Below are 57,284 nucleotides of genomic sequence, written 5' to 3' on the forward strand. Positions count from 1 at the left end.
TACGGGGGGTTTTGACCGCCACGCCGGCCTGCCCCTACGGTGCCGCCGATAATACCAACCGGGTTCGAAATACCGTAAATCTTGGTCGTTTTGTTTTTGGTTCCCCCCCCCCCCCCCCCGCCTCCCGGAGCCGAAAAGTCGAGCCGCTCATGCCCGAACCGCGCCCCGTACGGCGTCGCAGACCCCGGCGGATGACCCCGCCCGCGCTCGTCGGCTGCTCCGCGTCCAACCGGTCGATCGCGCCCGGCCCCCGACAGGTCGCGCGGACCCACCAGCGAGCGGAGCCGCCCGCCACCGCCGGAGAGCCGGCGCACCCGCGCGCCGCGTTCACCACCACCTCGCCACCTGATCTCACCTGACCACCCCGGTAAGGCCCACGCCCACCGGTAGGAGCCGCCACGGCTGTAGTCGAACCGGTTCGACCACAGCCTGAAAGGACATGATCCATGCCATCCGCTGACAGACCGATGCGGCGCCGAACCCCGGCCGCCGTAGCACTGGCCCTCGGCGCCGGCCTGCTGGCCGCGCCGGCCGTCCCCGCGCAGGCGGCTGACACGCCCCGGCCCACCGTCCACTACACCTTCGACCAGGACGACCTCGCCTCTGGCAAGATCGCCGACAGCTCGGGCAACGGCCTGACAGCGAGTCTGGTGAACGGCTCCACCGCCCGGTCCGTCGAGGGCACGGAGGGAGGCACAGCGCTCGCCCTGCCCGGCGGGGCGCCCACCTCCGACGGCGCGTACGTCCGCCTGCCTCGCGAAGTGCTGGGCGACGCAACCGACTTGACGGTCTCCGCCCGTGTGAAGTGGAGCGGCGACAAGGCGTCCTGGCAGCGGATCTTCGATCTGGGCACCGACACCACCAAGTACCTCTTCACCACTCCGTACAACGGCAACGTGCTGCGCACCGCCGTGACCACCGGCGGAGGGGGTGCGGAGGCACAGGTATCCGGGTACGCGCCGCTCCCCGCCGACCAGTGGCGGACCGTCACCGTCACCCTCGACACCTCCGCCGGCCGGGTCACCACCTACCTCGACGGCGTGGCGGTCTCCTCCGCCGAGACCGGCGTCAAGGCCAAGGACCTGCTGGACGGTTCGGCCACGGCCGCCGGTTACATCGGCAAGTCCTTCTGGCCGGATCCGCTGCTCAAGGGCGCGGTCGACGACTTCACCGTGTGGCACGCGGCACTCAGCGCCGAGCAGGTGGCCCATACGGTCGGGGCCGTACCCACCCTTCAGGAACTCTCGAAGACGTCCTTCGAGGTCCGTACGACGACCGGCACGGCCCCGTCCCTGCCCGCCGCCGTCCGTTCCTCCTTCTCCGACGGCTACGACCGCGACACGTCGATCACCTGGGACGCCGTACCGGCCGGGAAGTATGACCAGCCGGGGACGTTCACCGTGGCGGGAACAGCGGCCGGACGGGCCGTGGAGGCGACCGTCACCGTGGTCCGCGAAGGCCAGCTCGACGTCGACCTCGGCTCGGACACCGGCGCGTTCCACGGCGGCGCCTCCGGCACCCTCTACGGCGTGTACGGACCGGACGTCCCCACCAACAACCTCATCGAGGGCATGGGCCTGCGCACGGTCTCCACCAAGGCGCAGGACGGCCCGCAGCACCCCGGTGCCGACGCGCTGGACGTGGTCAAGCCGCTGGCCGACTCGACCGACGGTGATGTGTACATCTACATGACCGACATCCACCGGGGCTTTCCGTACCAGTGGCCGGGCGACACCCCCGACGAGAAGCTGAGGCTCTACGAGGAGAAGGTCGCGACCCAGGTCGACCAGGTCCTGAAGCTGCCGAAGGAGTACCAGGACAACATCGTCTTCGTGCCGTTCAACGAGCCCGAGGGCAACATGTTCGGCACCGGCGAGTGGAGCTACGACAAGGTCAGCTGGCTCGACGACCCGGACGACTTCTTCACCGCCTGGGACGACACCTACGAACTCATCAAGGGCAAGATGCCCGACGCCCGCGTCGCCGGCCCCAACACCAGCGTCCTCTACGACCAGGTGAAGGGATTCCTCACGCACGCCCTGGCCGCGGACACCCTCCCGGACGTCATCACCTGGCACGAGCTGAGCCACCCGGAGGCGGTGCGCGAGAGCGTCGCCAAGTTCCGGATGTGGGAGAAGGACCTGTTCAAGGGCACCAGCCGCGAAGGCACCCGACTCCCCGTCAACATCAACGAGTACGCCTTCAACTACCACACCTCGGTCCCGGGGCAGATGATCCAGTGGGTCTCCGCGATCGAGGAGTCCAAGGTGGACGCCGACATCGCGTACTGGAACATCGACGGCAACCTCTCCGACTCCGCGGTGCAGTCCAACCGCGGAAACGGCCAGTGGTGGCTGCTGAACTCGTACGCCTCGATGAGCGGGCACACGGTCGAGGTGACCCCGCCGTTCCCGGGCGAGAACTACACCATGCAGGGCGTCGCCACGCTCGACCGGAAGAAGAAGCAGTCCCGGCTGATCTTCGGCGGCTCCACCGGCAAGGGCCACGTCACGTTCGACAACGTTCCCAGGAAGCTCTTCGGGGACCGCGTGCACGCCTGGGTGCGGGAGATCGAGTGGAGTGGTCAGGTGGGCGACTCGGCCGGCCCGAAGCTGCTCTCGGAGCAGAACCTGAAGGTGGGTGGTGACGGCAAGGTCGCCGTCGACTTCGGCGACGGCGGGCTGCCGAAGCTGAAGGAGTCCTCGGCCTACGAGATCGTCCTCAGCCCGGCCGGCAAGGCGAAGGACACGCAGTCCCCGCCCGTGCGCTGGCAGGGCTCGTACGAGGCGGAGGACGCCTCCCACACAGGGTCCGGGTACTCCAAGAACGGCCCGGAGGGCTCGCCGCGCGACGTGTCGAAGTTCTACACCTCCGGCGGCTACGACGTGGGCGGACTGCGCACCGGCTCGGACGTCACGCTCGACTTCACCGTGGACGTGCCCGAGGACGGCACCTACGACCTGAGCGCCTTCGCCAACTCCCTCAACACCTTCGACAAGGTGAAGGAACAGGGGCCGACCAACGTCTTCCTGCGCGTGGACGGAAAGGCGGACAGCGAGCAGGAGCTGTACCTGCCGCTGGGCTACAAGTGGGCGGTCTGGGACCACACCGACACCAGGGTCGCGCTCACCAAGGGCAAGCACACCCTGACGCTCGCGGCGAAGAGCGCCGACGGCAGGCGCACCACTCAGGGCGACGCCATCGTCGACCGCCTGACCCTCTCCCTCCCCGAGGCATCGGCGGGCACCCAGGTGTACGAGGGCGAGCTGGCCTGGCTGGGCGGCGGCGCGCAGCCCGTCTACAAGCTGCCGAAGCAGGCCCGAACCCCCGCCACCGGCTCCGGCGCGGTCCAGCTCCAAAAGGGCCAGACGGCAACGTTCTGGGTCTACTCCCCCGCCGACCGCGAGGCCACCCTCACAGTCGGCACCTTGAGCGGCTCGGGCGCCCGGGTCTCCGTCGACGAACAGGACGTTCTGCGCCTGGCCAAGGGCAGGAAGAGCGTGGCGGTCTCCCTCTCCGGCGGTGTCAACAAGGTGACCCTGACGGGAGGTTCGTCCACCACCCTCGTCGACCGGCTCACGGTGACACCGACGCGGGGCACACTGCCGACGCGGACATACGAGGCGGGCGACGCCAAGCTGGCGGGCTCAGCCACGTTGTCCCCGCTCTCGCTGGCCACCGACGGCACCGCGATCACCGGTATCGGCGGCGACCCCGGCAACGGCAACACGGCGACCTTCACCGTCGGCGCCGACCGGGCAGGTCTGTACGCGCTGCGCATCCGCTACTCCAACCCGGAGCAGTCCGAAGCCACCCACTACAACCCGGACCCGCTCGCCCGCCACGCCGACATCAGTGTCAACGGGGGCAAGACACAGCGCGTCGGCTTCCCGCACAGCTTCCACCAGAACAACTTCTGGGAGCTGACCGTCCCGGTCCATCTGAGGAAGGGACAGAACACGGTCGCCTTCCGCTCCGAGGAACTGCCGAACTTCGACGGCACCACCTACGCCTCGGACTCCTTCCCCGGCGTGCTGCTCCGCTCCCGCTACGCACCGCTGATCGACCGGATCACCCTCGCGCCGTACGCGCGGGAGGTGCGGTGAGGCGATGACAACCGGCGGCGGCCCCTCGCGCGAGGAGGAAGGCCGGACCGCATGACCAACATCCCCGCACAACCAGGGAATTGACAGTTCCAGCTGCCGGGCGCGCACTGTACGAGCGCGCGTCCGGTACAGCTGATCAAGGACCCGCACCCTCTACGAGAGGGATCAGGGTTTGCCTCGAAATTGCTCCCGCATGACTGATCGACCGCAGATCCGTGGTCATGATGGTCGCGTCAGGTTAGGTATGCCTACGCTAATGAAGGCGATCAGTGGCGAAGGCCGACCGGGGAGAGCCTCATGTGGGATGACGCGTTTCCGAGCTTCCTGATCGGACTACGGGAAGGACTCGAAGCCGGACTCATCGTCTCCATCCTCGTCGCCACTCTCGTCAGGGCCGACGCCCGCTCCCGCCTGCCGCAGGTGTGGACGGGCGTACTCGCGGCGATCGCGCTCGCCATGAGCTTCGGCGCGGTCCTCACCTTCACCGCCGCCTCCCTGTCCGCGACCGCGCAGGAAGCCTTCGCTGGCACTCTCAGCGTGATCGCGGTCGCGTTCGTCACCGCCATGGTGTTCTGGATGCGCCGCTCCGCCCGCGGCCTGGCCGGCGAGATCAAGGAGAAGGTCACCGGGGCGCTCGGCATGGGCGCGGGCGTCCTGATCGTCACTTCCTTCCTCGCCGTGGGCCGGGAGGGTCTGGAGACCGCCCTGTTCCTGTGGACCACGGCCCAGGCGGCCGGGGAGTCCGGCGGCCCCCTGACCGGTGCGGCGATCGGTCTGGGTCTGGCGGCCGGCCTGTGCTGGAGCCTGTACCGGCGCGTCCTGAAGATCAACCTGGCGAAGTTCTTCGCCGCCACCGGCGCCGTCCTGATCGTCATCGCGGCCGGCGTCCTCGGCTATGGCCTGCGCGACCTACAGGAAGGCGGTGTACTGCCCGGGAAGACGGCCTACGCGATCGACCTGAGCGGCAGCATCGATGCCGGCTCCTGGTACAGCACCCTCGTCCAGGGCGTGTTCAACCTGACGCCGGCCATGACCTGGCTCCAGATCGTCGGCTACGGCGGTTACCTCGCCGTGGTCCTGCCACTGTTCGTCCACGGGGTTCGCGCCACGGCACCCAAGCCCGCCCGCCGGGAGAGGGCTCCCGCGCAGGACGCCCCGCCGTCCGCGCGACGCCGCCCCGGCTGGGTGGTCCCGGTCGCAGTCGTCACCGTCCCGGCCGTGATCGCGGGCCTCGCCGTCGCCTTCGGCCGCCCCGAACCCGCCGCGGCGCAGACGGTGGCAGTCTCCGAGACGGACTGCGGCAAGGGATTCTCCGCGCCGAAGCCGGGCCGGCAGACCTTCCAGATGCACAACGCCGGGGACAAGACCTCCGAGGTGTACCTGGTCGACCCGGCGACCAACGCGGTCTACGGCGAGATCGAGGGCCTGGCCCCGGGCACCACCCGCGCGCTGGTCGCCACCGTCGGCGGCGGCACCTACGCCTGGCGGTGCGTTTCCACCAGCGGCACCGCGGTCACGTCCAAGGCCGTCCGCGTCATCGGCGCGGGAGCAGCGAAGGCGCTCGTACCGGTCTCCGCACGGGACCTCGCCGGACCGCTCAAGCAGTACAAGGAGTATGTCAACGAGGGCCTCGCCACCCTCGTCGCCACAACCCGCACCCTCGCCGCCGACATCAAGGGCGGCCACCTCGCCAAGGCCCGCGCCGACTGGCTCACCGCCCACCGCGCCTACGCCTCCCTCGGCGCCGCCTACGGCACCTTCGAGGACTTCGACCAGAAGATCGACGGTAGGGCCGACGGCCTGCCGGACGGCGTCCACGACAAGGCCTTCACCGGCTTCCACCGCATCGAGTACGGCCTGTGGCACGGCGGGACGGCACGTACGCTCAAGGCCCCGGCCCAACAGCTGGCCGTCGACGCCGCGGGGCTCCAAAAGGCGTTCCCGCACCAGGACTTCGACCCCGGCGACCTGCCGTTGCGCGCCCACGAGATCCTCGAGAACACCCTGCAGTTCGAGCTGACCGGCGACACCGACGAGGGCAGCGGCAGCACCCTCGCCACCGCCGACGCCAACCTCGCGGGCACCCGCGAGCTGCTGACCGTACTGAAGCCCCTGCTGACCACCCGTTCCCCGCGCCTGCTGCCGATCGTCGACACGGACATCGCGCGCCTTCAAAAGCTCCTCGACGCAGCTCACCACGGCGGCGCCTGGACCCCCGTCGAGCGGCTCGACGAGACGACTCACGCGCGTCTCGACGGAGCCACCGGCCAGCTCCTGGAGGACCTCTCCCCGGTCCCCGACCTGCTGGAGATCCGGAAGTCCGCCTGATGACCGACGCACACCACCACAGCGACGACCCCGTACGCAGCGAAGGAAGCGCCCCCATGCCGTTCGCCGAATCCTCCGCCCCGCAGGACGGCTGCCCCGTCGGCGCCGGGCGCCGCTCCTTCGTGAAGACGGCCCTCGGCGCCGGAGCCGCCGGAGCGGTCCTGGCCGGTGGCGGCCTGACGCTCGTGGAGAGCGGCGTTGGCACCGCCGAGGCCGCCACGCAGACGGAGAACGCGGCCAAGGTCCCCTTCCACGGCATCCATCAGGCCGGCATCATCACCCCCGCCCCCGCGGCCGCCTCCTTCGTCTCCTTCGACGTCATCGCCGCCGACCGCGACGAACTGGCCGAGCTGTTGAAGACGATCACCAGCCGCGCCCGCTTCCTCACGTCCGGCGGCAGCCCGACCGACCTCGGTGTGGGCGCCCCGCCCTCCGACAACGGCATCCTCGGCCCGACCGTCCCCGCCGACGGGCTCACCGTGACCGTGGGCGTCGGCGCTTCCCTCTTCGACGACCGCTACGGCCTGGCGAAGGCCAGGCCCCGCCGCCTGACGGCGATGCGGACCTTCCCCAACGACAACCTCGAGCCCGCCGAGTGCCACGGCGACCTGTCGCTGCAGATCTGCGCCCACCGCCAGGACACCGTCCTGCACGCGTTGCGGGACATCGCGAAGCACACCCGCGGCGCCCTGCAGATCAAGTGGCGCATCGACGGTTTCCAGAACACCCCGCGGCCCACCGGAGCCCAGCGCAACCTGCTCGGCTTCAAGGACGGCATCGCCAACCCCGACGTCGCTTCGGCCCGCGAGACCAAGCGTCTGATCTGGGTCGGGGACGGCGACGGCGAGCCCGCCTGGGCGAGGGGCGGCAGCTACCAGGTGATCCGCCTCATCCGGATGCTGGTGGAGTTCTGGGACCGGGTCTCCCTCAGCGAGCAGGAGCTGATGTTCGGCCGCCGCAAGGACACCGGCGCCCCGCTCGACGGCGCCCGGGAGACCGACATCCCGAACTACGCCAAGGACCCGCACGGCACCGCGATCCCCTTGGACGCCCACATCCGGCTCGCCAACCCGCGCACCGCCAGGACCGACAACTCCCGTATCCTGCGCCGCGGTTACAACTACGACCGGGGGATCGACGACGTCGGCAACCTCGACATGGGTTTGGTGTTCTGCTGCTACCAGCAGGACGTCAAGCGGCAGTTCGAGGCCACCCAGACCCGCCTCATCGACGAACCCCTCGTCGACTACATCTCCCCCACCGGCGGCGGTTACTTCTTCGCCCTGCCCGGCGCCCGCGACTCCTCGGACTGGCTCGGCCGCGGGCTGCTCGCGACCTGATCGATGGGGGCGCAAGCTGGTTACCTCTTCTTGACAGGACGCTCTCGGCCCGTGGGCCGGCCTGCGGTGGGCGGGCACCGGGCGCCTCGCGGTCCCATCGTGGCACCGGCTCAGAGTTCGCCCGGTGCTCCCAGACCTGTCAGGGCGCCGACCGGGTCCAGATCGGGGGTGCCGCGGGGCCACCAGTCCTCGTGGCCGGGTTCTGATTCGTACGCGTACCAGAGTCCGTCGCGGCCCAGGCGGAGCTGGACGTGGCCGCGGGGGTGGGTGAGGTGGTTGTGCCAGGGGCGGAAGGGCGGGAGGTCGGCGGCGAGGAGGAGCGGGCGGGCCCGGTCGAAGCGGCCGGCCGGCGGGTCCCAGGTTTCTTCGAGGACGCTGAGGCCCTCCAGGCCGCCCTGACGCCAGGCGGCGACCGCGCGGGCCAGGTCGGCCGGGGTTCGGCCCGCGGCGGTGGCCAGCGAGGAGTAGAGGCTGCGGGTGCCCGCGGTGAGTCCGGAACCGGGGCGGGCCGCGGCGAGCCGTACGGCGTCCTGCCACAGGGTCAGTTCGCCGACCGGGTCGCGGCCGGTGGCGAGCAGCGCGTGGGCGCGGGCCGCGGCATCGGTCGCCAGTTGGTCCAGGGCCAAGGGGTCCGGGCCGCCCGCGGTCGCGGGGTACACCGGCGGCTGGCCCGGGTGCGGGGGCACGGGCGACGGCGTCGGAAGCGGCGGGAGCAGACGGGGCGCGAGGGCCTCCGTGGCCCGTACACCAGGTACGGGTGCCGGTCCCTGTTCCTGGGCGGCGCGGGCCGCGCGGGCGGCACTGAGGCGGGACAGGGCGTCGAGCAGTCCGCGTTCGCCGCGGCCGCGCAGCAGAAGCAGGACGAAGGGGTCGGCGTCCAGCAGGCGGGCGGTCTGGTAGCAGAGGGCGGCGGCGTGTTTGCAGGGGTGGCCGGAGTCGGGGCAGCTGCAAAGGGGGTCCAGGTCGCCCGGGCCGGGGAGCAGTGGTACGCCGGAGTCGACCAGGGTGTGGGGCATCTCCTTGTCGAGCAGCGCGGCGATGTCGCCAGGGCGTTCGGCGGCTCGGTTCAGGAAGCTGTCCCAGTCGGTGTCGTCGAGCGTGCGCAGCCGTACCTGGACGCGGTACGGCCGGGCACGGCTCCCCTGCACGTAGGCGAGCACGAGCCCCGGTGTGACCGTGATGGCGTCCACGTTTCCCTGCTCGGCGTACGCGCGGCCCCGCGCCAGCCGCTTGGCGTCCAGCGCGCCCTCCTCCAGCGCGGCGACCCAGGCATTGCCCCACCAGGTCTCGGCGAACCCGGCACTGTCCGAGGGCCGGGACGGGAACGCGGGGAACGTGCGGCGCAGTTCGCTGTCACGGTCGGGGGCGGCCATGGAGCGGGGATGGCGGGGCGGGGCGGCGGGAGTGGGCGAGGAAGCCGTGCTCGTGGGCGACGGGGCTGGGGCTGGGGTTCGGCTTGTGAGAGCGGTGTCGGTGTTCCGGGGCGTCGGGTCAGGCGCCGGAGTTCCGGCGGGCGGATTCGGCTGCGGCGTACGGAGAGCACCGCCTCCCACCTCCGGTGGGGGCACGGTGTCGGACACCCGAAAGGCACCCGGCGTCGGCGATCCGGCAGACGAACTCGCCTGCTCCGCACGGCGGTCGCCGTCGGAGTCCACCTCCGACGAGGCCGCCGTGTCGGGCATCTTGAAGGCGTCGGCCAGCAGCACCCGCACGTCCCGCGCTCGCTGCTCGGCGGTGTGCCGGGCCGGGCCCGAGCTGCTCCGGCCCGTGGCCGAGGTCTGCCCCGGTCGGCGCGCGGTTTCGCCCTTGGGACCTGCGGCATTCCCCTCAGAGGGCATGGCATCGCCTTGAGCCTGCCGGGCGCCCTTTCGCGCCGCCCGCAATGCCTCGCGCGCGACATCCGCGGGCCGCGCGTCCCGTCGCCGGGACCCTTCGGCCTCGGCCTCCACTTCGGGTGCCTCTCGTGCCTCGGGCGTCTCCGATGTCGCGGTGTGGGACTTCGCCGTGCTCGCCGTGCCGTCCGCCGCCCTGCCGGCGGCGTCCTTCGCCGCGGGATGCTCCTCGGCGGCCGGAGCCCCAGCGCGTCGAGCGGACACGGCCTGTCGGAGAGCAGCGCGCGCCGCGTCACCGGGACGGACCCGGGACGATGAGGGCTCCCCGGGCGCGGAGTGCCCACCGGATCCGACCGATCCGGCAGGACTGCCAGGTCCGACAGGTCTGCCAGGTGCGACAGATCCAGCGGGTTCGGCCCACCCACCAGGGCTGATCGGTTGGCAGGGCACACCGGATGCGGCAGGACCGCCCGGCTCGGCGGATCCACCAGGTCCGCCGGATCCACCAGGTCCGCCGGATCCACCCGGTCCGGCGGGCTCAGCATGTTCATCGGGCTTCGCTGCTTCGGCCTTCGCGGCTTCGGCAGATCTCTCGGACGCCGTGCTGTCGTTGTCCGTGCCGGCTTCGTCGTCAGCCGCAGTCGTTCCCTCAGCCTCGTCCCGCGGCTCCGTGGCTTTGGGTGCCGACGGGTCTCCCGATGCCCTGGGCGGCCCGGACGGCTCGGGTGCCCCCGTCGCCCGTTGGGGCGCCTGCCGTTCCTCGTCCCGCCCGAACGGGGTCGATGACGCCCCGGGGTGCGTCTCCGTCTCCCGGGCGGCGCTCTCCCGTGCCTCCCGCAGCGCCCGGCGCACCGCGTCGGCGGGGCCGCCGGTCATGACGTCCTCCGGAGCGAGACCAGGTCGGTGAGCTCACGGTCGGTCAGTTCCGTGAGGGCCGACTCGCCGGAGCCGAGGATCGCGTCGGCGAGGGCTCGCTTGGCCTCCAGCATCTCCGCGATGCGGTCCTCGACCGTGCCCTCGGTGATGAGACGGTGGACCTGGACCGGCTGGGTCTGGCCGATGCGGTAGGCGCGGTCGGTGGCCTGCTCCTCGACGGCGGGGTTCCACCAGCGGTCGAAGTGGACGACGTGTCCCGCGCGGGTGAGGTTCAGTCCCGTGCCGGCGGCTTTCAGCGACAGCACCAGGACCGGGGTCGTCCCGCTCTGGAAGCGGTCCACCATGCGTTCACGCTCCACCACCGGTGTGCCGCCGTGCAGGAGGTCGACGGGGACCGCGCGGGCGGCCAGGTGGGAGGTGATCAGCCGGGCCATCCCCACGTACTGCGTGAAGACGAGCGCGGAGCCGTCCTCGGCCAGCAACGTGTCCAGCAGTTCGTCCAGCAGGGCCAACTTGCCGGAGCGGGCGGCGAGTCGGTCACCGGCCGTCGGCGGGACGTCCTCCTTCAGGTACAGCGCGGGGTGGTCGCAGATCTGCTTCAGCGCGCCCAGCAGCTTCAGCACCATGCCCCGGCGGGCGATGCCCTGCGCCGTCTCGATGGCCAGCAGGGACTCGCGGACCACCGCCTCGTACAGCGCGGCCTGTTCGCGGGTGAGCGGGACGGGGTGGTCCGTCTCGGTCTTGGGGGGCAGTTCGGGGACGATGCCAGGGTCGGACTTCTTGCGGCGCAGGAGGAAGGGACGCACCAGACGGGCCAGCCGGGCGACCGCCTCCTCGTCCTCGCCGTTCTCCACCGCGCGGGCGTGCCGGGCGCGGAAGGACTTCAGGGGGCCGAGGAGTCCGGGGGTCGTCCAGTCCAGCAGCGCCCACAGTTCGGAGAGGTTGTTCTCGACCGGCGTGCCGGTCAGGGCCACGCGGGCCGGGGACGGGATCGTGCGCAGGGCCTTCGCCGTGGCCGAGTACGGGTTCTTGACGTGTTGTGCCTCGTCGGCGACGACCATGCCCCAGCGCTGCTCGACCAGTCGTGGCGCCGTGGACCTCATGGTGCCGTAGGTGGTGAGGACGAAGCCGCCGCCGTCGAGGTCGTCCAGGCTGCGGTCCGGGCCGTGGAAGCGGCGGACGGGGACGCCGGGCGCGAACCGGGTGATCTCCCGCTGCCAGTTGCCGAGCAGGGAGGCCGGGCAGACGACCAGGGTGGGTTCCTGCCGGGCCCGGCGCAGGTGCAGGGCGATGACGGTGATCGTCTTGCCCAGTCCCATGTCGTCCGCCAGGCAGCCGCCCAGGCCCAGGGAGGTCATGAGGTCGAGCCAGGCCAGTCCGCGGAGTTGGTAGTCGCGGAGGGTGGCTCGCAGACCGGCGGGCGGTTCGGCGGGGCTCAGTCCGGCCGTGAGGCGGTCGCGCAGGGTGGCCAGGGCGCCGACCGGTACCGCCTCCACCGTCTCGCCGTCCACCTCCGCGCTGCCCGTGAGGGCGACGGAGAGCGCGTCGACCGGGTCGAGCAGGCCCAGTTCGCGTTTGCGGGCCTTGCGGACGAGTGCCGGGTCGACCAGGACCCACTGGTCCCGGAGGCGGACGACCGGGCGGTGCGCCTCGGCGAGCGCGTCCATCTCGGCCTCGTCGAGCGGGTCGCCGCCGAGCGCCAACTGCCAGCGGAACCGGAGCAGTTCCTCGCTCTCGAAGAAGCCGGTCCCGTCGGTCGCCGAGCCCGGAGCGGGCCGCACCACGGCGGTCGCGCTGAGGTCCTGGGCGAGGTCCCGGGGCCAGTGCACGGCGACGCCGGCCGCCGCGAGCCGGGTCGCGGCCACGCCGAGCAGGTCGCCCAACTCCTCGTCGGACAGGGCGAGTACGTCCGGCGCGTCCTGTTCGGCGAGCCGGTCGAGCGGCGGCCAGACGCGGGCCGCGCGCCGCACGGCGAGGGCGGCGTCCACCCGCGCGCGGGGGCCGAAGGCGGCGTCCGCCCGGCCCTCCCACAGTGCCGCCGCGTCCGTCATGAGGGTGGGGTCGGCGAGGCTGTGCACCTGGACGATCGCGGCGCCCGCGCTGCGTACCGCGTCGCCCGAGCCGTCGAACAGGTCGTTCGCCGACAGGTCCAGGCGGAGCGAGATCCGCACGCCGGCGTCCATGCCGGCGGCGACCTCCGCGGCCCAGTCCCGCGCGTCGGGCAGGCGCTGCGGCTCGCGCGCCGCGAAGGGCCTGCCGGAGGCGTACGGCGCGGCCGGGGTGCGGGGCAGGGTGTCCGCCACCGCGTCCAGGAAGGAACGCATCAGCGCTTCCGGTTCGGGCAGCCGGATCGGGCCCGGGCCGGACAGCGGGATCGCGTGGCCCTCGTACGGCAGGGCGGCGGCGACCGCGCGCAGATGGGCGAGGTCGTCCGGGTCGAGGGGACCGGCCCGCCAGGCGTCGTGTCCGGTGGCCGTCAGGCCCGGGAGCAAACGGCCGCGGGCGGTGAGCCGCAGCGCGTGCAGCGCGGCCGCGCCCCAGCAGGCGGTGGCCGGATGGGCCGCGCGGTCCCGGCGGGCGCGCACCAGCACCGGCAGGGCCTCGCCGAGGGGCAGCGACAGTGCGGGGGCGGTCCTGCGGCGCACCCCGTCACCATGCCGTCGTACGACGGTGATCTCGGTCCCGGCGACGGGCAGCTCGCCGCCTTCGGGGTCCCAGAACGCGACGCGACCGTCGCGGGGCAGGGGCGCGGGCAGGAAGACGGCGGCGAGCCGCAGCGGGACGGTGTCCGTCGTCCGCCCGGCCACCGAAGCCGTGTCGCTCATACGTCCTGCCACCTCCCGCCCGTGTGTCGGATCAGTCGTCTTCGACTCTACGGGCGGGGTCTGACAATCGGCTCCGGCGGCCGGTCGGAGCCCCCTGGTCACGGAACCGTGCGCGAGACGACGTACACCATGGGGGACGCCGGATTGGACAGGTTGACGACGATGTCCTGGGTGGGGGCCGGGTTCTTCTGCGCGTGGTGGAGGCCCGAATAGGGGCCGGGGGTCTTGAAGACCCAGCCGGTGATGTGCTGGTCCCGGGCACTGACGGTGATCTTGTCCCGCTTGAGGTCGCTCCGGTTGACGCCCACGCCGGTGAGGAAGGCGTCCAGGCCCGCGCTCGAGGTGCGGAACTGGGTGTACAGACGGCTGGTCTTCCAGTTGTTGGTCTCGTAGTACGCGACCGGGTCCGCCGGGTGCGGGATCGGCACCTGGTACAGCCGGCGCTGGACCTTGGAGGGCCAGCCCTCGGTGAGGCCGGTCGCCGAGTACTTCGCCTCCTTGTCCTTGCCGCTGTCGCGGCTCTGGTTGGCGGAGATCACCAGATAGCCGGCCGGGACGCCGATCAGGAGCACGATGATGCTCAGCGTCAGCGCCCTGCGACGGATCATGTGCCGGCGGTCCTCGGCCGGCCGGCCCGGTCCGTCCGGGGGCGAGGCGGCCTGATGCGGGAGCGAGGAGGTCACGCGGACCCCTGTGACGGACGGCGGGACTCCACGTACCGCTCGTAGCGCTCGTGGCGCTCCACCCGGCGGCGGTTGGCGCGCCGGAAGCGGCGGGCGACGAGGCGGGCGAGGTCGGCGGCACCGACCATGCCGGCCTCGGGGCCGAGCTGGGCGCGGGCGATGCGGGCCTCGGGACGGTAGCCGCGACCGGTGAGCTGCCGCTTGAAGGCGTCCCGCGCGGGGCCGATCAGCAGGTCGTCGGCGGCCGAGACGCCGCCGCCGATCACGAAGCAGGACGGGTCGAGGGCGGCGGCCAGGTTGGCGATGCCGACGCCGAGCCACTGTCCGATGTCCTGGAGCAGTTCGACGCACATGGCGTCGCCCTCGCGGGCCAGCTCGGTGATCATCGGGCCGGTGATGTCGGCGATGCTGCCCTTGACGTGCTCGATGATCCCGTACGCCACCGGGGAGTCGGCGGCGGCCAGCTCGCGGGCCTCCCTGACCAGCGCGTTGCCGGAGCTGTACTGCTCCCAGCAACCGCGGTTGCCGCACGGGCAGCGGTGGCCGCCGGGGACGACCTGCATATGGCCGAACTCCCCCGCGACGCCGTACTTGCCGCGCTTGACCTGTCCGTCCTCCAGGATCGCGCCGCCGATGCCGGTACCGAGCGTGATCATGACGAGGTGGTCCTCGCCGCGCCCGGCGCCGAAGCGCCACTCGGCCCAGGCTGCGGTGTTGGCGTCGTTGTCGACGAGTACGGGGACCGCGAGACGGCCGGCGATGCGGTCCCGCAGGGGCTCGTTGCGCCAGGACAGGTGGGGCGCGAAGAGCACCCGGTTGCGGTCGGCGTCGACCCAGCCGGCCGCGCCGATGCCGACCGCGTGCACGTCGTGCCGGTCGGACAGGTCCAGGACCAGCTCGCAGATGGTGTCCTCGACCACCTTGGGGCTCTTGGACTTGTCCGGGGTCTCCGTGCGGAGCATCTCCAGGATGTTGCCGTCGGCGTCGACGACGCCCGCCATCACCTTCGTGCCGCCGATGTCGATACCGACCGTGGGCACGCGGGGGGCGGTGAGGAGCGAGCGGCGCTCCCTCGTGCCGACCGTGCGGAGCGCTGGCGCGCGGCGGGAGCCGATGGGGGCGCTGAAGTTGCCGTAGGTGCTCATCGCGCCCGATTCTGCCTCACCGTCGGGGTGGGTGCGGTACGGGGGAGCGAAGGGTAGCGCGATCCTTACCGGTGGCGGCCGCTTTGTGGCTGGTCGCGTGGATTCCCTCACGTCTGTGCGCTTCCGATCCACGCACGGGTGTGGCGCCAGGACTCGGAGGTCACCTTGTCCTGACATTGCGACGTCGGCGGGGCGGCCCGCGCCCGGTCAGAACCGTCCGAGGGCGCGGATCATGACCGGACGAGGAGCTGGAACTCGAACGAGTAGCGGGTCGGCCGGTAGGTGTGGGTGCCGAACTCGACCGCGCGGCCGGTGTCGTCGAAGGTCGTGCGCTGCATGGTGAGCAGGGGGGCACCCTCCTCCTCGGCGAGCCGCTCGGCCTCGGCGGCGGTCGCCGCGCGGGCGCCGATGGACTGGCGGGCGCTGTGCAGGGTGATCCCCACCGAGCGCATCATCCGGTAGAGGCCGGTGTTCTCCAGCTGCGCGGTGTCCAGGTCCATCAGGTCGGGCGGCAGGTAGTTGCACAGGTACGCCATCGGCTCGCCGTGCGCGAGACGCAGGCGTTCCACCTGGTGCACGTCGCTGCCCTCGGCCACACCGAGGGCGGCCGCGATCTCCGCGGGCGCCGGCAGGACCGTGTTGACCAGGACTTTCGTCGCGGGGCGCTGGCCGGCCGCCTCCAGGTCGTCGAAGAGACTGCTGAGCTCCAGTGGCCGCTTGACCTGGCTGTGCACGACCTGGGTGCCGACGCCTCTGCGGCGCACCAGCAGTCCCTTGTCGACGAGTGACTGGATGGCCTGGCGCACGGTGGGGCGGGACAGGCCGAGCCGTGCCGCGAGTTCGATCTCGTTGCCGAGCAGACTGCCCGGGGTGAGCGCGCCGTGTTCGATCGCGGCCTCCAGCTGCTGGGACAGCTGGAAGTACAACGGCACGGGGCTGCTGCGGTCCACACTGAGATCGAGCGTCACGGTCGGGTCCACTCCTGGTTTCGGCACGGGCCGAGCGTAGCTCCGTGCGTTGTTGACGGGAAGTTCTGAGGTTCGATTGTCCGGACATGCGCATTGACAGCGGTGCGGGTCCGCACGCAGTTTGTTCACATGCGCATCGGAGTCATCGGTACGGGTCGCATCGGCGCCATTCACGCGAACACCCTCAGCCGACACCGGGAGGTCGGCTCCCTGATCCTCACGGACGCCAACCCGGCACGGGCCCAGGAGCTGGCACACCGCCTGGGCGAGACGGCGGCGCCCGGGGTGGACGAGATCTTCCAGTGGGGCGTGGACGCCGTGGTGATCACCACGACGACGTCGGCGCACGCCGAGCTGATCGGTCGGGCAGCACGCTCGGGGCTTCCGGTGTTCTGCGAGAAGCCGATCGCCCTCGATCTCGCCGGCACCTTAGAGGCGCTCGGCGAGGTCGAGACGGCGGGCACGGTCCTGCAAATGGGGTTCCAGCGGCGCTTCGACACGGGCTACTCGGGGGCGCGCGAGGCGGTGCGCTCGGGACGGCTCGGGCGGCTGCACACCGTGCGCGCGCTGACGTCCGACCAGGCGCCGCCGTCGGCCGCGTATCTGCCGGTGTCCGGTGGGCTGTACCGGGACACCCTGATCCACGACTTCGACATCCTGCGCTGGGTGACGGGCCGCGAGGTCGTCGACGTGTACGCGGCCGGGTCGGACGCCGGCCCGGCGATGTTCCGGGAGGCCGGCGACGTCGACACGGGGGCGGCGCTGCTCACCCTGGACGACGGCACGCTCGCGACGGTCACCGCGACACGGTTGAACGGGGCCGGGTACGACGTGCGGATGGAGCTCGCCGGGGAGCTGGACCAGATCGTGGTGGGCCTGGACGACCGTACGCCGATCGCGTCCACCGAACCGACCGGGCCGCCCGCCGCGGACAAGCCGTGGACGGGGTTCCTGGAGCGGTTCGGGCCCGCCTACGAGGCCGAGCTGTGCGCGTTCGTCGATGTGGTGCGGGGCGGGCGACCCAATCCGTGCGACGGCCGGGAGGCCTTGCAGGCGTTGCTGATCGCCGAGGCGTGTGAGGTGTCGCGGCGGGAGCGACGGGCCGTGGGGCTGACGGAGATCCTGGGTGGGAGCCGGCCGATAGCGGGCTGAGCGAACGCCTGACGCGTAGCCGCTCACCGGCGCTACCAGCGCACCGGCAGGCTGCGCAGCCCGCGGATCAGCATCCCGGGAAGCCAGTCGCCGGGTTGGCCGTCGAGGGCGAGCGCGGGGGCCCGCTCCAGGAGGGAGCGGATCGCCGTGCGGGCTTCCAGGCGGGCCAGCGGGGCGCCCAGGCAGAAGTGGATGCCGTGGCCGAAGGCCACGTGGCCGCGGCTGTCCCGGCGGTTGTCGAAGCGGTCCGGGTCCGGGTGGCGGGAGGCGTCCCGGCCCGCCGAGGCGAGACCGATCATCACCGTGTCGCCCGGCTCCACGGGGGTGCCCGCTATCTCCAGGGGCTCGGCGGCGTACCGGAACGTGGCGTTCTCCACCGGGCCCTCGTAGCGCAGCGTCTCCTCGACGGCGCCGTCCACCAGGCTCATGTCGGCGCGCAGGGCGGCGAGCTGGCCGGGGTGGGTGAGCAGCGCGTGGACCGCGCTGGTGATGAGGTTGACCGTCGTCTCGTGGCCCGCGATCAGCAGGATGAAGGCCATGCCCCGCAGTTCCTGCGGGGACAGCCGGTCGCCGTCCTCGGCGGTGGTGCGGATCAGGTCACCGAGGAGGTCGCCGCTCGGTCCGGCCCGCCGCTTGTCCTCGATCAGGTCGGTGAGGTACTCGGCGAGCCGCGCCACGGACTCGTACTCCATGGCACCGTTGGTGGGCGCGACCACTTCGGTCGACATCTTCCGGAACTCCGTCCGGTCCATCTCCGGCACGCCGAGGAGCTCGCAGATCACGGTCATCGGCAGCGGATAGGAGAGCGCCTCCACGAGGTCGGCACGGCCGTGCGGCAGCATCGCGTCGAGCAGGTCGTCGGTGATCTGCTGGATCCTCGGCCGCAGTTGCTCCACCCGCCGCATGGTGAAGGCACGCGAGACCAGCCCGCGCAGCCGGGTGTGCTCGGGCGGGTCGGCGCTCAGCAGATGCCTGCCGATCAGCTCCTCGTCAGCGAACATCATCCCCAGCCGACGGCTGTCCTTGGACAGCCGGGAGTCGGCGAGCGCCGCGCGCGCCTCCTCGTGCCCGACGACGAGCCAGGTCCAGTAGTCGGCGTGGGACCCGGGCGGTCGCACCCGGTGGACCGGGCCGCGGGCGCGCAGGCTCGCGTACACCGGATGTGGGTCCGTGCGGAACGCGTCGCCGTACTCCCCCAGGTCGATGACCTCTGTCATGGCACTCCCCCTTCTGCCACTGTCCCAACGGCCGGCCACCGCGGTTAGTGCCCGTTCCCCTCGGGTTCCTCCGCGAGCCCCGCGACCACCGCTCCGGATCCGACCGGGCCGTACTCAGTACTGACCCGTACTCAGTACGACCCGAACTCAGTACGACCCGTGCTCAGTACGACCCGTACTGAGGGCGGCCGGCCAGGTCGTACGACTGGATGGAGACGCCCGCCGCGGTGACCCGTCCGCCGGCGTGCCGGAAGGCGGTCGGTACGGCGCCCTCGGCGAACAGACGGCGGCCGGCGCCCAGCACGACCGGGAAGCTCAGCAGGTGCAGGGTGTCGACGAGGCCGAGGTCCAGCAGGGAGCGGACGAGGGCTCCGCTGCCGTGCACCTGGAGCTCACCGTCGGTGCGGTCCTTGAGCGCGGTGACCTCCTCGGCGAGGTCACCGTCGATCACCCTGGTGCCGGACCAGCCGGGTGCGTCGAGGGTGGCGGAGACGACGTACTTCGGCAGCGCGTTCAGCTTCGAGGCGATGGGGTCGGACGGGTCGGTCATCTTCGGCCAGTAGGAGGCGAAGATCTCGTAGGTACGGCGGCCGAGGAGGAAGCCGCCGACGTTGTCGAAGACCTCGGTGACGAACCGGCCGAAGTCGTCGTCGCCGTACGGGACGCTCCAACCGCCTTGGTCGAAGCCGCCGCTGGGGTCCTCCTGGGGACCGCCGGGGGCCTGGTAGACGCCGTCGAGGGTGACGAAGACGGTGGAGACGAGCCTGCCCATGGGGTGCCTTCTCTCTGCGGTGGGGCCTGTTGCCATCAGGGCAGACCCCACCGGCACCCGCAACTCATCGGCCGGCGCTCGGACGTCGGGTCGACGGCCGGCGTTCCGGTGGCTCCGGGGGGTGCCGTCGATTTGCTCCGGGGGCTGACGTCGATGTCCGTTCGCCGCCGGTCCTGCCGGGCGGGGGCGGCTGAGATGGACCTATGACGACGAAGAACGGATCTCTGAACGGCAAGGTGGCTCTGGTGACCGGCGGCAGCCGGGGTATCGGCGCGGCGACGGCCCTGCGGCTGGCCCAGGACGGCGCGGACGTGGCCGTCACCTACGTGAGCGGCAAGGAGGCGGCCGAGGATGTCGTACGGGCCGTGCGGGCGCTGGGACGGCGGGCGGTGGCGCTGCGGGCGGACTCCGCGGTCGCGGAGGAGGCGGCGGGCGCCGCGGAGCGGGCGGCGGAGGCGCTCGACGGACGACTGGACGTGTTGGTGAACAACGCGGGGGTCGGGCTTCTGGGACCCCTGGAGAGCCTGTCGGTCGGTGAGGTGGACCGGTTGCTGGCCGTGAATGTGCGCGGGGTCTTCCTGACGTCCCAGGCGGCCGCGGCCCTGATGGGCGCGGGAGGCCGGATCATCACCATCGGTACGTGCATGTCACAGCGGGTTCCGGGGCCCGGTGGGACGCTCTACGCGATGAGCAAGTCCGCGTTGATCGGGCTCACGAAGGCGCTGGCCAGGGAGCTGGGGGCGCGGGGGATCACCGCGAACATCGTGCACCCGGGGCCGATCGACACGGACATGAATCCGGCGGACGGGCCGCATGCGCGGGGGCAGGCGGCGATGACGGCGCTGGGGCGGTTCGGGACCGCCGCGGAAGTGGCGGGGACGGTGGCGTATCTGGCGGGGGCGGACTATGTGACCGGGGGTGAGTTCTCGGTGGACGGGGGGCATGCGGCGTGAGGGTCGGGGGTTTTGGGGGGCTTTTCGCCCCCGCCGCCCCTGCCCCTCCCGACCCTGGGGGCTGCCGCCCCCAGACCCCCGCTTCGGCCCTGAACGGGCCTCGTCCTCAAACGCCGGACGGGCTGTCTCAGCCGCCCAGCTCCTGATGGCGGGCCGTCAGGGTGGACCTGCCCTCTTCCGTCAGGGAGCCGAACAGGCGCAGCCGGGAGATGCCGCCGTCGGGATAGATGTCCACGCGCGCGTGCGTGCCGACGGCCGGGGCCGGGAGGACGAAGCGGTGGTTGGTGTCGGGCTGGAGGCGGGTGCGCGGGAGGATCTGGGTCCATTCGCCTTCCTCGCCGTCCCGGACCGAGACGGACGCCCAGCCCGCGCTGTTGCCCTTCAGGTACGCCGTGTCGATCTCGAGCGCCCGGATCTGCGACCGGGCCACCAGCCGGTAGCGGATCCAGTCGTGGCCCTGGTCGCGGCGGCGGCGTGTCTCCCAGCCGTCGTCCATCTTCCGGGAACGGCCCGGCTGGATGGTGTTGGACGCCGGCGAGTAGAAGAGGTTGGAGGCGTCCTCGGCCCGGCCGCCGTTCTCCAGCGCGACCACGTCGAAGGTGCCCAGGACCTCCAGCCACTTCGGGTCGGGTACGACCTCGCCGTACGCCCGCAGCCGCGCGATGCCGCCGTCGGGGTGCTGGTTGACGCGCAGGTGGGTGAAGCACTGCTCGACCGATACGGCGAAACCGTTCGCCGCGTGGCCGCCCACCGGCGTGCGCGGGACGAGCGTCGTCCACTTCACGTCGTCCCCGAGGAGTTGTGCCGGGGACGGGCACCCCGGCACCGACGTTCCCTCGACCGACACCGCCTGCGGGTAGTTGCCGCGGAAGTGGGCGGTGTCGACGACGATGCCGCGGATCACGCCCGGCGCGCCGAGGCGGACCAGCGCCCAGTCGTGGTCCTCGGCCGTCGGCCACGGGTGGTCGGCCGAGGCGCCCCGGCGGCGCCTGGTCTCCCAGCCGTCCATGATCTTGCCCTTGTGCCCGAAGTGTTCGGGGTCGAACTCGGCGGGGCCGGGCAGGAGCAGGTTCTCCCGCTGGGCGAAGAACTCGTCGTTGGCGGCGATGACTCCGGCGCCGAGCTGTCGGTCGGCGAGGTTGGTGTACTGGGTGAAGGGGAACGCGGCGGTGCGGTAGTCCGCGTACGGATCACCGCCTCCGTAGGGGTTCGCGTCGCCGGTGAAACTCTCAATCGCCGTCACGGTGATCAGGTCTGCCTTTCGGAGTCGGCCGCCGCGGGTGCGGATCGGGATGCGGAGACAACGGGGAGTCTGAGAGGGGCCGCGGCTGGGCGGGGCCTGCGGTTCAGGGGGTCGGGGTTCGGGTGAGCAGGCGCCCCTTCGGCTCGGTGAACTCGCCGTCGGCGACGACGCGTTCGCCGCGCAGCCAGGTGGACCTCACCACGCCGTGCAGGGTTCTGCCCGCGTACGCCGTCACGCGGTTGCGGTGCTGCAGGGCGGCGGGGTCCACGGTGAAGGTGTCGTCGGGCGCGAGGACCGCGAAGTCGGCGTCCCGGCCCGCCTCGATGGCTCCCTTCTGCCGCAGGCCCACCAGGTCGGCCGTCCGCGTGGACATCCAGCGGACCACGTCCTCCAGGCCGTGCCCGCGTCTGCGCGCCTCGGTCCACACCGCGGCAAGGCTCAACTGGAGGCCGGAGATGCCGCCCCAGGCGGTGGCGAAGTCGTCGGTCTTCAGGTCGGCCGTGGACGGGGAGTGGTCCGTGACCACGCAGTCGATGGTGCCGTCCGCCAGCGCCTGCCACAGCAGGTCCTGGTTCGCCGACTCGCGTATCGGCGGGCAGCACTTGAACTCGCTGGCGCCGTCCGGTACTTCCTCGGCGGTCAGGGTGAGGTAGTGCGGGCAGGTCTCGACGGTGACGCAGACTCCGTCGGCCTTGGCCGCGGCGATCAGCGGCAGCGCGTCGGACGAGGACAGGTGGAGGACGTGCACCCGCGCGTCCAGGCGCTTCGCCTCGGCGATGAGCTGGGCGATCGCGGTGTCCTCGGCGTCGCGTGGCCGGGATGCCAGGAAGTCGGCGTACCGGGGGCCGCCGTGCTGCGGGGCGGCGTCCAGGCGGTGCGGGTCCTCCGCGTGCACGATCAGCAGGCCGCCGAAGGACGCGATCCGGGCCAGGGACCGGGCGAGTTCAGGTCGGCCGAGGTGCGGGAACTCGTCCACGCCGGACGGCGACAGGAACGCCTTGAAGCCGAAGACACCGGCGTCGTGCAGCGGGCGCAGGTCGTCGACGTTGTCGGGCAGGGCTCCGCCCCAGAAGCCGACGTCGATGTGCGCCTTGTCGGCGGCCACCTCCCGCTTCATACGGAGATGGTCGACGGTGGTCGTCGGCGGGAGGGAGTTGAGCGGCATGTCGACGAGGGTGGTGATGCCGCCGGCGGCCGCGGCGCGGGTGGCGGTCCAGAAGCCCTCCCAGTCGGTGCGGCCGGGGTCGTTGACATGGACGTGGGTGTCGACCAGGCCTGGCAGCAGGACGTCGTCGCCGAGGTCCTCCAGACGGGCGCTCTCGGGCACGAGAGCGTCGTACGGCAGGACCGCGGTGATCGTCCCGGCGGCGACCGCGACCGAGGCGGCGCGCGTCCCCTCCGGGGTGATGACACGTGTCGAGCGCAACACCAGTTCTATGTCGGACACCCGGGCCTCTTTCGCTCCGCTGTTCACTGCCACGTAACACAATTCAACGTTCTGTTGAAGAAGTCTTCACTCCCGCCCCTGAGCCGTCAAGGGCACACTTCCGCACGGGGCGGCGGCGCGCCCGGTCTGGACGTTTCCACAAAGTGGAAATAGGATTCCAGCAAGCAGAACGTAGCTAGGTACAAGCAGTGAGTCAACCGACCGGCGGGTAGGATTCTGCTCTTCCCGCCTGCGCCGAAAGGAACGCGCCGTGCCGACGTCCAGCGCCAGCACCACCGACTCCGCGAAGTCCGCCAGCGGCGGAGTCCAGTCCCTCGAGCGCGCCTTCGATCTGCTCGAGCGGATGGCGGACGCGGGCGGCGAGGTGGGCCTGAGTGAGCTCTCCGCGAGCAGCGGGCTGCCACTGCCGACCATCCACCGGCTCATGCGCACCCTCGTGGTCTGCGGGTACGTCCGCCAGCAGACCAACCGCCGCTACGCGCTCGGCCCGCGCCTGATCCGGCTGGGCGAGTCCGCCTCCCGCCTGCTGGGCACCTGGGCGCGCCCCTACCTCGCCCGCCTGGTCGAGGAGACCGGCGAGACGGCGAACATGGCACTGCTGGACGGGGACGAGATCGTCTACGTGGCGCAGGTGCCGTCCAAGCACTCGATGCGCATGTTCACCGAGGTGGGCCGCAGGGTGCTGCCGCACTCGACCGGCGTCGGCAAGGCACTGCTCGCCAACACCCCGGACGGCGAGGTGCGCGCCCTCCTGGCCCGCACCGGCATGCCGGCCGCCACCGAGAAGACGATCACCACGCCGGACGGCTTCCTCGCGGCACTGGAGGACGTGCGGCGCCAGGGCTACGCGGTGGACGACAACGAGCAGGAGATCGGCGTCCGCTGCCTCGCGGTCTCGGTACCCAACTCCCCCACCGCCGCAGCCATCTCGATCTCGGGCCCGGCCGGCCGGGTCACGGAGGCGACGACGGACACGATCGTGCCCGTGCTGCAGCAGGTGGCGTCGGAGCTGTCGGAGGCCCTGGCGAGCTCGACGCCGCCCGCCTGAGCATCCCGCCGGCCCGGTGAGGGCGGCACAAGGCCCGCCGTCGGAGTCAGCGGCGCGGCGGCTCTCCGAAGAGGTCCACCGCGCGGCGCACCTCCGACAGCCACGGAGCCAATGCGCTCATGGACCCGATCGCCCCGGCGATCAGCAGCAACGACCGGCGCAGGCAAGGGATCTCGGGGGTGCCGTCGATCGTCATCGCGGCGAGGGCGGCGAGTTCGTCCTCCGCGATGGCCCGGTCGGGGAACTCGGCTGGATACGCGGCGAGTTCGCGGCGCAGCCGGGAGACCGCGGCCCGCAGCCCCGCCACTGTGAGATCCTCGTCGCCGCCGGCCACCGGTCTCTGTCCCAAACTCCGCAACACAGCCGTCCCCCTAGCACGCCGTAGTGCGCCCGCTCACTCCCGTCCCACCGGGCACTACCCTTGGGCGCTGGTCGGGCGCCGGGGGACGCGGGTCAGTAAACGCCACCCGACGGCGGATGCGCCACCGTCAGGACCGAAATTCAGCCCTTCGGAACCCGGCGTACGCCTGGGCGTCAGGTATGCAGGACGCATGACGGAGAACGAACAGCGGCCGGTCGGCCTGCTCCTGGCGGCCGGGGGCGGACGGCGACTCGGCGGGCGGCCCAAGGCCCTGCTGCCGTACCGGGGGCGACCCCTCGTCGAGTACGTGGTCGGCGAGCTGCGCGCGGCCGGCTGCACCCGTGTCCACGTGGTCCTCGGGGCCGCTGCCACCGCCGTACGGGAACGGGCGGAGCTCGGTGACTGCCTGCTCGTGGAGAACCCCGACTGGGCCGACGGGATGGGCTCGTCGCTGCGGGCCGGACTCGGCTCGCTCGCCGGTACGGGGGCGCGGGCCGCGCTGGTCTCGCTCGTCGACCAGCCCGGCATCGGGGCGGCGGCGATGGCCCGGGTGCTCGCCGCCGGACGGGACGAGACGTCACTGGCCTCGGCCGCCTATGAGGGGGCGCGTGGACACCCCGTCCTGCTCGGCGCCGCCCACTGGCCGGGCGTCATGTCCGGTGCGACCGGCGACCAGGGGGCGCGCGCCTATCTGAAGGCGCACGCGGAGGCGATCACGCTGGTCGAGTGCGGGGACGTGGCGAGGCCGTTCGACATCGACACCGTCGCGGACCTCAAGCACCTGGAGTGAACGTCCGGCACCGAGCGCCACCTTGCGTCGGCGCAAAGAGTCTTGATATCAACAAACCATTGAAATTCCACGATGAGGAAACTAGTATCCATTTTCCAGAAGCATCCGGTCCCTCCTCCGGGTGTTCCTCGCCCCACCCGGGTCGCCCGGCACCCGGTGCCAAGCTCGCTGAAGGAAGTGACAGCCATGTCCGCACCAGCGCCGTCCCCGCTGGCCATCGTCGACGCCGAGCCCCTGCCCCGGCAGGAGGAGGTCCTCACCGAGGGGGCCCTCGCCTTCGTGGCCGCACTGCACCGCCGGTTCACGTCCCGGCGTGACGAGCTGCTCGCCCGGCGCGCCGAGCGCCGCGCCGAGATCGCCCGTACCTCCACGCTCGACTTCCTCCCGGAGACGGCCGCGATCCGTGCGGACGACTCCTGGAAGGTGGCCCCCTCCCCGGCCGCCCTCGACGACCGGCGGGTCGAGATCACCGGCCCCACCGACCGCAAGATGACCATCAACGCCCTCAACTCGGGCGCCCGGGTCTGGCTCGCGGACTTCGAGGACGCCTCCGCGCCGACCTGGGAGAACGTCGTCCTCGGCCAGCGCAACCTGATCGACGCGTACACCCGGAACATCGACTTCACGGACCCGGGGTCGGGCAAGTCGTACGCCCTGAAGGACGACAGCGAGCTCGCCACCGTCGTCATGCGTCCGCGCGGCTGGCACCTGAACGAACGTCACCTCGTCGACGCCGACGGCACCCAGGTCCCCGGCGCCCTCGTCGACTTCGGGCTGTACTTCTTCCACAACGCCCAGCGCCTGCTCGACCTCGGCAGGGGCCCGTACTTCTACCTCCCGAAGACGGAGTCGCACCTTGAGGCCCGCCTCTGGAACGACGTCTTCGTCTTCGCGCAGGACTACGTGGGCGTCCCGCAGGGCAGCGTCCGCGCGACCGTCCTGATCGAGACGATCACGGCCGCGTACGAGATGGAGGAGATCCTCTACGAACTCCGCGACCACGCCTCCGGGTTGAACGCGGGCCGCTGGGACTACCTGTTCTCCATCGTCAAGAACTTCCGTGACGGCGGCGCCAAGTTCGTCCTCCCGGACCGCAACGCCGTGACGATGACCGCCCCGTTCATGCGGGCGTACACCGAACTCCTCGTCCATACCTGCCACAAGCGCGGCGCGCACGCGATCGGCGGCATGGCGGCGTTCATCCCGTCCCGCCGGGACGCCGAGGTCAACAAGGTCGCCTTCGAGAAGGTCCGCGCCGACAAGGACCGTGAGGCGGGCGACGGCTTCGACGGCTCCTGGGTCGCCCACCCCGACCTGGTCCCGATCGCCATGGAGTCCTTCGACAAGGTCCTCGGCGACCGGCCCCACCAGAAGGACCGGCTCCGCGAGGACGTCCACGTCGAGGCGGCCGACCTGATCGCCGTCGACTCGCTGGACGCCAGGCCGACGTACGACGGTCTCGTCAACGCCGTCCAGGTCGGCATCCGTTACATCGAGGCCTGGCTGCGCGGGCTCGGCGCGGTCGCCATCTTCAACCTCATGGAGGACGCGGCGACCGCCGAGATCTCCCGCTCGCAGATCTGGCAGTGGATCAACGCGGGCGTCGAGTTCGAGCACGCCGGGACCACGGTGAAGGCCACGCCGGAACTGGCCCGCGAGGTCGCCGCCGAGGAGCTGCGGAACATCCGCGCGGAACTCGGCGAGGAGGCCTTCGCGGCCGGTCACTGGCAGCAGGCTCACGACCTGCTCCTCGAGGTCGCCCTCGACGAGGACTACGCGGACTTCCTGACCCTGCCGGCCTACGAGCAGCTCAGGGGCTGACGCTCACGCGGGTGTGTCCGAGTGGCCCAGCGGCTTCCCCGGGGCCACTCGGTCGCGTATCGCCCGCTTCACGGCGGTCGGCTGAGGGAGGCCCCTGCTCCCTGTGCCGTACTCGATCCCGACCCGCTGGGCATCCGGCCGCGCCGTCATCCCAGGTGCACCGACCAGTCCTGCTCCGCGGCCGGTTCGCCGTGCAGGTCGGGGACCCGTTTGAGCCAGTTCGGCCGTCCTTGCTGGGTCCTCGCCGCCCGCTGGGCCTCCTCGGCGGCGCGTTCCTCCCGGGTGGGAAAGCCGGTGGGCAGCCACGCGGCGGAGGCCCGCACCCGCGCGTGCAGATAGTCGACGTACGCCTCGCGGACCTCGTCCGGGGTCCGGGAACCCGCCTCGTCGGCCAGCCAGGCGTCCGGGACCTCGGCGGTGATCGCCCGCAGCAGATCCCGGGTGACCTTGGGCGCGAGCTCCGCGTCGGCGGCCCGCACGTCGGGCGCGCTGTGACCGAGCGCGTGGTGGCGGAAGTCGTACGCCTTCTCGGGGTCCGCGCCGTCCCAGCGGTGGTGGAAGACGAGCGCGGCGCCGTGGTCGATCAGCCACAACCGTGCGGGCGCGATCCTGAGGGTCGGCCAGACCATCAGGTTGGAGCTGTGGACCGTACGGTCGACGTTGACGGTCAGCGCGTCCAGCCAGACGATCCGGCCCGCCTCCAGCGGGTCGACGGGGAAGGTCTGGGCGATCTCCGGGGTGAAGTCCTTGGCACCGGGGAGGTAGTCCATGCCCAGGTTGAGTCCCGCGCTCGCGCCGTGCAGCTCCCGCACCTCCTGGTGGGGCTCGCTGTCGGCGATCGCCGGATCGAATTCCACCAGGACCAGCTCGGGGAACCGCAGTCCCAGGGCGCGCGCCAGCTCACCCACGATCACCTCGGCGACCAGCGCCTTCGTGCCCTGCGCGGAGCCGGTGAACTTGACGACGTAGGTGCCGAGGTCGTCGGCCTCGACGACGCCGGGCACGGAGCCGCCGGACCGCAGGGGCGCGACATAACGGGTCGCGGTGACCGTCCTCAGCATGGTCCTGGGCCAGACACCTCAGGAGCTGCGGCTGCCATGCTCATCTCCCTGCCTCCCGAGCCGTCCGTCGATGACCGTGCGCCCCTCGCACCCGGCCTCGGGCATGAAGTGTGCATAGTAACCGGGTGTTTCCACCGGCGAGCCGACGAGCCACCGCGCACCGCCTCCCGGTGATCCCACCGCCAGGGCTCCCGAGGCCGTGCTGCTGAGCGGCACCGCGGTGACGTCACGGCAGCGTCAACCGATCGCCGCCGCCACCGTTCTGGCGCTCCTGGGCACCGGCACCGCCTCCAGCACCAGTACGGCGAGGTCGTCCTCGATCGGCTCGGAGCTGAAGTCGTGAACGGCTCGCCGGACACATTCCGCGACGGCCTTCGCGCCGAGTCCCGCGCATCCGCGCAGCACCTCCGCCAGGCCGTCGTCGTCGTCCAACTGCCGCGTGCCCCTGCGGCGTTCGGTTACCCCGTCGGTCACGCACAGCAGCGACTCGCCGGGCGCCAGGGTGAGGGAGTTGGCGTGGAACTCGGCTTGCTCCTCGATGCCGAGCAGCATCTGCGAGTCCGCGGCCGGCGTCACCGCGCCGTCCGCCGCCAGCCGCAACGGGGGCGGGTGCCCGGCGCAGGCCATGGTGCACCGTGCGCCGCCGGCGACCGAGTCGGGCTCCAGCTCCCCGTACAGCAGGCTCAGGAACCGGGAGCCCTCCCGCTCGCCGCGGAGTGCCATGGCCTCGGCGACCTCCTCCGCCATGGCGTGGTTCAGCCGGTTGAGCAGCGACTCGACGCCGTGACCCTCACGTGCCAGCACCCGCACGAGGTGCCGGACCAGGCCGGTGACGGACATCGCCTCCACGTCGTGGCCGCTCACGTCGCCGAGCAGGAAGCACCACCGGCGGTCTTTGATCGGGAACAGGTCGTAGAAGTCCCCGCCGACGGTCTGGCCCTCACCCCAGGGCTCGTAGACGATCGCTGTGTCGACGCCCGGAATGGTGGCGAGGGAGGTGGGCAGCTGTCGGCGCTGGAGCGTCCGGCTGATGCTCGCCTGCCGTGTGTAGTGGCGGGCGGTGACCACCGCCTGCGCCATGCGCCGGGCCACGTCCTCCGCGAGACGGACCACGGCGTCCGTCAGCTGCGGCAGCCCCACCTGGCCGATCAGCAGGGTGCCGTGGTACATACCGCCCGCGACCAGGGGGAACGCCAGCGCCGAACCGGCCGTGTTCCCGGCGCCTTGCGACGCGGGCCAGGGCCATGAGACACCGGTCGTGCTCAGCCCGGCGGGCGGACGGTCCTGCTCCAGAACGTGGCGGAGCGCGCGGATCTCGCGTTCGTCCGTGTGCCAGACATGTGAGAGCCGCATCTCGGCACTGTCCGTGGTCAGCCATACGCCGGACCAGTCGGCGAGTCTGGGGACCAGGAGCTGTCCGGCGAGCGCCGCGACCATGTCCTCGTCCAGCTGCCCGGCGAGGAGTTCTCCGGCCTCGGCCAGGAACGACTGTCCGGCGCGCTCGGCCCATTCGGAGCTGCGGGCCGTGCTCTCGCGCGGCAGGACGGACGCGGGGACGGACGGCCCGCTGCGGGGGGCCTCGGCGAGAGGACCGGCCAGGCCCTGCTCCGCGGTGGTGAGCGGGGACACCGTCGCGCACTCCAGACGGAACCAGGTGACCGTCCGGGTGAGCCGGTAGGTCACCCCCCAGGAGTCGGCCAGGGCGCGCATCAGCTGTCGCCCATGGCCGCGCAGGCTGCTCGGTACGTCGTCGCCGTCGACGAGGCTGCCGGAGGAGCCGCGCTCCACCACCTCGACCACGACACCCACACCTTCAGCGTCGGCCTCGGACCGCGCGGAACCGTCCGGGAGGCCAGGACCGGCCTCGATGCGGCAGGCCACCTCGACCTCGAACCCGGATTGCGCGACAGCGCTGGTGACCAGCTCACTGACGAGAAGCACGGCGTCGTCGACGGACCGGTCACTGATCGTCGGCGCCCCGGGCGACTGCCGTGCGGTCCGCTCGGCGAGCACGGCACGCAGGAACTTGCGGGCCGCCGAGGCCGCGAGCTCGTTGGCCGGTACGCGCATCCGAGCAGCCGCCGCGCGCGGATCAGGGGACGACCCCACTGGCGAACCCCCTGCCAAGATCTAGCTGCCGACGAATACAGGTCGAATGTAGCCTAAATGGGAAGCAATCGTGTGTTTGTCCTGAAATGTGTGGCGTCATGGAACCTCACCACGAGTCCGAACTCGCTTCCCCCGGGCCCGACTTCCGGGAGCGCGAGCCCGCCGGAACCGGCCCCGAGAGCTCAGGGCGGCCCGCTTCCCCCCGGGACGGCGAGTGGGTACGCGTGGCCGAACTGCGTCCGCTGCTCGCCGCCATGAACTCTCTGTGTGACGGGGACTTCACCGTACGCATGGGAAACCTGCCCGAAGGTGTCCTCGCCGACATCGCGGGGGTGTTCAACCGGGTCATGACGCGCAACGCACACCTGGCCGCGGAGCTCGAGCGGGTGCGCCGGGAGGTGGTCCGGCCGGGCCGGCTGGACGAACGGCTCACGGCGAGTCCCGGACCGGGAGGGTGGACGACGAGCGTGGATGCGGCGAACGCCCTGCTGGAAGCGCTGGCCGTCCCGATCGTGGACGTCACGCGCGTCCTCGATGCCGTCGCGGACGGTGATCTGACGCAGCGCGCCGAGCTGCACGACGGCAGACGCCCGCTCCACGGCGATCTACGGCGCCTGGGCAGCGGGGTGAACCGCATGGTGGAGCAGCTGTCGCTGTTCACCGGCGAGCTGACCCGCGTCGCCCGGGAGGTCGGCACCGAGGGCCGTCTCGGCGGCCGTGCCACGCTGGAGGGGTTGACCGGCGACTGGCGCTACGTGACCGAGGCGGTCAACACGATGGCCTCCCGGCTGACCGCGCAGGTGCGCGACATCGCGGTGGTGACCACGGCGGTCGCGCGCGGCGACCTGACCCGGCAGGTCACGGTGGAGGCGACCGGAGAGCTGCTGGAGCTGAAGCTCACCGTGAACACGATGGTCGACCAGCTGCGCGCGTTCGCCGACGAGGTCACCCGGGTCGCGCGCGAGGTCGGCACGGAGGGGCAGCTGGGCGGCCGGGCCCAGGTACCGGGGGTGTCCGGGGTGTGGAAGGACCTCACCGACAACGTCAACTTCATGGCGTCGAACCTGACCTCGCAGGTACGCAACATCGCCCAGGTCACCACCGCCGTCGCCACCGGCGACCTGAGCCAGAAGATCGCGGTGGACGCCCGGGGCGAGATCCTGCAGCTCAAGAGCACCGTGAACACGATGGTCGACCAGCTGTCGGCGTTCGCGGGCGAGGTGACCCGTGTCGCCCGTGAGGTCGGCACCGAGGGGCGGCTCGGTGGCCGGGCGCAGGTCCGCGGGGTGTCCGGGGTGTGGAAGGACCTCACGGAGAACGTCAACTTCATGGCGGACAACCTCACCTCGCAGGTGCGCAACATCGCCCAGGTGGCCACGGCCGTCGCCCAGGGCGACCTAGGCAAGACGATCACCGTGGAGGCGAAGGGCGAGATCCTGGAGCTGAAGTCGACGATCAACACGATGGTCGACCAGCTCTCCGCGTTCGCCGACGAGGTCACCCGCGTCGCCCGCGAGGTCGGCACCGAGGGCAACCTGGGCGGACAGGCGCAGGTCCGCGGGGTCTCCGGCGTGTGGAAGGAGCTGACCGACAACGTCAACTTCATGGCGTCGAACCTGACCTCGCAGGTGCGCAACATCGCCCAGGTGACCACGTCGGTCGCCAACGGCGACCTGTCGAAGAAGATCACCGTCGACGCCCGCGGCGAGATCCTGCAGCTGAAGGACACCGTGAACACGATGGTCCAGCAGCTGCGCGCGTTCGCCGACGAGGTCACCCGGGTCGCGCGCGAGGTCGGCACGGAGGGATCACTGGGCGGCCGGGCCCAGGTCCGCGGGGTGTCCGGGGTGTGGAAGGACCTCACCGACAACGTCAACTTCATGGCCGACAACCTGACCTCGCAGGTGCGCAACATCGCCCAGGTGGCCACGGCCGTCGCCCAGGGCGACCTGTCGAAGAAGATCGACGTGGACGCGCGAGGCGAGATCCTGGAGCTGAAGACCACCATCAACACGATGGTCGACACGCTCTCCTCGTTCTCCTCCGAGGTCACCCGCGTGGCCCGGGAGGTCGGCAGTGAGGGGCAGCTGGGCGGTCAGGCCCGTGTCGAGGGCGTCTTCGGAACGTGGAAGCGGCTGACCACCAACGTCAACGAGCTGGCCCTGAACCTCACCACCCAGGTCCGGGCGATCGCCGAGGTGGCCGGTGCGGTCACCCAGGGCGACATGTCCCGCGCCATCACGGTCGAGGCACAGGGGGAGGTCGCCGAACTGCAGAACAACATCAACCTCATGGTCTCCAACCTCCGCGAGACCACGCGTGCCAAGGACTGGCTGGAGTCCAACCTCACCCGCATGGCCGGGCTCATGCAGGGCCACCGCGACCTGGTGGAGGTCGCCGACCTGATCCTGCGCGAGCTGACCCCGCTGGTGAACGCACACTTCGGTGCGTTCTTCCTGGCCGAGGCGGGAGCGCCGCCCGGCGAGGGTCTGCAGTTCATCGCCGGGTACGGCACCGACCAGGCCGACGGGCGGGGCCCACTCCCCGGCACCGGCACCCCGGGCCGCGGACTGATCGCACAGACGGCGCAGGAGAAGAAGCGCATCCTCATCATCGACGCCCCACCGGACTACATCACGATCAACTCGGGGCTCGGCACGGCCCGCCCGGCCAGCATCGTCATCCTGCCCATCATCTTCGAGGACCAGGTGCTCGGAGTGATCGAGCTGGCCTCGCTCAGCCGGTTCAGCGATGTGCACCTGGCCTTCGTCGACCAGTTCGTCAACACGATCGGCGTCTCGATCAACACGATCATCGCCAACTCGCGTACCGAGTCGCTGCTGTCGGAGTCACAGCGGCTCACCTCCCAGTTGCGTGAGCGGTCGGACGAACTCCAGCGTTCCAACGCCGAGTTGGAGGAGAAGGCAGCCCTGCTCGCGACCGCCTCCCAGTACAAGTCGGAGTTCCTCGCGAACATGTCGCACGAACTGCGCACGCCGCTCAACTCCCTGCTGATCCTGGCCCGGCTGCTCGCCGACAACCCCGACGGACACCTGGGCGAGCAGGAGGTGCAGTTCGCGACCACCATCCACCGCTCGGGTTCCGACCTGCTCCAGCTGATCAGCGACATCCTCGACCTGTCGAAGATCGAGGCCGGGCGGATGGACGTGCGTCCGAGGACACTCCCGCTGATCAAGCTGCTCGACTACGTCCACGCGACCTTCCGGCCGCTCACCATCGATCGTGGTCTGGGCTTCGAGATCGCGGTCGAGAAGGAGGTACCGGCGGAGTTGTACTCCGACGAGCAGCGCCTCCAGCAGGTGCTGCGCAACCTGCTGTCCAACGCGGTGAAGTTCACCCATGACGGCAGCGTGGAGTTGCGCGTCAACCGGGTGCCGGGAGAGCGGTTCGAGGAGGAGACGCTCAGGAACGCGGAAGCCGTCATCGCGTTCTCCGTGAAAGACACCGGGATCGGTATCGCCCCGGAGAAGCTTCCGCTGGTCTTCGAGGCGTTCCAGCAGTCCGAGGGCACCACCAACCGCAAGTACGGGGGCACCGGCCTCGGCCTGTCCATCAGCCGGGAGATCGCGGGGATGCTCGGCGGCAAGATCGTCGCCGAGAGCGAGCCGAATGTGGGGTCACGGTTCACGCTCTACATCCCCTCGTACCACCCCGGCGCCCTGGCCGCGCAGGGCACGCCGGACCTGCGCACCGTCGGCGTCGCGCCCGCGCTCGCTTCGGAGATCCAGGCGACGACGGACATCGGGGAGGACGCGTCACCCGAGCCGGCGCTCGACGACGGGAGGACGCTGGGCGCCGACGTCCTGGCTCCGGACCGCCCCGCGGACGACCAGAAGGGCAAGGCGACCACGGGGGCCGTCGAGAGCCGCGAGGACACCTGGCCGGAGACGACACGGCTCAAGGAATGGCTCACCGGGCGCCCCGGCCGTGTCCTGGCGGGCCGTCGCATCCTCATCGTCGATGACGACATCCGCAATGTCTTCGCCCTGACGCACGCGCTGGGACGGGTCGGTATGACCGTGCGGTACGCGGAGAACGGCCGGGAGGGCCTTGAGGTCCTGGAGCGGTCCCCCGAGGTGTCGCTGGTCCTGATGGACATCATGATGCCCGAGATGGACGGGTACGAGGCCATTCACACCATCCGGGGCACCCCTCGCCTCGCTCACCTGCCGATCATCGCGCTCACCGCCAAGGCGATGCCCGGGGACCGCGAAAGGGCGATCGACAGCGGCGCAAACGGCTACGTACCGAAGCCGGTGGACATGGACCGCCTGCTGGCGGTCATCTGTGATCTGCTCGACCCGCAGAGCGACTCCCCGGCACCGGCACGGGACCCCGGCGTCGCCGACGAACCGCCGGACTCGGACGAGGACGCCCACGATCCGCCGGACTCGGACGAGAACGCCCACGATCCGCCCGGAGGCACTCCATGAGCCCCAAGCCGGCCGAGACGGGCAGCATCCTCATCGTCGATGACATCGAGGAGAACCTCATCGCGTTCGAGGCGGTGCTCAGCCCGCTGCACCAGCACCTGGTCCGCGCACGCTCCGGGGAGCAGGCGCTGAAGGCGATGCTGCGCCAGGATTTCGCGGTCGTCCTGCTGGACGTCCGGATGCCCGGCATGGACGGCTTCGAGACCGCCGCCAACATCAAGCGCCTCGACCAGACCAAGCACGTGCCCATCATTCTGGTGACCGGCACCGAGAGCGCCGCTGAATACGCCTACAAGGGATACGCGATCGGAGCCGCCGACTTCATCGCCAAGCCCATCGACCCGTGGGTGCTGCGCACCAAGGTCAATGTCTTTCTCGATCTGCACCGTAAGAACCGACAGTTGGCGATGTACGCGGTGGCGGAGGACACGGCCCGGCTCACGGAGATCGCGGAGATCACCGAGCGGCTCGCCCAGATCGAGCTGCTGCTGCGCGACAGGCCGGACACCGACGCGGTCGGGCTCGCCGACCGCGTCGCGGAGGTGGAACGCGCCGTGGGAGCGCTTCTGCCTGGTCGTAGGGGGACCGAATAGACCGCTCACCCGGCGAGGGGGTTGGGCAGTGGTCGGTAGCGGGCGTCGGCGCCGTCCGCGCCGGTCCAGCGCAGCAGCAGGTTCGTCTTGCCGGGCAGGGTGGGCGAGGTGAGCAGGGCGGCGGCCTCCGGGAGGTCGTGCCGGGACAGCTCACGGCGGACGGCGGGCCAGGGATCCAGGCCGGGCGTCCGTTCGGCCAGGGCCGCGGCGATCTCCGCGAGGTGGTTGACGACCAGGCAGTACACGAGCCGCTCCCAGCCGGCCGCCCGGGACACCTCGGGCAGCAGCTTGACGCCCTCGGCGTCCCGGAACAGTGCCTGCACGGGTGTGCCGTCGGCGTCGACGGCGACCAGGGTGTTCTGCAGATGCGCTTCGAGTACGACGCCGTGGTCGCCGAAGGCCGTCAGAGCCGGGGGCACGACCTGGGCCAGGTAGGCCTCCCACCAGGCCGCCGGGTCCCGCGCCCCGTCGAGCGGGCTGCCCTCGAAGCCCTCCGCCAGCCCGGCGGCCAGCAGCGGGGTCGCGCCGGGCAGGAGGTGGCCGCGCAGTCCGTCGCGGACCAGCACGGCGAGTTCCTCGAAGGCGAAGGCCGCGGTCCGGTACCCCGTGTCGCTCAGCCAGGCCGCCGGTCCGTCGACCGCGGCGAGGGCCTCGCGTGCCGCCGTGTCCGTCCGGCGGAGCTTCAGCAGGTCGTGCCGCCACAGCCGGCGGATGTCGTTGGTGATGCGCACGTCGAGGCTGAACTTCAGGAAGAGGTCCCGGTCGGGGGCGTACACCGTGCGGATCGCGGCGGTCGGCCAGGTCTCGAACGGGGTCTCGCCCAGCCGGATCAGGCGGCCGTCCGCGAAGGCCGGGGCGAGGACGGGGGCGGCCAGGTCGAGCTGCCAGGGGTGGGCGGGCAGCAGCCGGTAGCCGGGCGGAGCCTGGCCGAGCGCGTCCAGGACCGAGGTGTCGCCCTCCTCGACGACCGTGTCCGCCCGCAGTCCGAGCAGGATCAGCGGGAAGCGGGCGTGCGCCTCGGGGGCGTAGGGCAGCCAGTCGGCGACGGGGCCGCCGCCGCGCGCCTTGGGAGCGGGGTGGTGGGGGTGGCCGGTGATGAGGGACTGCTCGGAGCGCAGGTAGGGGTCGTGCGGCGGGGCCACGCGGGCGCGGGCGGTGAGCAGCGCCGCGACCGCGTCCCGGCTGTCGATCATCTCGGTGGGCAGGTCGGGGTTGGACAGGCCGGTGTGCCGGACCAGTTCCTCCGCGACGAGTTTCACGAGTTCGGGGTGGTCGACGCGCCGCCAGCCGCCGTCCGCGTGGACCTCGGGTCCGGCGGGCCGCCGCCGTCCGTACACGCGCAGCAGTCTGCCGCCGGGCAGCCGGTACACGCGGCGGGCGTCCGGTGCGGCGGGCTCCTCGACGGGCTCGGCCACCTCCCGCAGCAGGCAGTTCAGCAGGGGCGCCGCCGCGTAGGCGTCGGCGCGGTCCGTGACATCGTCGACGTCGTCGCGCGGGGCAGCGGCGGCGTCGGGGTCGGGCGGGGGAAAGGGATCCACGCGTTCCACTCGTTCTCTACGGTCCGTTCGGGCGGCGATGATCAGTATGTCTGCCGTCACCACCTGCCGTGACATCCCATGCGTACCCGAGGAGCCCGCCCGTGCACAGTCCCCCCACCGCCGAGGCCGCGGTCGCCGAGGAGCTGGCCGTCGTACGCCCCGGCCTCGTGTCCCGGTACGCGGCCGAGCTGCCCGGGGCCCGGGCGGCCGTCCTGACCCGGTTGTGGCGTGCGCTCACCCATGAACCGCTCCCCTGGCTCACGGACCGCGCGGACGGTCCCGACGGGCTCACGCTGCGCCTGTCGGACGGCCGCCGGCTGCACGGCCCGCGTCCGGACCCGTACGCCACCGCCGGGTACGTCCGCGCCGTACGACTCGACGAGGTGGCGTACGACGATCCGGCGCGGCTGATGACCGACCTCGCCGTGGCGCACGGCAGCGACTTCGCCGTCGAGCTCGGCCACAGTGTCGCCTCGTTGGCGCTGTCCCGGGCCGGGGCGCCGGCGCCCTCGGCCACGTGGCCGGTGCACGACTGGGAGTGGGAGCGGCGGGTGGTCGACGGGCATCCGTATCACCCCGGTTGCCGTTCCCGGCCGGGGTTCTCGGTGGCCGAACAGCTCGCCTACGGGCCCGAGCACGGGCCGCTGGTGCGGCTGGGGCTGCTGCCGGTGACGGCAGGCGAGTGCCTGGTGACGGGTGACTGGCCGGACGAACTGCGGGACGGTGAGCGGCTGTTGGTGCCGACGCATCCCTGGCAGGCGGAGCATGTGCTGAAGCGGGCGTGCGACACCGGGATCGACGCGCGTCCGCTGATGTCCCTGCGCACGCTGGAGCTGCCGGGCGCGTTCGACGAGCCCTGCGGACCGCATGTGAAGACCGCGCTGAGCGCCCGGCTGACGTCGTCGGTGCGGGACATCTCCGTCACCTCCGTCGCGCTGTCCGCGACCCTGTCGGCGTTCGCGGAGACACTGGCCGCACGGCTGGACGGTCTGCTCCACATCACCCGCACCCTGGGCGCGGTCAGCGCCAACTCCCCCGACATCGCCGCGGTGTTGCGGGAGTCGCCGCGGGCGTACGCGGCCCCGGGCAGTGGTGAGCGTGTGGTGCCGGTGGCCGCGCTCTCCAGCACCGGGCTGTCCGACTCCCCCGCCTGGCTCGCCGACTTCACCCGTCTCGCGCTCACGGTGGGGCTGCGGCTGCTGGATCTTGGGGTGGCGCTGGAGGCGCACGGCCAGAACCTCCTGGTGGTGCTGTCCGCGAGCGGCGCGCCCGTGCGGTTGGTCTACCGGGACCTCGCCGACATCCGGGTGAGCCCGGCGCGGCTGGCCCGGCACGGCATCCCGGTCCCGGAGCTGACCGGACGCGTCGTCACCGACGACGTGACGGCCCTGCGCCGCAAGCTGTTCGGTTCGCTGGTGGCCGGTTCGCTCGCCGGTACGGCGGGGTCGGCGGCGGCGTTGCGGGGGGCGCTGGAGAGCGCCGTACCGGATCTGCCGCGCACGCCGGACCTCGTCGCACTCGTCGAAGAGCCGGTGCCCGCCAAGGCGTTGACGCTGATGCGGCTGTCGCCGGGGACGCCCGGGGACCAGTGGACCGGGCTGCCCAACCCGCTGCGCTGATCGGCCGTTTTGGAGCCCGGCGCCGCCGGTCAATAGGATCCGCCGATGATCACAAGTAAACGGCTGGCGGCGGGAGTGTGCGCCCTGCTCGCCGCCCTGACGGCCGGGATCGCGTTCCCGGTCGCGGCGGCCGCCGACGAGACCACCGCCGACGCGCCGAAGGTCGACCTCGTCCTCGACGTGAGCGGTTCGATGCGAGCGAAGGACATTGACGGCCAGTCGCGGATGGCCGCGGCGAAGCAGGGCTTCAACGAGGTGCTGGACGCCACTCCCGAGGAGGTCCGGCTCGGTATCCGCACGCTGGGCGCCAACTACCCGGGGGACGACCGCAAGACGGGCTGCAAGGACACCGCGCAGCTGTACCCGGTCGGCCCACTGGACCGTACCGAGGCGAAGACGGCGGTGGCGACCCTCACGCCCACCGGCTGGACGCCCATCGGACCCGCCCTGCTGAAGGCGGCCGAGGACCTCGACGGCGGTGAGGGCTCCAAGCGGATCGTGCTGATCACTGACGGCGAGGACACCTGCGCCCCGCTCGACCCGTGCGAGGTGGCCCGCGAGATCGCCGCCAAGGGCATCGGGCTGACCATCGACACGCTCGGCCTGGTGCCGAGCACCAAGCTGAGCCGACAGCTCAGCTGCATCGCCGAGGCGACCGGCGGTACCTACACCTCGGTGGAGCACACGGACCAACTCACCGACCGCGTCAACCAGTTGGTGGACCGGGCGGCCGATCCGGTGGTGACACCGGTGGCGACGCGGGGCGCCGACGCGTGCCCGAAGGCCCCCACCCTCAGGTCGGGCCTGTACACCGACCGCGAGGAGTTCGGCCAGGAGCGCTGGTACCGCGTGGAGGTGCCTGCGGGCCAGGAGCTGCGCGCCTCGGTGAGCGTGGCGGCCGACCGGACCGTCAACCCCGACTACGGGGCGCTGCTGCGGGCCGTCACCGTGCACGGCCGTGAGATCGTGCGCGGCGAGGCCGCGGGCAACGGCCGTACGGACGTCATCTCCACCGGGCTGCGCTACCCGAAACCCGAGCGGGACGACGACGACAGCGACAAGCCGGACACCGAGACGGTGTGCCTCCAGGTGACCAACTCCTTCTCGGCGGCCTCCGGGGTGAAGGTCACGCCGGGCATGCCGCTGGAACTGACCGTCGATGTGGTGGACGGGCCGAGCGACGCGAGCGATGTGGCCTCCTTCGGCCTCGGACGCGGCTGGTGGCTGCTCGGTGTACTGATCCTCACCGGCTTCCTCGCCGGTCTCGTCTGGGGCTGGCTGTCGCGCTGGCGGGTCGCGGTCTGGAGGACCAACTGATGCGAGTCACACGCGCGTTGAGCGCTTCGCTGCTGATGCTCGGGCTGGCCGTGTCTCCGGCGGCAGCCGACTCCTCGCCGTCCCCGAGCGCGTCCGGCGACGGTTCGGCGCCCGCCGCCGCGGGCACCTCGTTCCGTACCGCGACCGAGATCGAGCAGGGCCGGACGGTCACCGCGAACGGATCCGCGGGCGACTACATGTACTGGTCGTTCCCGGCGGACGCGGGCCAGCGCCCCACCGTCGGGGCGAAGGTGAAGCTGCCCGCGGCGCACGCCGCCGAGACCTGGCAGATCGACGTGTACGACGGTCTGCGCCGGCGTCAGTCCTGCCAGTACGGCGCGCAGACGCGCACCGTCGCGGCGGGCACCGCGTCCGTACAACTGACCTGTGTGCTGCGCACGGTCCGCGCCTGGTCGGAGCCGTGGGCGAACGACCCGCTGCCCGGCACGTACTACGTCCGGCTGACGGCCGTCGACCTCACCACGGCCGACCTGGGCCTGACCGTCGACACGGAGCTGCGGGTCGACTCGAAGGACATCGGCGGGTCGGCCGCCGTGGACGGCTCGCTGGCGAAGCCGCTGGTACCGGGCATCGCGGTCGCGTCGGAATCCGACAACTCCGAGTCCGACACGTCCGATTCCGACACGTCCTCCGACGCGGACAGTTCGTCGGACTCCCCCGTGCTGTCCGCGATCGAGCCCGATGACGGCTGGTCCTCCGGCTGGTGGTCCGACCGGTGGGTGTGGACCGCGCTCGGCGGGGTGCTGGCCGCGCTCGCCGGGGTCGGCGGCTACCGGCTGACCCGGGGCACGGGGCGGCCGTCGCGGGTGCCGCCGGGCGCCTGACGGTTCATCGGAGGAGGCCCGTCGCGTGGTGCCGCGGCGGGCCTCTCCCGTGTCCTGCGACCTGTCCATGCGCGGGACACGTCGCCCATCGCCGGACATGAGCCGCCACCTCGTGCAACGTCACGTCACGTCACATGTCCCGCAACGCCTTCGCCAACGTGCCGTCGCCGGTCACCTCGACGCGACCCGCTCGCACCGCCTCGGTCACGCTCAACTCGCCCCGTGCGATCGCCGTGCAGGTGGCCGTGTCCAGCACCAGCCGGGCGTCGGGCTCACCGGGGGCGGGGCCGTCGCCGTACACGGGACCGTCCTCGGCGCCGAGCAGGAGATGGAACTCCCCTTCCTCCAGCCGCACTTCGACGACACCCTCGCCCTCGACGGCACGCAGCAGCGGCAGCGCGAACCAGTGCGCGCGCACCGCGTCGGTGGGCTTCCGCTCTCCCAGCTCGGCCACACCCCAGGCCCCCAGTGCCTGCAGCACCGGCAGCAACTGCCGCCCGCGTGCGGTGAGTTCGTACACCGTGGCCGCACCGGGCGGCGGCAGCCTGCGCCGGGTCGCGAGGCCGTCCCGCTCCATGTCCCTCAGCCGTGAGGCGAGGACGTCCGTGCTCACGCCCGGCAGGTCGGCATGCAGGTCCGTGTAGCGGCGCGGTCCGGCCAGCAGTTCGCGGACGATCAGCAGGGTCCAGCGGTCGCCGACGACGTCGAGCGCCCGGGCCGCGGAACAGTACTGGTCGTAGCTTCGGCGAGGTGACATGCGACGCAGTCTAAACAAGTTGTTGGACTTTCCAAGCTCATGCTTGGTAAAACCAAGCAACACCACGAACCGGAGGGGCGTAAGCGCATGGAGTTCCGGCAGTCGAACAAGCTGAGCGAGGTCTGTTACGAGATCCGCGGCCCGGTGATCGAGCACGCCGACGCACTGGAGGCGGCGGGCCACAGCGTGCTGCGCCTGAACACCGGCAACCCCGCGCTGTTCGGCTTCGAGGCGCCGGAGGAGATCCTCCAGGACATGATCCGCATGCTGCCCCAGGCGCACGGCTACACCGACTCGCGCGGCGTCCTCTCCGCCCGCCGGGCGGTGGCGGGCCGTTACCAGTCGCTGGGTCTGCAGGTCGGCGTCGACGACGTCTTCCTCGGCAACGGCATCTCCGAGCTGATCTCGATGGCCGTACAGGCGCTGGTCGAGGACGGCGACGAAATCCTCATCCCGGCCCCCGACTTTCCCCTCTGGACGGCCGTCACCACCCTCGCGGGCGGCAAGGCGGTGCACTACCTCTGCGACGAGCAGGCCGACTGGTACCCGGACCTGGACGACATGGCGTCCAAGATCACGGACCGCACCAAGGCCGTGGTCATCATCAACCCGAACAATCCCACCGGCGCGGTCTACCCGAAGGAGATCATCGAGGGCATCCTCGACCTCGCCCGCCGGCACGGCCTGATGGTCTTCGCCGACGAGATCTACGACCAGATCCTGTACGACGACGCCGTGCACCACTCGGTCGCCGCGCTCGCCCCCGACCTGGTGGTCCTGACCTTCTGCGGCCTGTCGAAGACGTACCGGGTGGCCGGCTTCCGGTCGGGCTGGCTGGTGGTCACCGGACCGAAGCAGCACGCGAAGAACTACCTGGAGGGCCTGACCATGCTGGCCTCCATGCGGCTGTGCGCCAACGCACCCGCGCAGTACGCCATCCAGGCCGCGCTCGGCGGCCGCCAGTCCATCCACGAACTGACCGCGCCCGGCGGCCGTCTGCACGAACAGCGCACCGTGGCCTGGGAGAAGCTCAACGAGATCCCGGGCGTGTCCTGTGTGAAGCCGAAGGGCTCGCTGTACGCGTTCCCGCGTCTCGACCCCAAGGTCCACAAGATCCACGACGACGAGAAGTTCGTCCTCGACCTGCTGCTGAGGGAGAAGATCCAGGTGGTCCAGGGCACCGGCTTCAACTGGCCGACCCCCGATCACTTCCGCATCCTCACCCTCCCCCACGCGGACGACCTGGAGGCGGCCATCGGGCGGATCGGGCGGTTCCTCGGGGGGTACCGGCAGTGACGCCCTCCTAATCTGGGGCGTATGACTGATCTCTTCCTGGTGCGGCACGGTGAGACCGAGTGGTCGCGGTCGGGCCGGCACACCGGCCGGACGGACGTCCCGCTGACCGAGCAGGGCCGTGCCGAGGCGCGGCGGCTGGTTCCGCTGATCCGGTCGCACCGGATCAGGGCCGCCCTCGTCAGCCCGCTGCGGCGGGCCAGGGAGACCGCGGAGCTGATCGGGCTGCCCGACGCGCGGGTCGACACCGACCTCGTCGAGTGGGACTACGGCGGCTACGAAGGGGTCACGACCGCCGAGATCCAGCGCACCCGACCGGACTGGTTCCTGTTCACGGACGGGGTCGCACCCGGGCCGCCGGACCGCCCCGGGGAGAGCCCGGAGCAGGTCGGCGAGCGTGCCGACCGCGTACTGGCCACGGCGGACGCGGCCGCCGCCGACACCGAGGGCGCGGTCGTCCTGGTGGCGCACGGGCACTTCCTGCGCGTCCTCACCGCCCGGCGGCTGGGGCTGTCCGCGGCGCACGGCGCGCTGTTCCAACTGGCGACGGGAACGCTGGGCCGCCTGGGCACGGAACACGGGCGGCCGGTGATCGCCGAGTGGAATGTCAGACCCGGCTCGTAGTCTCGGACACAGGTGGGCCCACGCCCCCGAGCCGGGAGGGAGCAGGCCGTGACACGACCGCCGACCGCCGCGCAACGGCGTGTCATCGACGGCGCCGATCCCGTCACCGGGCGCCTGCGGGGCACTCCGGCGCAGCTGGCGGCCCTGGTGAAGCACGGGCTCGCCTTCCGGCACCCGCGTCCGCCACACGACCACTTCCTGACGCCGGCCGGGCACCGGATACGGGAGGCGGTGCCCGAGGCTCCCGAGCCGCCGACGCCCCCGGCATCGGATGTCTTCACCGCCCGCGTCGGCGGCGAGGAGGAACCGCCGGGGCACTCCCCCGCCCGCGTCCGCGAGGTGCACAGCGCCTGGCAGGGCCTGCTGGAGCTGCGCCGGATGACCAACCCGGACGGCGCCACCGACCGGCCGTGCGGCTGGGAGCGCGCCCATCTCGTGCAGGCCGCCGCACTCGCCCTGGAGGCGGCCGGACACCGCCCCGCCGGGCCGGACGACGACGGCTACCGGGTGCGCGCCACCCCGCAGCCGGAGGCCGTCGCCGTGCGGGAGTCCGACCCCGAGGCGCTGCGCGGGTGCGCGGCCACCCTGGAGGCGGCGGGCTGGCAGGCCGGCGAGTACACGGAACCCCGCACGAGGGCTCGATATCTACTGGCGTCGCCACGCCGGACGAGATGAGCATGCCAAGATCGAGAGAAAGGGGAAGTCATGACCGAGCCGTTCTCCGTCCCCGTGACCGTCCGCGGCTACGAGACCGACGTCCAGGGGCATCTCAACCAGGCCGTCTACCTCAACTACGCGGAGCACGCCCGCTGGTCCCTGCTTCAGGCGGCGGGAATCAGCCAGTCCCGCCTCACCGGCAAGGGCGTCGGCCCGGTCGCCCTGGAGACCACCATCCGCTATCACCGGGAGCTGCTCGCCGGCGACGAGGTCGAGGTGACCTGCGCCTTCGAATGGGGTGAGGGCAAGACGTTCCGCATCCGGCAGGCGATCCGCAAGTCCGACGGCACGGTGGCGGCCGAGGTCACGGCGGTCGGCGGCCTGCTGGATCTGGAACAGCGCAGACTGGTGGCGGACCCGCGGCAGTACTTCAAGGAACTCGCCGCGGATCCGGCCGTGTTCGGGCTCTGACCGACCACGGACCGACCGCCACCACCGGCCTCACTCCGACACGAACGCCCCTCTGTGGTCCTCGGCCCACTCCCGGTACGTTCGCGCCGGTCGGCCCAGCACCTCCCGTACGTCCTCGGTGACAACGGCGTTGCCGCCCGCACGGACGAAGGCGGTGCCGCCCAGGACGCCCTCCGCCTGCGCCTCGTCGAGGCCCCAGGTACGCAGGAACTCGCGTGTCTCGTCCGGCGTGAGGTCGTGCGTGGTGACCGGGCGGCCGAGGACCGCGGCGAGCACGGCGGCCTGGCCGGGAACGCTGATCGTCTCCGGGCCGGTCAGCGTGTACGTCCGTCCCGAGTGCCGCTCCTCGACGAGGGCCCGCACCGCCACTTCGGACACGTCCCGCGGGTCGATCACCCCCTGCAGCCCGTCCCCGGTCATGTTCGGCACCGGCTCGCCCGCTCCGATCGGTCGCGCCCAGCTCAGCGTGTTGGAGGCGAAGGAGGAGGGGCGCAGCACCGTCCACTCGGCCCCGCTGTCCCGAAGGGCACGCTCCCCGGCGAGGTGCCAGGTGCCGGACGGGCCCACCCCGGGATCGCCGGTCGCGATCGCGGAGAGCTTCACCAGCCTGCGCACTCCCGCCGCCCCGGCCGCGGCCACCAGGTCCTGGTCGTGCCGCGTGTCCGGACCCGGCACCCCCACCAGGAACGCGGCCGTCGCCCCGGACATCGCCGCGTCCAGCGAGCCCTGGTCGAGGTAGTCCCCGCGCACCACCTCCACCCCGGCCGGCACCTGTGCCCGCGCCGGATCACGGGTCAGCGCGCGCACCTTCTCCCCACGCGCCGCGAGTTGTCGTACGACGTCACTTCCGATGGTGCCCGTGGCACCCGTCACCAGGATCATGTCTCCACGGTGGCGGGGCGCGGGCCTTTGGCTCTAGGAAATACCGGCACGGTTGCGCGGCCCGCGCTGGCGGGCCGTGCGCTTACCGTGGGAGGGTGACCGACGCCCTCGCCGAGCGCCCCCTGACCGTCCCCGACGCGCTGCACCCCTGGATCTCCGGTATCGAATCGGTGGCCGTCCGCGGGGAGTTGCCGGATTCCTTCACCCATGTTCCGGACACCGCGACCCAGTTGGTCGTACGGATGGAGGAGGACGGCCGCCGTGACGCGCTCGTCGTCGGCCCGCGCGCCCGTGCCTCGTACCACGCGGACGCCGATCGGCGAGTGCGGTCCTGTGTGCGACTGCGGCTGGGGCCGGGGACGGTGCGGCCCTTGCTCGGCACCCCGGCGGTCGACCTCGTCGGGCAGGTCCTGCCCCTGGGCACCCTGCCGGCCAGCACGGCTCGGCAACTCGCCGAAGAGCTGCTGGAGTTGACCGCGGAAGAGCTGCCGGCACATCTGGCGCGCGCCCTGCCCGGCCGGCTCGCCCCGGCCGTCGACCGCTCGCGGACCCTGCTGCTGCGGGCCGCCGTGGATGCCCTCTCGACCCGGCCCGGACGCGTTCCCGCGCAGGTCAAGGACGTGGCGCGCGATCTCGCGGTCAGCGAGCGGCAGCTACGCAACCTCTTCGCCGAGGGTGTCGGCCTCTCCCCCAAGCACTACGCCCGCATCGACCGCGTACGGCACGTGCTGACGCACGCGGAGAGCGCCCCGTGGGCCCAACTCGCCGCCGCCACCGGTTACTACGACCAGTCGCACATGACGTCGGACTTCCGCACCCTGATGGGCGTGCCGCCGCGTTCGTTCTTCACGGGGCGCCTCCCACGGCCGCGGCCCTGTCAGGCGTTCGACCGGCGCTGAAGACGGCGGCCGTCGGAGGTGTTCAGCCCCGCCCGGCGATCCGTGCGAGCCGCTGGGCCTCCGCCCGTGTGGAACGCGCGATCGCGTCCTCGTCGGCGGTGCGGAGCCGTCCGTTCTCCACGATCTGGTGGCCGTTGACGAACGACGCCGTGACCGGCGCCGCCGCGCCGAAGACCAGCGCGGTCACCGGGTCGGCGATGGAGGCGTGGGCGAGGGTGTCGAGTTTCCAGAGGACCAGGTCGGCGAGCTTGCCCGGTTCCAGGGAGCCGATCTCGCGTGCGCGGCCCAGGACTTGGGCACCGCCGAACGTGCCGAGGCGCAGGGCCTGACGGGCGTTCAGGGCGGCCTCGCGATGGGCGCCGAGGCGGTTGACGAGGAGCGCGTTGCGCAGTTCGGTGTGGAGTTCGCCGGACTCGTTGGATGCCGTGCCGTCGACGCCGAGGCCGACGGGGATGCCGGCCTTCAGCATGTCGGGGACGCGGGCGATGCCGGCGGCGAGGCGGGCGTTGGAGGAGGGGCAGTGGGCGACACCCGTCCCCGTACGGGCGAAGGCGTCGATGTCGGAGTCGTTCATGTGGACGCAGTGCGCCATCCACACGTCCTCGCCGAGCCAGCCGGTGGACTCGAAGTAGTCGGTCGGGCCCATCCCGAACTGCTGGTGGCAGAACGCCTCCTCCTCGACCGTCTCCGAGCCGTGGGTGTGCAGCCTCACGCCGAGACGGCGGGCCAACTCGGCGCCCTGCTTGAGCAGTTCGGTGGAGACGGAGAAGGGTGAGCAGGGCGCGACGGCCACCTGGGTCATCGCGTCGAAGGCGGTGTCGTGGTGCTCCTTGACGGTCTCCTCGGTCGCGGCGAGGGCGCCGTCGAGGGTCTCGACGGCGAAGTCCGGGGGCAGGCCGCCGTCCTTCTCGCCGAGGTCCATGGAACCGCGGGCGAGGGTGAAGCGGACACCCATCTCGCGGGCGGCGCGGATGATGGCGCCGGAGAGGTCGCCGGAGCCCCGCGGGAAGACGTAGTGGTGGTCCATGGCGGTGGTGACACCGCCGCGCGCCATCATCGCGAGCGAGCCCTCGGCGGCCGCCCGCACCATCGGTTCGTCGATGCGTGCCCAGGTCGGGTAGAGCGCGACGAGCCAGTCGAAGAGGTTGTGGTCGGTGGCCAGGCCCCGGGTGATCCACTGGTAGAAGTGGTGGTGGGTGTTGACCAGGCCGGGGGTGACCAGGTGTCCGGTGGCGTCGATACGGCGGTCGACGTTCTCCAGGCCCTCGGGGGCCCTGCCCGCGCCGAGCGACTCGATGCGGTTGCCGGCGAGGACGACGTACCCGCTCGCGTGCGTGGTGTCGTCGGCGTCGACGGTGGCGATCGCGGCGTTCTCGATCACGGTGCGGCGGTCTGCTGTCATGAGTTCGTCCTTCAGAGGTTGGTGAGGTCCGCCGGGATCTTCGCCTCGCAGCCGTCCCGCAGGACGGTGGCCTCGATCAGGCCGTACGGGCGGTCCGCGGCCACATACACCTCGTTGTCGTTCGTGAGCCCGAACGGCTCCAGGTCCACCAGGAAGTGATGCTTGTTCGGGAGGGAGAAGCGGACCTCGTCGATCTCGTCGCGGTGGTCGATGATGCGCGAACCCATCTGGTACAGGGTCTGCTGGAGCGACAGCGAGTACGTCTCCGCGAAGGCCTCCAGCATGTGCCTCTTCACCTGCTCGTAGGACTGGTCCCAGTCGGGCGTCGAGTGCCCGTCGTCGGTCCAGTTGAAGCGCCAGCGGCCGGAGACGTCGGTGGCGAGGATACGGTCGTACGCCTCGGGAAGGGTCGTGTACCTGTCCTTGGCGTAGCCCGAGAACTCCGAGTCGGTCGAGTTCATGACGGTCAGGTCCTTGAGCCCGGAGACGACCTCCCACCGGGAGCCGTCGTAGGTGACCTGGGTGAGCCGGGTCTCCCGGCCCGTGCGGACGAAGGAGTGCGCGCCCTCGCCGGAGTGCTCGATGCGCTCCCAGCCGTACTCCTCGACGCGGATACGGGCCGTTCGGATCGGCTCCTGCGAGGTCACGAAGTGGCGGGCGAGGTGGATGCCGAACTGCTCGGCGGACTCGATGCCGTACTGCTTGGCGAACGCGTACACGGTGTTCTTGGTGGTGTCGGTCGGCAGGACGGTGGCGTTCGAGCCCGAGTAGTGGACCTCGTCCATGTCGCCGGAGAGCGACACGGAGACGTTCAGGTCCTTGATGTGGTGGGTGGCGCCGTCCCGCGTGATCCTGACGACTCGGTTCTCGGCCTTGCCGTACTGGTTCGGTCCCAGAATGGGCATGGAGCTAGCTCCCTCGGTATACGGAGTAGCCGAACGGGCTGAGCAGCAGCGGCACGTGGTAGTGCTCGCCCGGCACGACGGCGAACGTGATCGCCACCTCCGGGAAGAACACCCCGGCACCGCCGTCCCGATGCGCGGGGGCGTCCTGCTGCGCCTCGGCTTGCTTGTTCGCGGATGTCTCCCAGTACGGCTCCACCGCGAAGTCGAGCCGTACGTGTGCGGTGCCCTCGGGCAGCGCCGGCAGGTCCTTGCACCGTCCGTCCGCGTCCGTCGCGGAGCCGCCGAGCGCCTGCCAGGGCGCGTCGGGCCCGGAGCGTGCGGCGAGCCGGACGGCGACGCCCGCGGCGGGGCGGCCGGCGCTGGTGTCGAGGATGTGGGTCGACACCGAGGCGGTGGTGCTGGTGCTCATGGTCACATGTCCCCTTCGGTCGTCGACGTCGGACATCTTCAGCCCTCGTCAGTCCTCGTCGGCCCTCGTCGGCCCTTGTCGGCCCTTGTCAGTCCTCGTCGACCAGGCGGGCGAGGCGGATACGGTTGATCTTGCCCAGTTCGGTGCGGACGATCTCCCGCTCCCGCTCCGGCGGGTTCCCGATCCGTTCCTTGACCGCGTCCCGCATCTGTTCGCCGGTCCGTCCGGTGGCGCAGATCAGGAAGACATGGCCGAACCGGTCCTGGTAGGCCAGGTTCAGGTCGAGCATCTCCGCTCTGAGCTCCTCGGAGGCGTCGGCCATGCCGCGCTGTTCGCGCGTCGAGGTGGGGTCGCCGGGCTCGGGGCGGCCGATCGGCGGGTGCCCGGCCATCGCCTCCGCGAGGTCCTCGGGGGTCAGTTCGGCCGTCGCCGTGTCGCCGGCGGCGTAGAGGCTGCCGGTGTCGGCGTACGGGCGGGCGGCGAGCAGCCGCGTCACCCATGCCGTGGACGCGCACACCTCGTGGAGTTCGGCGGAGGCGGCGTGCTCCTCCAGGGCGTTGAACCTGGCCAGGCCCGGGGGCGTGGAAGTCGACGTCACGGGAGCCTCCGTGGCCGCGAAGGGCCTTCGTGCTGAACGGGCTGGGGCCAGCTAACGCCCCTCCACGCCATCACGTCAACACTTTGTTGAAAATTTGGCCCAAGGCCCGGGCTCCGCTCAGCCCTCTTTTTCGCGGTTCAGGTAGTTGTAGACCGTGAAGCGGCTCACCCCGAGCGCGCCCGCGACGGTTTCCACACCGTGCCGCACCGAGAAGGCGCCCCGCGCCTCGAGCATCCGGACGACCTCCTGCTTGGCCTTGCGGTCCAGGTCCGCCAGGGGTTTGCCCTTCTTGCGCTCCAGGGCGGCCAGGATGTGGTCCAGGGAGTCCGCGAGCTGCGGCAGCCGTACGGCGACGACCTCCGCCCCCTCCCAGGAGAGCACGACGTCGTCCGGGCCCGCCTCGTCCGGCGCGAGGATCTCGCCGCCCATGGCGTCGACCAGCGGCTTCACGGCCCCGATGAAGGACTCACCCCCGGCGCCGGTCACTCGGCACCCTCTCCGATCACGTTGAGCTGGAGGGAGATGCGGGTGGCACCGGACTCCAGGGTCCGGCGGAGCAGCGCGTCCACGGCGGCGAGCACGGCGTCGGCGCCCCCCTCGGCCGTGTTGCCGAAAGGGCCGACGTCCACCGCGTCGAGCTCGGCCGCCTCGACGACCTGGCGGGCCACCACCGCGTGCGTGGGCGCCTCATCGAGGTCGAAGGGCTCCGTCGTGAACTCCACTCGCAATCGCACGCGCTCAACCTAACCCGCGGTCGCGCTTTCCGCCCCGGCCCTCTTGACAAGCTCTTACGCCGGGCGGCAATCTTCCATTAAGCAGAAATGAATTTCCGTATTACGGAAAAATGGAAAGAGTCAAGGGAAGGGAGCGTCAGGGCCGATGCCAGGATCCCCATCGAGCACAGCCGCAGCGCAGCGCTTCAACGTCAACCTGTCGATCCTCTTCACGGAACTCCCGCTCCTGGAGCGTCCCGCGGCCGCCGCGGCGGCCGGTTTCACCGCGGTCGAGCTGTGGTGGCCCTGGGTCGACTCCCCCGTCCCCGAACGGTCCGAGCTCGACGCTCTGAAGAGGGCGATCGAGGACGCGGGCGTCCAGCTCACCGGCCTGAACTTCTACGCCGGTCAGCTGCCCGGGCCGGACCGGGGCTCCCTGTCGGTCCCGGGCGCGGAGGCGCAGCGGTTCCGGGCCAACGTCGACGTGGTCGCCGAATTCGCCGAGTCGCTGGGCTGCGAGGCGCTCAACGCCCTCTACGGCAACCGTGTCGACGGCGTGGATCCGGCCGAGCAGGACACGCTCGCGCTGGAGAACCTGACTCTCGCGGCCCGGGCGGCGCGAACCATCGGCGCGACCCTGCTGATCGAGGCCCTCAACAAGCCCGAGTCGCCGAGGTACCCGCTGGTCAGCGCCTCCGCCGCCGTGGAGATCGTCGACCGGGTCAACGAGGCCACAGGGCTCGGCAACGCACGCTTCCTGATGGACCTGTACCACCTGTCGATGAACGGCGAGGACCTGCCGTCGGTGATCGACCGGTACGCGTCGAAGACCGGCCATGTGCAGATCGCCGACAACCCCGGACGCGGAGCGCCGGGCACCGGATCACTGCCCCTCGCAGACCTCCTCGGCCGCCTCGGGAAGGCGGGTTATCAGGGCTGGGTCGGCCTGGAGTACAAGCCGGGCGACCGGCCGAGCGCGGCGGCGTTCGACTGGCTGCCCGCCGAGGCCCGAGCCGCGCGCTGAGCGCCACCCCACCGACGTAGCGACGCAGGCAGAGAGGCACCGGCATGTCCACGAACCTCCCCAAGATCGCCTGGATAGGCCTCGGCATCATGGGCTCCCCCATGTCCGAGAACCTGATCAAGGCGGGTTACGACGTCACCGGCTTCACCCTGGAACAGGACAAGCTCGACCGACTGGCCGCCGCCGGCGGCAGCGCGGCCGGCTCGATCGCCGACGCCGTGCGGGACGCCGACGTGGTGATCACGATGGTGCCCGCCTCCCCGCAGGTCGAGGCCATCGCCTACGGTCCTGACGGCATCCTGGAGCACGCGCGCTCCGGTGCCCTGCTGATCGACATGTCGTCGATCACCCCGCAGACCTCCGTGGACCTGGCGAAGGCGGCACGGGCGAAGGGCATCCGCGTGCTGGACGCCCCCGTGTCCGGCGGTGAGGCCGGTGCGGTCGAGGCCGTGCTGTCCATCATGGTCGGCGGCGAGCAGGCCGACTTCGACGAGGCCGAGCCGATCTTCGAGGCCCTGGGCAGGACCGTCGTGCTGTGCGGTCCGCACGGCTCGGGCCAGACCGTGAAGGCCGCCAACCAGCTGATCGTCGCCGTGAACATCCAGGCGTGCGCCGAGGCCGTGGTCTTCCTGGAGAAGTCGGGCGTGGATCTGACGGCGGCCCTCGACGTCCTGAACGGCGGGCTGGCGGGCTCCACGGTGCTGGCGCGCAAGAAGGACAACTTCCTCAACCGTGACTTCAAGCCGGGCTTCCGTATCGACCTGCACCACAAGGACATGGGCATCGTCACGGACGCCGCCCGCGACGTCGGCGCGGCCCTGCCGGTCGGTGCCGTGGTCGCCCAGCTGGTCGCGAGCCTGCGGACACAGGGCGACGGCGGCCTCGACCACTCGGCGCTCCTGCGGGCGGTGGAGCGCCTGTCCGGCGCCCGGATCTGACCCCGCCCAGGCACGCCGGGGTGCGGCGGCGCCCCTTCCGCAGGAGCCTGGGGGCATGGCACCAGCACACCCGGCACACCACCCGCACATCGTGGTCCGTCCCCCGGCCCTGGACGGCTCCCGGCGGGTCACCGTGGACGCCGAGAACGTCGGGGTCGCCTCCCACCTGGACGACGTCGTGGAGCTTCTGCGTCTCGCCGATCTCGACCAGGTCGAGGTCGAGGAGCGCGACATCGTCGAATGGCAGGGCGGCGGCCCCGACGACTGGCCGGGACTGTCCGAGCACCCCGAACGGTGAGAGCGGCTACGGCAGCGGTCGTACGCCGACTACGGAACCCTCAAATCAACCTCTGAACCCGCGCCCGGAGGCTTCAACTGCCCCCGGGCGTGGGCACATTCTGGTCACACGGGGCCCGCCGGCACGGGGGCGGCGGACCCCGTGCCAGGGGGTGCCATGAACAGCGGTGCGACGGTCCGGCTCAAGCCGCACGAGGTCGCGCTGCTGCGGGGCGGTCCCCGCGCCGCCGTCACGGTCGCCGTGCTGGCCCTGCATTTGCTGGGGGCTGTCGAGGCCGGCCGACCGGGCACGGTACGGGTCTCGGGGGAGCCCGGCGGCGCGGGGCAGGCCCTGTCCCCGCTGTCCGATGCGGTGCTCGCGGCCCTTCAACAGCCCTCCGGGGTAGCCGAGTTGCTCGGCCGGACGGCCGTACGCCAGGCCCTGGACGAGGTCCGCGACAGCCTGCTGTCGGCCGGCTTGCTGCGTACCCTCCCGCCGCGCCGCACCCGCGCCGGGCGGCGCGCGCTCGACGCCCTGTACGCCGATCACCCGCTGCCGGCCGGCCGACGGGGTCTGTCCACGGAGGACACCCTGATGGCGGTGGCCCTGCACGGCGATCCGGCCCTGACCGTCCTCACGGCACGCTTCGCCCTTCGGGCCGGCCTGACCGCCCGCGCGGAGGTCGCGGGCAAGGGGCTGGTGCGGCACTCCGAACGTTCGCCGTACTCCTGCGGCGGTGTCACGGACTGAGGCCACGCCGAAAGGCGGCCGGACCTCCCCGGTGGGCCGCCCTTCGTGGGGTGACGGTCGGCTGTCAGACCTTCAGCGTCCTGATCGAGGTCGGGGCATGCGCCGGCTCGGTCGCGAGCTCCTCGAACTCGACGACCTCACTGATGTCGTTCGTCCTCGACATCGCGATGTTGGTGACCCGCTCCAGGATGGCCTCGACGACCACCGGGACCCGGTACTCGGCGGCGAGTTTCTTCGCCTGCTCGAAGGCCGCGCCCAGCTCGTTCGGGTCGGTCACCCGGATCGCCTTGCAGCCGAGGCCCTCGGCGACCTTGACGTGGTCGACGCCGTAGACCCCCAGCTCGGGCGAGTTGGTGTTCTCGAACTCCAGGTTGACCTGGAAGTCGATGTCGAACGCCAGCTGCGCCTGCCGGATCAGGCCCAGGTAGGAGTTGTTCAGCAGGACATGGACGTACGGGATCCGGTGCTGCGCCCCGACCGCCAGCTCCTCGATCATGAACTGGAAGTCGTAGTCGCCGGACAGGGCGACGACGGACGCCTGAGGGTCGGCCTTCGCCACGCCCAGCGCGGCGGGGACGGTCCAGCCCAGCGGGCCCGCCTGGCCGCAGTTGATCCAGTGCCGCGGCCGGTAGACGTGCAGCATCTGGGCGCCGGCGATCTGCGAGAGGCCGATCGTGGAGACGTACCGGGTCTGCGGTCCGAAGGCCCTGTTCATCTCCTCGTAGACGCGCTGCGGCTTGATCGGGATGTCGTCGAAGTGCGTACGGCGCTGGAGTGTCGCCTTCTTCTCCTGCGCGGCGGCGGCCCACTCGGAGCGGTCGGGCAGGCTGCCCGCGTCCCTCGACTCCCTCGCCACCGCCACGAACAGCTCCAGGGCGGCCTTGGCGTCGGAGGTGATGCCGTAGTCCGGGGCGAAGATCCTGCCGATCTGGGTGGGCTCGATGTCGACGTGGACGAATGTCCGGCCGGCCGTGTAGACGTCCAGCCTGCCGGTGTGGCGGTTGGCCCAGCGGTTGCCGATGCCGAGGACGAAGTCGGACTCCAGGAAGGTCGCGTTGCCGTGGCGGTGCGAGGTCTGCAGGCCCACCAGGCCGGCGTTGAGTTCATGGTCGTCGGGCAGGACACCCCAGCCCATCAGGGTCGGGACCACCGGGATGCCGGTCAACTCGGCGAACTCGACGAGGAGTTCGGCCGCGTCGGCGTTGACGACCCCGCCGCCGGCCACGATCAGCGGCCGGCGGGACGCGTTCAGCATCCCGATCGCCCTCTCGATCTGGGCGCGGGTCGCGGCGGGCTTGTAGGGCACGAGCGGCTCGTAGGTCTCGGGGTCGAACTCGATCTCGGTGAGCTGGACGTCGATCGGCAGGTCGATGAGGACCGGGCCGGGACGGCCGGAGCGCATGAGGTGGAAGGCCTGCTGGAAGACGCCCGGGACCTGCGCGGCCTCCAGGACGGTGGTCGCCCTCTTGGTCACCGGCTCGGCGATCGAGGCGATGTCGACGGCCTGGAAGTCCTCCTTGTGGATCACGGCCGTCGGGGCCTGGCCCGTGATGCACAGGATCGGGACGGAGTCGCCGGTCGCGGAGTACAGGCCGGTGATCATGTCGGTGCCGGCGGGGCCTGAGGTGCCGACGCAGACACCGATGTTGCCCGGGTGGGTGCGCGTGTAGCCCTCGGCCATGTGCGAGGCGCCCTCGACATGCCGGGCGAGGGTGTGGTGGATGCCGCCGGAGGCCTTGAGTGCCGCGTAGAAGGGGTTGATCGCCGCGCCGGGGACACCGAACGCGTCGGTGACGCCCTCACGCTTGAGGATCTCAACTGCCGCGCGGGCAGCGGTCATTCGAGCCATCAGTACTCCTGCTTCGGCTGCCGGATTCGCACTCCCGTCGCGCCCCGTCGCGAATACTTCCGTATTGTGGAAAGTAAATTCTGCGATCTGGAATTAATGTAAGTGGGCGGTCGAAGGCAGTCAAGAGACGGACAGGCGGGGGCATCCTGGAGGACGATGTGGGCCATGTCCGAGAGCGTTCCGCTGCGCTGCCCGGCCTGTCGGCGCGAGCATCTCTACGCGGCACCGTCGTATCCGTGCGCGTGCGGCGCACCCGTCACCCCGCACCTCGACCGGCGTGGGACGGCCACCGCCGTCACCCACCGCGCCTGGGAGGAGGAGTGGATCACCGTGCGCTGCGAGTCCTGCGGGCACGACGGCCAGTGGCCGCGTCCCGAGCTCGGCTGCCCGTGCGGGACGGTCCTGCGGGTCACGGTCGCGGGGGCGGTGGCCGAAGCGGTGGCCGGGACGGTGGCCGGGGCCGAGGCGCCCCCGGGCCCGGCCCCGGAAGCCCGTCCGGCACTCCGGCGCCCCTTCCAGCCCGTGGCGATCCGTACCGCCCGGGACGCGGTGACGGCGACCGCCCTGTATCTGCGCTGGCTCGGCTACCGGGACATCCGCCGCGCCGACCAGCGGCCGCCCTCCGGTATCGGCATCGCCGCGCGCGGTCTGCTGGCCCAGGTGGACCCGACCGTGCGGCCGGCCTCCGTGCGGGACGTGGAGTGCCTGTGGCTGACGGCCATGACGGAGTCCTCGCGCTGCGTCTACTTCTCCCTCGCCGGGTACGCGGACGACGCCCGCGGACGCGCCGACCGCCTGGGGGTTCCGTTGTTCGTGCTGGACCTCACCGGCACGCCCCGCGCGGTCAACGACATGGCGGACCAGCTCGACGCGTCGGGAACGGCGTGAGAGCCCGCTGGGAGAGTCAGTCCTCGGGGGTGGCGGGCGCGGCCCACTTCTCCCGCAGCTCCACCTTCCGCACCTTCCCGGACACCGTCATGGGAAAGGAGTCGAGGATCTGGAGCCGGCTGGGGATCTTGTAGTGCGCCAGCTCTCCCTCGCAGAAGGCCCGCAGCTCCTCCAGGGTGAGGGGGTCGGCCGGATCGCCCGGGATGACGCAGGCGAGGACCTCCTCGCCGTAGCGCTCGTGCGGTACGCCGACGACCTGGACGTCCGCGATCCTCGGATGGGTGTGGAGGAACTCCTCGATCTCGCGCGGGTAGATGTTCTCGCCACCCCGGATGATCATGTCCTTGATCCGGCCGACGATCTCGGCGTACCCGTCCTCCCGCATCACCGCGAGGTCACCGGTGTGCATCCAGCGGCCCGGGTCGATGGCCTCGGCGGTCTTCTCGGGTTCGTTCCAGTAGCCGAGCATCACGCTGTAGCCGCGGGTGCACAACTCACCGGCCGTGCCGCGTGGTTGGGTGACACCGGTGGCCGGGTCGACGACCTTGACCTCGACGTGCGGCAGGACCCGGCCCACCGTGGCCGTGCGGTGCTCCAGGTCGTCGTCCCGCCGCGTCTGCAGGGACACCGGTGACGTCTCCGTCATGCCGTAGCAGATGGAGACCTCCGCCATGTGCATCTCGGCGACCACCCGTTTCATCACCTCCACCGGGCAGGGCGAGCCGGCCATGATGCCGGTGCGCAGCGAGGAGAGGTCGTAGGTGGCGAAGTCGGGGAGGTTCAACTCCGCGATGAACATGGTGGGGACGCCGTACAGGGAGGTGCAGCCCTCCTGCTGGACCGCGCGCAGGGTGGCCGCGGGGTCGAAGGAGGGGGCGGGGATGACGATGCAGGCGCCGTGCGAGGTCGCGGCCAGATTGCCCATCACCATCCCGAAACAGTGGTAGAAGGGCACCGGTACGCAGATCCGGTCCTGTTCGGTGTAGCCCACCAAATCCCCCACGAAATAACCGTTGTTGAGGATGTTGTGGTGGGAGAGGGTGGCGCCCTTGGGGAAGCCGGTGGTGCCCGAGGTGTACTGGATGTTGATCGGGTCGTCGCAGGACAGGTCCTGGTGACGGGCCTCGGGGGTCGCGCGGGCGATCAGCGCCTCCCAGCTGGGGTCGCCGAAGTACGCCACCTCCCGCAACCGCGGGCAGCTGCCGCGTACTTGGTCGACCATGGCCCGGTAGTCGCTGGTCCGGTGGCTGAGGGAGGCGAAGAGCAGGGAGATGCCGGCCTGCTGGAGGACGTACTCGACCTCGTGGGTGCGGTAGGCCGGGTTGATGTTCACCATGATCGCGCCGACGCGGGCGGTGGCGTACTGGACGAGCACCCACTCGGGGCAGTTGACCGCCCAGATGCCCACCCGGTCGCCCTTGACGACGCCGCTCGCCAGCAGCGCGGACGCCAACCGGTCGACGTCCGCGGCGAATCGGGCGTACGTCCAGCGCCGTCCGGACGGC

General features: G+C 71.5%; 47 protein-coding genes (1 of these 47 cut by a window edge). 24 read left to right on the forward strand and 23 right to left on the reverse strand.

Annotated elements, in window-relative coordinates; genetic code table 11:
- Positions 1 to 191 precede the first annotated feature (191 nt).
- From ACFYRY_RS32445 to efeB, 4 genes are all read left to right on the forward strand, one after another.
- Complete coding sequence (locus tag ACFYRY_RS32445; RefSeq protein ID WP_389153635.1) at positions 192 to 359, forward strand: hypothetical protein; 168 nt, start codon at positions 192 to 194, stop codon at positions 357 to 359.
- 87 nt (positions 360 to 446) lie between these two features.
- On the forward strand, positions 447 to 4,106 hold the full coding sequence (locus tag ACFYRY_RS32450) for a LamG-like jellyroll fold domain-containing protein (protein ID WP_389153638.1): 3,660 nt from the start codon (positions 447 to 449) through the stop codon (positions 4,104 to 4,106).
- 297 nt (positions 4,107 to 4,403) lie between these two features.
- Positions 4,404 to 6,434: an iron uptake transporter permease EfeU gene (gene efeU / locus ACFYRY_RS32455; protein ID WP_389153641.1), complete on the forward strand. Its 2,031-nt coding sequence runs from the start codon at positions 4,404 to 4,406 to the stop codon at positions 6,432 to 6,434.
- A gap of 56 nt (positions 6,435 to 6,490) precedes the next feature.
- Positions 6,491 to 7,774: an iron uptake transporter deferrochelatase/peroxidase subunit gene (gene efeB, locus ACFYRY_RS32460; protein WP_389153644.1), complete on the forward strand. Its 1,284-nt coding sequence runs from the start codon at positions 6,491 to 6,493 to the stop codon at positions 7,772 to 7,774.
- Positions 7,775 to 7,884: 110 nt separating this feature from the next.
- Here efeB and ACFYRY_RS32465 read toward each other — a convergent pair whose 3' ends face one another.
- From ACFYRY_RS32465 to ACFYRY_RS32485, 5 genes are all read right to left on the reverse strand, one after another.
- Positions 7,885 to 10,056 (reverse strand): SWIM zinc finger family protein, encoded by a 2,172-nt coding sequence (locus ACFYRY_RS32465; protein ID WP_389153647.1) that lies wholly within the window; start codon positions 10,054 to 10,056, stop codon positions 7,885 to 7,887.
- Positions 10,057 to 10,478: 422 nt separating this feature from the next.
- A complete protein-coding gene (locus ACFYRY_RS32470; RefSeq protein WP_389153650.1) occupies positions 10,479 to 13,307 on the reverse strand; it encodes an SNF2-related protein in 2,829 nt (942 codons plus the stop codon).
- A 98-nt stretch (positions 13,308 to 13,405) separates the two neighbouring features.
- Complete coding sequence (locus tag ACFYRY_RS32475; RefSeq protein ID WP_389153653.1) at positions 13,406 to 13,990, reverse strand: sugar kinase; 585 nt, start codon at positions 13,988 to 13,990, stop codon at positions 13,406 to 13,408.
- On the reverse strand, positions 13,987 to 15,135 hold the full coding sequence (locus ACFYRY_RS32480; protein WP_356778011.1) for an ROK family glucokinase: 1,149 nt from the start codon (positions 15,133 to 15,135) through the stop codon (positions 13,987 to 13,989). Before ACFYRY_RS32480 ends, ACFYRY_RS32475 begins: the two co-directional genes overlap by 4 nt.
- Positions 15,136 to 15,365: 230 nt before the next feature.
- A complete protein-coding gene (locus tag ACFYRY_RS32485; RefSeq protein WP_389153931.1) occupies positions 15,366 to 16,103 on the reverse strand; it encodes a GntR family transcriptional regulator in 738 nt (245 codons plus the stop codon).
- A 129-nt stretch (positions 16,104 to 16,232) separates the two neighbouring features.
- On the opposite strand from ACFYRY_RS32485, the gene ACFYRY_RS32490 reads away from it, so the two are divergent.
- The gene (locus ACFYRY_RS32490; protein ID WP_389153657.1) at positions 16,233 to 17,255 is read left to right on the forward strand and encodes a Gfo/Idh/MocA family oxidoreductase; all 1,023 of its coding nucleotides are present in this window, start codon (positions 16,233 to 16,235) and stop codon (positions 17,253 to 17,255) included.
- Positions 17,256 to 17,287: 32 nt separating this feature from the next.
- Here the strand turns inward: ACFYRY_RS32490 and ACFYRY_RS32495 are convergent, their stop codons facing one another.
- Together ACFYRY_RS32495 and ACFYRY_RS32500 are read right to left on the reverse strand one after the other, a co-directional pair.
- Positions 17,288 to 18,472 (reverse strand): cytochrome P450, encoded by a 1,185-nt coding sequence (locus tag ACFYRY_RS32495; protein ID WP_389153660.1) that lies wholly within the window; start codon positions 18,470 to 18,472, stop codon positions 17,288 to 17,290.
- Between the two features lie 163 nt (positions 18,473 to 18,635).
- On the reverse strand, positions 18,636 to 19,244 hold the full coding sequence (locus ACFYRY_RS32500; RefSeq protein WP_389153662.1) for a dihydrofolate reductase family protein: 609 nt from the start codon (positions 19,242 to 19,244) through the stop codon (positions 18,636 to 18,638).
- A 203-nt stretch (positions 19,245 to 19,447) separates the two neighbouring features.
- On the opposite strand from ACFYRY_RS32500, the gene ACFYRY_RS32505 reads away from it, so the two are divergent.
- Complete coding sequence (locus ACFYRY_RS32505) at positions 19,448 to 20,197, forward strand: SDR family oxidoreductase (protein WP_389153665.1); 750 nt, start codon at positions 19,448 to 19,450, stop codon at positions 20,195 to 20,197.
- 127 nt (positions 20,198 to 20,324) lie between these two features.
- On the opposite strand, the gene alc is transcribed toward ACFYRY_RS32505, so the two are convergent.
- Both alc and allB read right to left on the reverse strand, forming a co-directional pair.
- On the reverse strand, positions 20,325 to 21,440 hold the full coding sequence (gene alc, locus ACFYRY_RS32510; RefSeq protein WP_389153668.1) for an allantoicase: 1,116 nt from the start codon (positions 21,438 to 21,440) through the stop codon (positions 20,325 to 20,327).
- A gap of 103 nt (positions 21,441 to 21,543) precedes the next feature.
- Positions 21,544 to 22,887 (reverse strand): allantoinase AllB, encoded by a 1,344-nt coding sequence (allB, locus tag ACFYRY_RS32515; RefSeq protein ID WP_389153671.1) that lies wholly within the window; start codon positions 22,885 to 22,887, stop codon positions 21,544 to 21,546.
- 250 nt (positions 22,888 to 23,137) lie between these two features.
- Here allB and ACFYRY_RS32520 point away from each other — a divergent pair, with 250 nt between their 5' ends.
- Positions 23,138 to 23,935: an IclR family transcriptional regulator gene (locus ACFYRY_RS32520; protein ID WP_389153675.1), complete on the forward strand. Its 798-nt coding sequence runs from the start codon at positions 23,138 to 23,140 to the stop codon at positions 23,933 to 23,935.
- Between the two features lie 46 nt (positions 23,936 to 23,981).
- Here the strand turns inward: ACFYRY_RS32520 and ACFYRY_RS32525 are convergent, their stop codons facing one another.
- Positions 23,982 to 24,296: a DUF5955 family protein gene (locus ACFYRY_RS32525; protein ID WP_389153678.1), complete on the reverse strand. Its 315-nt coding sequence runs from the start codon at positions 24,294 to 24,296 to the stop codon at positions 23,982 to 23,984.
- 190 nt (positions 24,297 to 24,486) lie between these two features.
- Here ACFYRY_RS32525 and ACFYRY_RS32530 point away from each other — a divergent pair, with 190 nt between their 5' ends.
- On the forward strand, positions 24,487 to 25,086 hold the full coding sequence (locus tag ACFYRY_RS32530; RefSeq protein WP_389153680.1) for an NTP transferase domain-containing protein: 600 nt from the start codon (positions 24,487 to 24,489) through the stop codon (positions 25,084 to 25,086).
- 186 nt (positions 25,087 to 25,272) lie between these two features.
- The gene (gene aceB / locus ACFYRY_RS32535; RefSeq protein WP_389153682.1) at positions 25,273 to 26,907 is read left to right on the forward strand and encodes a malate synthase A; all 1,635 of its coding nucleotides are present in this window, start codon (positions 25,273 to 25,275) and stop codon (positions 26,905 to 26,907) included.
- 146 nt (positions 26,908 to 27,053) lie between these two features.
- On the opposite strand, the gene ACFYRY_RS32540 is transcribed toward aceB, so the two are convergent.
- Both ACFYRY_RS32540 and ACFYRY_RS32545 read right to left on the reverse strand, forming a co-directional pair.
- Positions 27,054 to 27,968: a HipA family kinase gene (locus tag ACFYRY_RS32540; RefSeq protein ID WP_389153685.1), complete on the reverse strand. Its 915-nt coding sequence runs from the start codon at positions 27,966 to 27,968 to the stop codon at positions 27,054 to 27,056.
- A 237-nt stretch (positions 27,969 to 28,205) separates the two neighbouring features.
- The gene (locus ACFYRY_RS32545) at positions 28,206 to 30,038 is read right to left on the reverse strand and encodes a SpoIIE family protein phosphatase (protein WP_389153688.1); all 1,833 of its coding nucleotides are present in this window, start codon (positions 30,036 to 30,038) and stop codon (positions 28,206 to 28,208) included.
- Positions 30,039 to 30,175: 137 nt separating this feature from the next.
- On the opposite strand from ACFYRY_RS32545, the gene ACFYRY_RS32550 reads away from it, so the two are divergent.
- The gene (locus ACFYRY_RS32550; protein ID WP_389153691.1) at positions 30,176 to 34,531 is read left to right on the forward strand and encodes a HAMP domain-containing protein; all 4,356 of its coding nucleotides are present in this window, start codon (positions 30,176 to 30,178) and stop codon (positions 34,529 to 34,531) included.
- A complete protein-coding gene (locus ACFYRY_RS32555) occupies positions 34,528 to 35,124 on the forward strand; it encodes a two-component system response regulator (RefSeq protein WP_389153694.1) in 597 nt (198 codons plus the stop codon). Before ACFYRY_RS32550 ends, ACFYRY_RS32555 begins: the two co-directional genes overlap by 4 nt.
- Positions 35,125 to 35,129: 5 nt before the next feature.
- Here ACFYRY_RS32555 and ACFYRY_RS32560 read toward each other — a convergent pair whose 3' ends face one another.
- Positions 35,130 to 36,671 (reverse strand): IucA/IucC family protein, encoded by a 1,542-nt coding sequence (locus tag ACFYRY_RS32560; protein ID WP_389153934.1) that lies wholly within the window; start codon positions 36,669 to 36,671, stop codon positions 35,130 to 35,132.
- 92 nt (positions 36,672 to 36,763) lie between these two features.
- Between ACFYRY_RS32560 and ACFYRY_RS32565 the strand changes: the two genes are divergently transcribed.
- The 3 genes from ACFYRY_RS32565 to ACFYRY_RS32575 are packed head-to-tail and all read left to right on the forward strand — an operon-like array spanning position 36,764 to position 40,443.
- Positions 36,764 to 38,281: an IucA/IucC family protein gene (locus ACFYRY_RS32565; RefSeq protein WP_389153696.1), complete on the forward strand. Its 1,518-nt coding sequence runs from the start codon at positions 36,764 to 36,766 to the stop codon at positions 38,279 to 38,281.
- Between the two features lie 45 nt (positions 38,282 to 38,326).
- Positions 38,327 to 39,598 carry a VWA domain-containing protein gene (locus ACFYRY_RS32570; protein ID WP_389153699.1) on the forward strand — a complete coding sequence of 424 codons (1,272 nt, stop codon included), beginning with the start codon at positions 38,327 to 38,329 and terminating at the stop codon, positions 39,596 to 39,598.
- A complete protein-coding gene (locus ACFYRY_RS32575) occupies positions 39,598 to 40,443 on the forward strand; it encodes a hypothetical protein (RefSeq protein ID WP_389153702.1) in 846 nt (281 codons plus the stop codon). Before ACFYRY_RS32570 ends, ACFYRY_RS32575 begins: the two co-directional genes overlap by 1 nt.
- Before the next feature lie 130 nt (positions 40,444 to 40,573).
- On the opposite strand, the gene ACFYRY_RS32580 is transcribed toward ACFYRY_RS32575, so the two are convergent.
- Positions 40,574 to 41,200 carry a winged helix-turn-helix transcriptional regulator gene (locus ACFYRY_RS32580; protein WP_389153704.1) on the reverse strand — a complete coding sequence of 209 codons (627 nt, stop codon included), beginning with the start codon at positions 41,198 to 41,200 and terminating at the stop codon, positions 40,574 to 40,576.
- Between the two features lie 87 nt (positions 41,201 to 41,287).
- On the opposite strand from ACFYRY_RS32580, the gene ACFYRY_RS32585 reads away from it, so the two are divergent.
- The 4 genes from ACFYRY_RS32585 to ACFYRY_RS32600 are packed head-to-tail and all read left to right on the forward strand — an operon-like array spanning position 41,288 to position 44,245.
- On the forward strand, positions 41,288 to 42,496 hold the full coding sequence (locus tag ACFYRY_RS32585; RefSeq protein WP_389153707.1) for a pyridoxal phosphate-dependent aminotransferase: 1,209 nt from the start codon (positions 41,288 to 41,290) through the stop codon (positions 42,494 to 42,496).
- Positions 42,497 to 42,517: 21 nt separating this feature from the next.
- A complete protein-coding gene (locus ACFYRY_RS32590; RefSeq protein WP_389153710.1) occupies positions 42,518 to 43,117 on the forward strand; it encodes a histidine phosphatase family protein in 600 nt (199 codons plus the stop codon).
- Between the two features lie 48 nt (positions 43,118 to 43,165).
- Positions 43,166 to 43,792 carry a hypothetical protein gene (locus tag ACFYRY_RS32595; protein ID WP_389153713.1) on the forward strand — a complete coding sequence of 209 codons (627 nt, stop codon included), beginning with the start codon at positions 43,166 to 43,168 and terminating at the stop codon, positions 43,790 to 43,792.
- Positions 43,793 to 43,822: 30 nt separating this feature from the next.
- Positions 43,823 to 44,245 (forward strand): acyl-CoA thioesterase, encoded by a 423-nt coding sequence (locus tag ACFYRY_RS32600; RefSeq protein WP_389153717.1) that lies wholly within the window; start codon positions 43,823 to 43,825, stop codon positions 44,243 to 44,245.
- 30 nt (positions 44,246 to 44,275) lie between these two features.
- Here ACFYRY_RS32600 and ACFYRY_RS32605 read toward each other — a convergent pair whose 3' ends face one another.
- Entirely contained in the window at positions 44,276 to 45,127 is an 852-nt protein-coding gene (locus ACFYRY_RS32605) for an NAD(P)H-binding protein (RefSeq protein WP_389153720.1), read from the reverse strand.
- Between the two features lie 95 nt (positions 45,128 to 45,222).
- Between ACFYRY_RS32605 and ACFYRY_RS32610 the strand changes: the two genes are divergently transcribed.
- On the forward strand, positions 45,223 to 46,026 hold the full coding sequence (locus tag ACFYRY_RS32610) for a helix-turn-helix domain-containing protein (protein ID WP_389153723.1): 804 nt from the start codon (positions 45,223 to 45,225) through the stop codon (positions 46,024 to 46,026).
- A 22-nt stretch (positions 46,027 to 46,048) separates the two neighbouring features.
- Here ACFYRY_RS32610 and ACFYRY_RS32615 read toward each other — a convergent pair whose 3' ends face one another.
- The 6 genes from ACFYRY_RS32615 to ACFYRY_RS32640 form a co-directional block, all read right to left on the reverse strand.
- Positions 46,049 to 47,428 (reverse strand): 8-oxoguanine deaminase, encoded by a 1,380-nt coding sequence (locus tag ACFYRY_RS32615; protein ID WP_389153726.1) that lies wholly within the window; start codon positions 47,426 to 47,428, stop codon positions 46,049 to 46,051.
- Between the two features lie 11 nt (positions 47,429 to 47,439).
- Positions 47,440 to 48,333 (reverse strand): factor-independent urate hydroxylase, encoded by an 894-nt coding sequence (pucL, locus tag ACFYRY_RS32620; protein ID WP_389153728.1) that lies wholly within the window; start codon positions 48,331 to 48,333, stop codon positions 47,440 to 47,442.
- 4 nt (positions 48,334 to 48,337) lie between these two features.
- A complete protein-coding gene (gene uraH, locus ACFYRY_RS32625; RefSeq protein ID WP_389153731.1) occupies positions 48,338 to 48,742 on the reverse strand; it encodes a hydroxyisourate hydrolase in 405 nt (134 codons plus the stop codon).
- A gap of 88 nt (positions 48,743 to 48,830) precedes the next feature.
- Positions 48,831 to 49,340, reverse strand: a complete 510-nt coding sequence (gene uraD, locus ACFYRY_RS32630; protein WP_389153734.1) for a 2-oxo-4-hydroxy-4-carboxy-5-ureidoimidazoline decarboxylase — start codon at positions 49,338 to 49,340, stop codon at positions 48,831 to 48,833.
- 117 nt (positions 49,341 to 49,457) lie between these two features.
- A complete protein-coding gene (locus ACFYRY_RS32635) occupies positions 49,458 to 49,826 on the reverse strand; it encodes a helix-turn-helix domain-containing protein (RefSeq protein ID WP_389153737.1) in 369 nt (122 codons plus the stop codon).
- Positions 49,823 to 50,074 carry a hypothetical protein gene (locus tag ACFYRY_RS32640; RefSeq protein WP_389153740.1) on the reverse strand — a complete coding sequence of 84 codons (252 nt, stop codon included), beginning with the start codon at positions 50,072 to 50,074 and terminating at the stop codon, positions 49,823 to 49,825. The genes ACFYRY_RS32635 and ACFYRY_RS32640 overlap by 4 nt, the downstream gene beginning before the upstream one ends.
- A 145-nt stretch (positions 50,075 to 50,219) precedes the next feature.
- On the opposite strand from ACFYRY_RS32640, the gene ACFYRY_RS32645 reads away from it, so the two are divergent.
- The 4 genes from ACFYRY_RS32645 (at position 50,220) to ACFYRY_RS32660 (ending at position 53,042) form a co-directional block, all read left to right on the forward strand.
- Complete coding sequence (locus ACFYRY_RS32645) at positions 50,220 to 51,077, forward strand: TIM barrel protein (protein WP_389153743.1); 858 nt, start codon at positions 50,220 to 50,222, stop codon at positions 51,075 to 51,077.
- 44 nt (positions 51,078 to 51,121) lie between these two features.
- Positions 51,122 to 52,015 (forward strand): 2-hydroxy-3-oxopropionate reductase, encoded by an 894-nt coding sequence (locus tag ACFYRY_RS32650; protein ID WP_389153745.1) that lies wholly within the window; start codon positions 51,122 to 51,124, stop codon positions 52,013 to 52,015.
- A gap of 55 nt (positions 52,016 to 52,070) precedes the next feature.
- Complete coding sequence (locus tag ACFYRY_RS32655; RefSeq protein WP_389153748.1) at positions 52,071 to 52,313, forward strand: hypothetical protein; 243 nt, start codon at positions 52,071 to 52,073, stop codon at positions 52,311 to 52,313.
- Between the two features lie 156 nt (positions 52,314 to 52,469).
- Positions 52,470 to 53,042: a TIGR04222 domain-containing membrane protein gene (locus ACFYRY_RS32660; RefSeq protein ID WP_389153750.1), complete on the forward strand. Its 573-nt coding sequence runs from the start codon at positions 52,470 to 52,472 to the stop codon at positions 53,040 to 53,042.
- A gap of 64 nt (positions 53,043 to 53,106) precedes the next feature.
- Here the strand turns inward: ACFYRY_RS32660 and gcl are convergent, their stop codons facing one another.
- Positions 53,107 to 54,891: a glyoxylate carboligase gene (gene gcl, locus ACFYRY_RS32665; protein WP_389153753.1), complete on the reverse strand. Its 1,785-nt coding sequence runs from the start codon at positions 54,889 to 54,891 to the stop codon at positions 53,107 to 53,109.
- A gap of 156 nt (positions 54,892 to 55,047) precedes the next feature.
- Between gcl and ACFYRY_RS32670 the strand changes: the two genes are divergently transcribed.
- Positions 55,048 to 55,779, forward strand: coding sequence for a hypothetical protein (locus ACFYRY_RS32670; RefSeq protein ID WP_389153756.1), 732 nt, complete (start codon positions 55,048 to 55,050; stop codon positions 55,777 to 55,779).
- Between the two features lie 16 nt (positions 55,780 to 55,795).
- On the opposite strand, the gene ACFYRY_RS32675 is transcribed toward ACFYRY_RS32670, so the two are convergent.
- A protein-coding gene (locus ACFYRY_RS32675) for an AMP-binding protein (protein ID WP_389153759.1) crosses the window boundary here: on the reverse strand, positions 55,796 to 57,284 show its 3' portion. 119 nt of this gene lie beyond the right edge of the window; only the last 1,489 of its 1,608 coding nucleotides appear in the window; its start codon lies beyond the right edge, outside the window; the stop codon is at positions 55,796 to 55,798.

It is taken from the genome of Streptomyces sp. NPDC005263 (genome assembly GCF_042872365.1).
GTDB lineage: Bacteria > Actinomycetota > Actinomycetes > Streptomycetales > Streptomycetaceae > Streptomyces.

What these genes read in the sequence shown, in the direction of transcription:
- ACFYRY_RS32445 (WP_389153635.1), top strand. Translation starts at nt 192, where the DNA reads ATGACCCCGCCCGCGCTCGTCGGCTGCTCCGCGTCCAACCGGTCGATC.
- ACFYRY_RS32450 (WP_389153638.1), top strand. Translation starts at nt 447, where the DNA reads ATGCCATCCGCTGACAGACCGATGCGGCGCCGAACCCCGGCCGCCGTA.
- efeU (WP_389153641.1), top strand. Translation starts at nt 4,404, where the DNA reads ATGTGGGATGACGCGTTTCCGAGCTTCCTGATCGGACTACGGGAAGGA.
- efeB (WP_389153644.1), top strand. Translation starts at nt 6,491, where the DNA reads ATGCCGTTCGCCGAATCCTCCGCCCCGCAGGACGGCTGCCCCGTCGGC.
- ACFYRY_RS32470 (WP_389153650.1), bottom strand. Translation starts at nt 13,307, where the DNA reads ATGAGCGACACGGCTTCGGTGGCCGGGCGGACGACGGACACCGTCCCG.
- ACFYRY_RS32480 (WP_356778011.1), bottom strand. Translation starts at nt 15,135, where the DNA reads ATGAGCACCTACGGCAACTTCAGCGCCCCCATCGGCTCCCGCCGCGCG.
- ACFYRY_RS32490 (WP_389153657.1), top strand. Translation starts at nt 16,233, where the DNA reads ATGCGCATCGGAGTCATCGGTACGGGTCGCATCGGCGCCATTCACGCG.
- ACFYRY_RS32495 (WP_389153660.1), bottom strand. Translation starts at nt 18,472, where the DNA reads ATGACAGAGGTCATCGACCTGGGGGAGTACGGCGACGCGTTCCGCACG.
- ACFYRY_RS32500 (WP_389153662.1), bottom strand. Translation starts at nt 19,244, where the DNA reads ATGGGCAGGCTCGTCTCCACCGTCTTCGTCACCCTCGACGGCGTCTAC.
- ACFYRY_RS32505 (WP_389153665.1), top strand. Translation starts at nt 19,448, where the DNA reads ATGACGACGAAGAACGGATCTCTGAACGGCAAGGTGGCTCTGGTGACC.
- ACFYRY_RS32530 (WP_389153680.1), top strand. Translation starts at nt 24,487, where the DNA reads ATGACGGAGAACGAACAGCGGCCGGTCGGCCTGCTCCTGGCGGCCGGG.
- aceB (WP_389153682.1), top strand. Translation starts at nt 25,273, where the DNA reads ATGTCCGCACCAGCGCCGTCCCCGCTGGCCATCGTCGACGCCGAGCCC.
- ACFYRY_RS32540 (WP_389153685.1), bottom strand. Translation starts at nt 27,968, where the DNA reads ATGCTGAGGACGGTCACCGCGACCCGTTATGTCGCGCCCCTGCGGTCC.
- ACFYRY_RS32545 (WP_389153688.1), bottom strand. Translation starts at nt 30,038, where the DNA reads ATGCGCGTACCGGCCAACGAGCTCGCGGCCTCGGCGGCCCGCAAGTTC.
- ACFYRY_RS32550 (WP_389153691.1), top strand. Translation starts at nt 30,176, where the DNA reads ATGGAACCTCACCACGAGTCCGAACTCGCTTCCCCCGGGCCCGACTTC.
- ACFYRY_RS32555 (WP_389153694.1), top strand. Translation starts at nt 34,528, where the DNA reads ATGAGCCCCAAGCCGGCCGAGACGGGCAGCATCCTCATCGTCGATGAC.
- ACFYRY_RS32570 (WP_389153699.1), top strand. Translation starts at nt 38,327, where the DNA reads ATGATCACAAGTAAACGGCTGGCGGCGGGAGTGTGCGCCCTGCTCGCC.
- ACFYRY_RS32575 (WP_389153702.1), top strand. Translation starts at nt 39,598, where the DNA reads ATGCGAGTCACACGCGCGTTGAGCGCTTCGCTGCTGATGCTCGGGCTG.
- ACFYRY_RS32580 (WP_389153704.1), bottom strand. Translation starts at nt 41,200, where the DNA reads ATGTCACCTCGCCGAAGCTACGACCAGTACTGTTCCGCGGCCCGGGCG.
- ACFYRY_RS32585 (WP_389153707.1), top strand. Translation starts at nt 41,288, where the DNA reads ATGGAGTTCCGGCAGTCGAACAAGCTGAGCGAGGTCTGTTACGAGATC.
- ACFYRY_RS32590 (WP_389153710.1), top strand. Translation starts at nt 42,518, where the DNA reads ATGACTGATCTCTTCCTGGTGCGGCACGGTGAGACCGAGTGGTCGCGG.
- ACFYRY_RS32600 (WP_389153717.1), top strand. Translation starts at nt 43,823, where the DNA reads ATGACCGAGCCGTTCTCCGTCCCCGTGACCGTCCGCGGCTACGAGACC.
- ACFYRY_RS32605 (WP_389153720.1), bottom strand. Translation starts at nt 45,127, where the DNA reads ATGATCCTGGTGACGGGTGCCACGGGCACCATCGGAAGTGACGTCGTA.
- ACFYRY_RS32615 (WP_389153726.1), bottom strand. Translation starts at nt 47,428, where the DNA reads ATGACAGCAGACCGCCGCACCGTGATCGAGAACGCCGCGATCGCCACC.
- pucL (WP_389153728.1), bottom strand. Translation starts at nt 48,333, where the DNA reads ATGCCCATTCTGGGACCGAACCAGTACGGCAAGGCCGAGAACCGAGTC.
- uraH (WP_389153731.1), bottom strand. Translation starts at nt 48,742, where the DNA reads ATGAGCACCAGCACCACCGCCTCGGTGTCGACCCACATCCTCGACACC.
- ACFYRY_RS32645 (WP_389153743.1), top strand. Translation starts at nt 50,220, where the DNA reads ATGCCAGGATCCCCATCGAGCACAGCCGCAGCGCAGCGCTTCAACGTC.
- ACFYRY_RS32650 (WP_389153745.1), top strand. Translation starts at nt 51,122, where the DNA reads ATGTCCACGAACCTCCCCAAGATCGCCTGGATAGGCCTCGGCATCATG.
- ACFYRY_RS32655 (WP_389153748.1), top strand. Translation starts at nt 52,071, where the DNA reads ATGGCACCAGCACACCCGGCACACCACCCGCACATCGTGGTCCGTCCC.
- ACFYRY_RS32660 (WP_389153750.1), top strand. Translation starts at nt 52,470, where the DNA reads ATGAACAGCGGTGCGACGGTCCGGCTCAAGCCGCACGAGGTCGCGCTG.
- gcl (WP_389153753.1), bottom strand. Translation starts at nt 54,891, where the DNA reads ATGGCTCGAATGACCGCTGCCCGCGCGGCAGTTGAGATCCTCAAGCGT.
- ACFYRY_RS32670 (WP_389153756.1), top strand. Translation starts at nt 55,048, where the DNA reads ATGTGGGCCATGTCCGAGAGCGTTCCGCTGCGCTGCCCGGCCTGTCGG.